The following is a 54,221-nucleotide window of genomic DNA, read 5'->3' as shown; positions in this document are numbered from 1 at the left end:
GGGCCGCCGGCGCGGCGGCCTTGGGCGGCTCGCTGGCTACCTGCTCGGGCTTGAACTGGCCCTTGCCGTGCAGCTGGTCGAGCAGCGCCTCGAACTCGTCGTCGGTGATTTCATCGCCACCAGCCGTCTTGCCGGCTGCCGGCGCCTGCTGCGAACCCTGGCCCGGCAGGGCGTCGGGCTTGAACTGTCCCTTGCCATGCAGCGTGTCGAGCAGGTTCTCGAATTCGGACTCGGTGATGCTTTCGCCAGCGGCGGCCTCGCCGGCCGGCAGCGTGTCGGGCTTGAACTGGCCCTTGCCATGCAGTTGGTCGAGCAGGTTCTCGAATTCGGCGTCGGTGATCTCGTCGGCGCCTTCGGCCGGGGTCGCCGGGCCGTCGATGGCTTGCAGCAGGCTTTCGAATTCGGCGTCGGTCAGGTCCTGTTCCTTCGGCTCCGCCGCCGCTGCGGGCGCGGGCGCGGCAGCGACCGGGGTCGGGGCCGGGGCGGCAGGGGCGGCGACCGGATCGGCCAGACGATGCAGCGCCTCCAGCAGCTCCGGGCTGGCCGGGGTCAGCTCGCTGCCTTCGCGCACCTGGGCGAACATGCCGTTGATGGCATCCAGGCCCTGCAGCACCACATCCATCAGCTCGGCGTCGACCAGGCGCACACCCTTGCGCAGCATGTCGAAGACGTTTTCCGAGCTGTGGCAGCACTCCACCAGTTCGTTCAGCTGCAGGAAACCCGCGCCGCCCTTGACCGTGTGAAAGCCGCGGAAGATCGCGTTGAGCAGATCCATGTCATCCGGACGGCTTTCCAATTCCACCAGCTGTTCGGACAACTGTTCGAGAATCTCGCCGGCTTCTACCAGGAAATCCTGAAGGATCTCATCATCGGCATCGACGCCCATTACGTGCCCCTTAAAACCCTAGACTGGAAAGCAGATCGTCAACGTCGTCCTGATTGCTGACGACATCCTCCCGTTTATCGGCATTGATCTGCGGACCTTCACCCTGCGAGGGCTGTTTCTGTTGATCGAGCTCGGCCCGCAGCTGGGCGTGGTCGTGCTGGATGCCCGCGAAGTTGTCGACCTGGCTGGCCATCAGCATCAGCTCGACCAGGTCGCGCTCGACGTCGGTGACCAGATTGGTGACGCGCTTGATGACCTGGCCGGTGAGGTCCTGGTAGTCCTGCGCCAGCATGATCTCGTTCAGCTGCGTGCCGACCTTCTCGCTCTCGCGCTCGCTGCGCACGAAGAACTGCTCGACCCGCTTGACCAACTGGCGGAAACCTTCGGCGTCCATTTCGCGGCGCATGAAACGCTGCCAGTCCACGCGCAGTTCGCGGGCGTCGTCGCTCAGCCGGCTGATCACCGGCGCGGTGGCTTCGACCAGGTCCATGGTGCGGTTGGCCGCGTTCTCGGTCATCGAGACGACGTAATTCAGGCGCTCGGTGGCGTCGGCGATCTCCGACACTTCCCGCGACTCGGGGAAATTCGGGTCGATGTGGAAGCTGACGATCGCGGTGTGCAGCTTGCGCGTCAGCCGTCCCACGGCCTGATACAGGCCGCGGTCGCGGACCTTGTTCAGCTCGTTGATGATCTGCACGGCGTCGCCGAATTCGCGCTGTTCAAGGCTGCGAATCAGCTCGCGTGCATTGTCCATCAGGCTCGCCTCGAGCTCGCCCCTTGGATCTGTATGCTGCTCCATCATGCCCCCAAGGCGCTGCTCAACTGCCGACGCGTTCGAAGATCTTCTCGATCTTGTCCTTCAGTCCCTGAGCAGTGAACGGCTTGACCACGTAGCCGTTCACACCGGCCTGGGCGGCCTCGATGATCTGGTCGCGCTTGGCCTCGGCGGTCACCATCAGCACCGGCAGGTTCTTCAGGCGCTCGTCGGCGCGCACCGCGCGCAGCAGGTCGATGCCGTTCATGCCCGGCATGTTCCAGTCGGTGACCAGGAAATCGAAATTGCCGCTCTGCAGCATCGGCAGGGCGGTGAGGCCGTCGTCGGCTTCCGTGGTGTTGGTGAAGCCCAGGTCACGGAGCAGGTTCTTGATGATCCGCCTCATCGTCGAAAAGTCGTCAACGATGAGAATTTTCATGTTCTTGTCCAACGGTCGACCTCCATACAGTCCAAAAACGCCACCGGGTCATCCCGGTTGCGTCCCCATTCTTTTCGAAAACCGGTGAGCCCTGTCAGCGAGCCCGCCAGTCACCCAGCCGGGCCCGCAAACGGGCGGCGCACTGGCTGTGCAACTGGCTGACGCGGGATTCGCTGACCCCCAGTACCTCACCGATTTCCTTCAGATTCAGTTCTTCGTCGTAATACAGCGACAACACCAGGCGTTCGCGTTCCGGCAGGTTGGCGATCGCCTCGCTCAGCGCATGCTGGAAGCGCAGGTCCTCATGTTCGCGCGACGGGCTGGGATGGGAATGCTCGACATCCTCCAGCGCGCCGCCTCCCTCACCCTCCTGCAACAGGTCATCGAAGCTGAACAGGCGGCTCCCCAGGGTGTCGTTGAGAATCGCGTAATAGTCTTCGAGGCTTAACTGGAGTTCGGCAGCAACCTCGTGATCTTTAGCGTCGCGCCCGGTTCTGGCCTCGACCAGGCGGATGGCGTCGCTGACCATGCGGCTGTTGCGGTGTACCGAACGCGGCGCCCAGTCGCCCTTGCGCACCTCGTCGAGCATGGCGCCGCGGATGCGGATACCGGCGTAGGTTTCGAAGCTGGCACCCTTGCCCGAGTCGTATTTCTTCGCCGCTTCCAGCAGGCCGATCATGCCGGCCTGCATCAGATCCTCGACCTGCACGCTGGCCGGCAGGCGGCCGAGCAGGTGGTAGGCGATCCGCTTGACCAGCGGCGCATAGCGCTCGATCAGCTGGTACTGGGAATCCCGGGACTGGGCATGGCTGTACATGTGCACGGGTGAGGTCATGCGGAGGAACCTGTTGTGGGCCTGTTCACCAGACGCTCGACGAAAAACTCCAGGTGGCCGCGCGGATTGGCCGGCAGCGGCCAGCTGTCCACCTTCTGGGCGATCGCTCGGTAGGCCTGCGCGCACTTGGAGCGCGGGTAGGCCTCGTACACGGCGCGCTGCTTCTGCACGGACTTGCGCACCAGCTCGTCGGCGGGCACCGCGCCGACATACTGCAGCGCCACGTCGAGGAAGCGCTCGGTGACCTTGGTCAGCTTGGCGTACAGGTTGCGGCCTTCCTCGGGGGTCAGCGTCATGTTGGCCAGCACGCGGAAGCGGCTCAGGCCGTAGTCGCGGTTGAGCAACTTGATCAGCGCGTAGGCGTCGGTGATCGAGGTGGGCTCGTCGGTGACCACCAGCAGCACTTCCTGGGCGGCGCGCACAAAGCTGGTCACGCCGTCGCCGATGCCGGCGGCGGTGTCGATGATCAGCACGTCGATGCTTTCGCTGATGTCGCTGAACGCCTGAATCAGGCCGGCATGCTGCTGGCTGGTCAGGCGCACCATGCTGGCCGCGCCCGAGGAGGCCGGCACGATACGGATGCCGCCCGGCCCCGGGATGATGACGTCGCGCAGCTCACACTGCCCGTCGATCACGTCGGCCAGGTTGCGCTTGGGCGTCAGGCCCAGCATCACGTCGACATTGGCCAGGCCCAGGTCGGCGTCCAGCAGCATCACCCGGCGGCCGAGGTCGGCCAGGGCCAGCGCCAGGTTGACCGAGACGCTGGTCTTCCCAACACCACCCTTGCCGCCGGTCACGGCGATCACCTGTACGGGGTGCAAGCTACCCATGTTCTCTCCACTGATTCGCCAGTCTGGCCCGCCCACGATTCGCGTTCCGGCTTGCCAACCGCTTCCCCTGATTCTTAACCGACGCGGCGCGTCGCGGTGTTGTTGTAGAGGCCGGCAAACATGTCGGCCATCAGATCCTCGCTGGGATCTTCGGACATCTGCATGCGCACCGCCCGGCTCACCAGCTGGTGGCTGCGCGGCGTGTGCAGGTCATCGGGAATGCGCGGCCCGTCAGCCAGGTAGGCCAGCGGCAGCTTCTCGCTGACCAGCACGCCCAGGATCTCGCCCAGGCTCAGGGCCTCGTCCAGCTTGGTGATCACGCACCCGGCCAGTCCACAGCGCCTGTAGCTTTGATAGGTGGCGCGCAGCACCTGTTCCTGACTGGTAGCGGCCATCACCAGGTAATTGCGCGCCTTCAGATCGCCGGCGGCCAGCGCGTCGAGCTGCTGGCGCAGGGCCGGATCGGCGCTCGGCAGTCCGGCGGTGTCGATCAGTACCAATTTCTTCTTCTTCAGCGGCTCGAGGGCCTCGAGCAGCGACTCGCCCGGCTCCACCTGGGTGACCGGCACGTTGAGAATCTTGCCCAGGGTCTTGAGCTGCTCCTGGGCGCCGATGCGATAGCCGTCCATGCTCACCAGGGCGATGTTCTTCGCGCCGTGGCTCAGCACGTAGCGCGCCGCCATCTTGGCCAGGGTGGTGGTCTTGCCCATGCCGGCCGGACCGACCAGGGCAATCACCCCGCCCTCTTCCAGCGGCTCGTGCTCGGGCACGATCAGGCTGCGCGCCAGGTGGGCCAGCACGATGCGCCAGGCACGGCGCGGGTCGGTCTCGTCACTCACCTCGTCCATCAGTTTCTTGGACACATCCACCGGCAGGCCGATGCGCTGCATGCGCCGCCAGAGGTTGGCGATCAGCGGCTGGTTCTCCTGGATGTTGCCCCAGACCATGGTGCCCAGCTGCATCTCGATCAGCTCGCGCAGGCCGGTCAGCTCGCTGCGCACGGCATCCAGCATGCCTTCGGTGCTTTCCGGATCGCGACGCTTTTCCACGGGCGCCGGTGCCACGGGCGCCGGCTGGGTCTGCTCGCTTTCGCTGCGGATGGCCATCTCCACCTGGGCGGAGGCGATCATTTCCTGGGTCTTGCGCAGCTCGGCTTCCAGCTGCAGGTTGGGCTCGCGCACCAGTTCATTGGGCAGCTGGTAATTCAGCGCGGCGACCAGTTCGACACCACCGGCCAGACGACGGTTGCCGATGATCGCGGCATCGGCGCCCAGTTCGTCGCGCACCAGCTTCATGGCCTGGCGCATGTCAGCGGCGAAGAAGCGTTTGACCTGCATGGTCGGAATACCTCGGTTAGTTCTGGCCTACGGTGGCGACGATGGTGACCTGCTTGTTGTCCGGCACTTCCTGGTAGGACAGCACATGCAGGCTGGGGACAGCCAGACGTGCAAAGCGGGAGAGCATGGCGCGGACCGGCCCGGCGACCAGCAGTACCACTGGCTTGCCGAGGGCTTCCTGACGCTGCGCGGTCTCCACCAGGGAGCGCTGCAGCTTTTCCGCCATGCCGGGTTCGAGGAGGAAACCGTCTTCGGCGCCCTGGCCGGCCTTCTGGACGCTGCCAAGCAATATCTGTTCCAGACGCGGATCGAGGGTGATCACCGGAAGCTCCGGCTCTAGCCCCACGATGCCTTGCACGATGGCGCGGGCCAGCGCGACGCGCACCACGGCCACCAGCGCGCCGGGATCTTGACTCTTGCCCGGCACGCTGGCGATGGCTTCGGCGATGCTGCGGATGTCGCGCACCGAGACCTGCTCCTGCAACAGCGCCTGCAGCACCTTGAGCAGCGTGGACAGCGACACCATGCCGGGCACCAGCTCCTCGGCGAGCTTGGGCGAACTCTTGGCCAGCACCTGCAGCAGTTGCTGCACTTCTTCGTGGCCGATCAATTCATGGGCGTGCTTGTAGAGCACCTGGTTGAGGTGCGTGGCGACCACCGTGCTGGCGTCCACCACGGTGTAGCCCAGGGTCTGCGCCTGCTCGCGGGCCGACGCCTCGATCCACACCGCCTCCAGGCCGAAGGCCGGATCGCGACCGGCAATGCCGTTCAGGGTGCCGAACACCTGGCCGGGGTTGATGGCCATCTCGCGATCCGGGTACAGCTCGGCCTCGGCCACGCTGACACCCATCAGGGTCAGGCGGTAGGCGTTGGGCAGCAGGTCCAGGTTGTCGCGGATATGCACCGGCGGAATCAGGAAGCCCAGATCCTGGGAGAGCTTCTTGCGCACGCCCTTGATCCGCGCCAGCAACTGGCCGCCCTGGTTGCGGTCCACCAGCGGGATCAGCCGATAGCCGACCTCCAGGCCCACCAGATCGACCGGATTGACGTCCTCCCAGCCCAGCTCCTTGCTTTCCGGCTCCTGCAGGGCCGGCAACTGGTCGGCCGGCAGAGCCGGCACGGCGGCATCGGCGCGCGCCTTGCCGTCTTTCTTGCGCCAGATCAGCCAGGCAAAGCCCGCGGCCACCAGGCCCAGGCCCACGAAGGGCGTATGCGGCATACCCGGCACCAGGCCGATGACGATCAGCAGACCCGCCGCCACCGCAAGCGCCTTGGGCGAGGAGAACATCTGCCGGTTGACCTGCTGGCCCATGTCCTCGGAAGTGGACACGCGGGTGACCATGATCGCCGCCGCGGTGGACAGCAGCAGCGAGGGAATCTGCGCGACCAGGCCGTCGCCGATGGTCAGCAGGGAATAGATGCGCGCCGCCTCGCCAGCCGACAGGTCGTACTGCAGGGTACCGATGGCCATGCCACCGAGCAGGGTGACGAACATGATCAGCAGGCCGGCGATGGCGTCACCGCGCACGAATTTGCTGGCACCGTCCATGGAACCGTAGAAATCGGCTTCCTGGGCCACCTCGGCGCGGCGCTTCTTGGCCTCGCCCTGGTCGATCAGGCCGGCGTTGAGGTCGGCGTCGATGGCCATCTGCTTGCCCGGCAGGGCATCCAGGGTGAAGCGTGCGCTCACTTCGGAGATGCGCCCGGCGCCCTTGGTGATCACCACGAAGTTGATGATCACCAGAATGGCGAACACCACGGCACCGACCACGTAGTTACCGCCGACCACCACATCACCGAAGGCCTGGATCACCTTGCCGGCGGCGCCCTCGCCTTCCTGGCCATGCAGCAGCACGACGCGGGTGGAGGCGACGTTCAGCGACAGCCGCAGCAGCGTGGAAACCAGCAGGATGGTCGGGAACACGGCGAAGTCGAGCGGGCGCAGCGCATAGACGCTGACCAGCAGGACGACGATGGACAGGGCGATGTTGAACGTGAAGAACACGTCGAGCAGGAAAGGCGGCATCGGCAGGGTCATCATGCCCAGCAACACCAGCACCAGCAGCGGCACGCCCAGATTGCCCCGGCTCAGACTGGCCAGGTTGCCGCGCAAGTTCGTCAACCGCGTGCGATCCACCCGCTTCTCCCACTCGTTGAAACAATTTTTTGACGCGCATCACAAACGCGCAGGAGTGATAGCAAGAAGCCGTCCAACTCGGCGGGCTGGTGAAAGAGGAAAAACAAAAAAGTTCCGTCGCTCAGCGCTTTTCCGGCCGCCAGCCGGGGCACCGCCGCTGCGCCAGGCAAAACCCATGCTCTGCCTTCGGGGAACTGGCGCGCAAAAGCTCGGGGCTGAAGCCCCTCCTACAAAAGCGGCGATCCGCACGATCCTGTAGGAGGGGCTTCAGCCCCGATGCTTTCCGGCCAGCGATATATCAGCGCTTGCGCAGCACCACGCTACCGATGGAATAGCCGGCGCCGAAGGAGCTCAGCACCCCCACCGAACCGGCGGGCAGATCGTCCTGGTGCTTGTGGAAGGCGATGACCGAACCCGCCGAACTGGTGTTGGCATAGGTATCCAGGATCACCGGCGCCTCGTGCACCTCGGCGTCGCGACCCAGCAGCTTGCGGGCGATCAGCTGGTTCATGCTGAGGTTGGCCTGGTGCAGCCAGAAGCGTTTGACGTCGGTCACCGGCACGCCGACTTCCTGCAGGTGCGCGCCGATCAGCTCGGCCACCATGGGGCAGACTTCCTTGAACACCTTGCGGCCTTCCTGCACGAACAGCTTGTCGCGTGCGCCGACGCCTTCCTCGGCGCAGCGGTTGAGGAAGCCGAAGTTGTTGCGAATGTTGTTGGAGAACTGGGTCACCAGCTTGGTACCGACGATGTCCCACTGGTACGGCGAAGTGGCCTGGTCGGCGCGCTCGATGATCACCGCAGTGGCGGCGTCGCCGAAGATGAAATGGCTGTCGCGATCACGGAAGTTCAGGTGACCGGTGCAGATTTCCGGGTTGACCATCAGCACCGCGCGGGCCTGGCCGGTCTGCACGGCGTTGGCGGCGGCCTGCAGGCCGAAGGTGGCCGAGGAACAGGCCACGTTCATGTCGTAACCGAAGCCCTGGATGCCCAGCGCGGCCTGGACCTCGATGGCGATGGCCGGGTACGGGCGCTGCAGGTTGGAACAGGCGACGATCACCGCGTCGATGTCGGCGGCGGTCCGGCCGGAACGCGCCAGCGCTTCACGGGCGGCGCCCACCGACATCTCGCAGAGGATGCTCCACTCGTCATTGGAGCGTTCCGGAATACGCGGCGTCATGCGCTGCGGATCGAGAATCCCGGCCTTGTCGGTCACGTAACGGCTCTTGATCCCCGAGGCCTTCTCGATGAAGGCGGCGCTGGACTCGCTCAGGGGCTGAACCTCGCCACGCGCGATGGCGTCGGCGTTCTCGCTGTTGAACTGCTGGACGTAGGCATTGAAGGCAGCCACCAGCTCATCGTTGCTGATGCTCTGGGACGGGGTATACAGGCCGGTACCGCTGATCACGACGTTATGCACTGTCGGTCCTCTTGGCTGGTGTTCATGTAAAAAATGTGACGATATTGTGCCCGAAAATTTCAATCGTTACCGCCCGTCTTGCTTTTCGGATCTGGCATGACCGTAACCCTGTCATCCGGTCCGCACCGAACCCGCGACTGCAGCGCCGCCCACGCCGGCAACGCGATGGTTGCCCGCGACTCTCCCGCGCACCGCGTGGCGCGCCTGCGGCACATCAGCAACGCGACTGGGCGAGGCTTTGGGTTTATTCTTGCCGGCCTTTTTTCGCCATACCCGGAATGCCCATGAAAGATTCCCTTGCCGAGCTGATTCGCCTGATTGCCTCTGGCTGCCTGGCCGACGACGAGGTACTGCGCATCGCCGAGGAAGCCGCGCAGGCCTACGCCGATCCCGAGGCGTTTCTGGCCGCCAACCCGGACATCAACTACGACGAAAGCTTCCCGATTCCGCTCGGGGAATGGGTGGTGGCGGGCAGCCTGCCGGACACCGTGCTGTTCCAGGCCGACGACTACCAGGCGCTGTTCCAGCAGATCCGCGACTCGTTCGGCCCACAGGTCAACTTCGTGCTGCAGGCCAAGCAACTGGCCAAGGCCGACGCCCTGACGGCGCTCAAGCGCATTCAGGTGCAGCTCGGCGCGCTCTATCCGGAAAAGGGCGGCTATGTGCTGGTGGATTTCAGCGAGCCGCTGGATGACGAACTGCAGGCGGTGCTGGTGTATGCCAGCGACCTGCAGCGTGTTATGGACCTGGCGGTCGAGGTGGGCATCTACGCGGCACCGGCTTACGAAAGCCTCAAGGCCGAACAGGAAGGCTGATCAGCCCGCGGGAGCGAACCTGTTCGCGAGCGCGGCGAAAGGCTCGCGAACAATCGCTCCCACGCTATCAGGCGCTCTCGACCGGCAGCACCGGCACCGGCCGGTTGTCGTCGCCCACCGCCACGAAGCTGAACACGCCGGTGATCGCATGTTCGCGACCGTCGTGGTACATGCTTTCGACGTAGATATCCACCTGCACCTTCAGGCTGGTTGTGCCCACCTTGATGACACGCCCCACCAGCTCGACGATGGAGCCGGCCGGAATCGGGTGCTTGAAGTCGATGCGATCGGAGGACACCGTCACCAGTGACTTGCGGCAGAAACGCGTGGCGGTGATGAAGGACACCTCGTCCAGCCAGGCCAGCGCCGTGCCGCCGAACAGGGTGCCGTGGTGGTTAGTGGTCGGCGGGAACACCGCCTTGCTGATGCAGGTGGTCGACAGTTCGATGCGGCGCAGGATTTCGTCTTCGCGAGTACTCATTTCTTCTCTGATTTTGTTGCACGTAAGGGGTGGGCATGACGCCCAAATGAAAAAAGCAGCCCGAAGGCTGCTTTTTTCGACAGGGGAGCGGGTCCTTAGACCAGCTTCTCCTTGATGCGCGCTGCCTTGCCGGACAGCTCGCGCAGGTAGTACAGCTTGGCCTTGCGCACGTCACCGCGACGCTTGACAGTGATGCTGTCAACGATCGGGGAGTAGGTCTGGAAGGTACGCTCGACGCCAACGCCGTTGGAAATCTTGCGCACGGTGAAGGCGCTGTTCAGACCGCGGTTGCGCTTGCCGATCACCACGCCTTCGTAGGCCTGCAGACGGGAACGGTCGCCTTCCTTCACCTTCACTTGCACGATCACGGTGTCGCCGGGGGCGAACGCCGGGATCTCTTTGTTCATCTGTTCAGCTTCGATCTGCTGAATGATCTTGTTGGTCATTGCTGTGCTCCTAAGACAAACCGTCACGGTTTGCCATCGATACGTTATCTATCGTTCCGCTGGCGAATGTACTCATCCAGCAGCTTTTTCTCTTCTCCAGAAAGCGAGCGGCAATCCAGAAGATCGGCACGGCGTTCCCAGGTTCGCCCGAGGGCTTGCTGCAAGCGCCAGCGCCGGATGTGTTCGTGGTTGCCGCTGAGCAGCACCTCCGGAACACGTTGGTCCGCATATACCTCCGGTCGCGTGTAATGCGGGCAGTCGAGCAGGCCATCGGTAAACGAGTCCTCCTCGGCGGAATCTGCGTGGCCCAGGGCCCCCGGCAGCAACCGCGTCACTGCATCGATCAGCACCATCGCCGGCAGCTCGCCGCCGGACAGTACATAGTCGCCAATCGACCATTCCTCATCGACATGCGCCTCAATGAAGCGTTCGTCGATGCCTTCGTAGCGTCCGGCGATCAGAATCAGAGACTCTTCATTCGCCAGCTCGCGCACGGCTGCCTGCTTGAGCTGGCGACCCTGCGGCGAGAGGTAGATCACCTTCACCCGATCCCCGGCGGCTTCACGCGCTGCACACAGCGCCCGCTCCAGGGGCTGAATCTTCATCACCATGCCAGGACCGCCGCCGAAGGGTCGGTCATCCACGGTCTGGTGACGATCCTCGGTGTAGGTCCGCGGATTCCAGCAATTGAGGTTCAACAACCCCTGCCGGACCGCACGACTGGTAATGCCGTACTCACTGATGGCGGCAAACATTTCCGGGAACAGCGTGATGACATCGACCCGCATGGTCAGAAGTCCGCGTCCCAGTCCACCTGCATTTCGCCGGCTGCCATGTCGATCTCGAGTACGCACTGCTCCGTGTAGGGCAACAGGCGTTCGCGATCATCCAGGCTGCCCGCACAGGGCTTGACCACCATCACATCATTCGAACCGGTTTCCAGCAGGTGGTCGATCTTGCCGAGCAGTTGCCCGTCCCGATTGATCACTCTCAGACCTTCGAGCTGGTACCAGTAGTACTCGCCGTCGGTCAGCTGTGGCAGCTGGCTGCGCGGGATGCAGATCTCGAATTCGGCGAGCAAGCGTGCCTCTTCGCGATCATCCAGCCCTTTCAGCTTGGCCACCAGGACCTTGCCATGCAGGCGGCCCGTCACCAGCTCTGCCTGCCGCACCTCACCCCCTCGCCGAAGCGTCCAGTGGCGGTAGTCCAGCAGGTTGTCGATCGGATCGGTAAAGGAATAGACCTTCACCTCACCTCGCACACCATGCACCGAAACGATCTTGCCGATGACGATCAGGTCTTCGGCCGGGGCCGGCGTCGTATTCATAGCAGTTGCGCTTAGGCGGCAGCCTGAGCAGCTTCCTTCAGCAGCTGAGCAACGCGCTCGGACGGCTGGGCACCCTGGGACAGCCAGTAGTTGGCGCGTTCCTGGTTGACGGACAGCTTGACTTCAGCGCCGGCGGCAACCGGGTTGAAGAAGCCGATGCGCTCAACGAAGCGGCCATCGCGAGGATTGCGGCTGTTGGTCACGATCAGGTGGTAGAAGGGGCGCTTCTTGGCGCCGCCACGGGCGAGACGGATGGTTACCATGTGAACTTCGTTCCTGTAGTCGGTGCTGCAAAACCAGATGCAACGCGGGCGCATGGCCCGAAAGGCCGCGTATTTTAAGGAATATCCCGGCGATTGCAAATGGCTTTTGCGGGAATGGCCGCAACCCCGGCGAAGCGCGATACGCCTCGCCAGGGCCTGTGGCCGTTGCGGGCGCTGGCGCCCGGTCGATGATCCGCCAGGCGAATCATCAGAACTTCGGCATTCCGCCGCCGGGGAACATGCCGCCCATGCCACGCATCAGCTTGGACATGCCCCCCTTGGCGGTGAACTTCTTCATCATCTTCTGCATCTGCTTGTGCTGCTTGATCAGGCGACCGATATCCTGCACCTGAGTGCCGGAACCCAGGGCGATGCGGCGCTTGCGCGAACCGCTGATGATCTCCGGATCGCGGCGCTCGGCCGGCGTCATGGAGTTGATGATCGCCTCCATCTGCTTGAACTGCTTTTCCGCCGCGCCCTGGGCATTGCCCATCTGCGCGAGATTCATTCCGCCCATGGACGGCAGCTTGTCCATCAGGCCGCCCAGGCCGCCCATGTTCTTCATCTGCTGCAGCTGGTCGCGGAAATCTTCCAGGTCGAAGCCCTTGCCCTTCTTGAGCTTCTTGGTGAGCTTCTCGGCCTTCTCGCGATCCATGGTCTGCTCGGCCTGCTCGATCAGGCTGAGCACGTCACCCATGCCGAGGATGCGCGAGGCGACGCGGTCCGGATGGAACGGCTCGAGCGCATCGCTCTTCTCGCCCATGCCGAGGAACTTGATCGGCTTGCCGGTGATGTGGCGCACCGACAGCGCGGCACCGCCACGGGCATCGCCATCCACCTTGGTGAGCACCACGCCGGTGAGCGGCAGCGCGTCACCGAAGGCCTTGGCGGTGTTGGCGGCGTCCTGACCGGTCATGGCATCGACCACGAACAGGGTTTCCACCGGCTTGATGGCGGCATGCAGAGCCTGGATCTCGGCCATCATGTCGCTGTCGACGTGCAGGCGACCGGCGGTATCCACCAGCACCACGTCGATGAATTTCAGCTTCGCCTCGCGGATCGCCGCCTCGGCGATGGCCACCGGCTTCTGGCTGATATCGGAGGGGAAGAAGGTCACGCCAATATCATTGGCCAGGGTTTCCAGCTGCTTGATGGCTGCGGGACGGTAGACGTCCGCCGACACCACCATTACCGACTTCTTCTTGCGCTCCTTGAGGAAGCGCGCCAGCTTGCCCACGGTGGTGGTCTTGCCCGCACCCTGCAGACCGGCCATCAGCACCACCGCCGGCGGCGTGGTGTGCAGGTCGAGATCCTCGTTGGCGGCGCCCATCAGCGCTTCCAGTTCGGCGCGCACGATCTTCACGAAGGCCTGGCCCGGGGTCAGGCTCTTGGACACCTCGGTACCGACCGCGCGCTCCTTGACGTTGTTGACGAATTCCTTGACCACCGGTAGGGCGACATCGGCCTCCAGCAGGGCCATGCGCACTTCGCGCAGGGTGTCCTTGATGTTGTCCTCGGTCAGCTTGGCCTTGCCAGTGACGGTACGCAGGGTATGCGAGAGGCGGTCGGTAAGGTTTTCGAACATGCGCGGTCCTTCAAAGGGCGGTTGCGGCAGGCGGCGGAGTATATCAAGAGTGCCGGCGGTCATCACGGTTGGCAGTCTTTCGTCGCCCGAAGGTCTATGCCACACTCAACGCCCTCGCGAATCAGCCTCGAATCGACTATGCATCCTCTGCTGCCCAGCCTCGCCGCCGCCTGTCTTTATGCTGGCGCCACTGCCTATCAGGGCACGCGCCTCGGCCAGCGGATCAACCCCGCGCGCACCCTGCTGACGTTGCTGGGCGCCCTGGCCCTGATCGCCCACGTTTACACCCTGGCCGACCAGCTGTTCAGCCCGGCCGGTCTGACGCTCGATTTCTTCCGCGCCGCCAGCCTGATCTCAGCGGCAGTGATCGCCCTGATCCTGCTGGCCAGCCAGCGCATGCCGGTGCAGAACCTGTTGCTGCTGCTCTTCCCGCTCGGCTTTTTCACAGTGCTGCTGGCGGCGTTCGCGCCCAGCGGCACCGCCGCCACCATCAACGAGAAGGCCGGGATCCTCAGCCACATCCTGCTGTCGATCCTGGCCTACGGTCTGCTGACCATCGCCATGTTCCAGTCCCTGCTGCTGTTGCTGCAGGACCATCAGCTCAAGCAGAAACGCCTGTCCAGCCTGGCGGTGCGCAGCTTCCCACCGTTGCAGACCATGGAAAGCCTGCTGATCAGCTTCATCTGGGCCGGCTGGCTGCTGCTCAGCCTGTCGCTGCTCAGCGGCTGGATCTTCCTGGACAACCTGTTCTCCCAGCACCTGGCCCACAAGACCTTCTTGTCGCTGGTCGCCTGGGTGGTGTTCGGCATCCTGCTGTGGGGCCGCCACCGGCTCGGCTGGCGCGGCCATACCGCCGTGCGCTGGACCCTGGCCGGCTTCCTGCTGCTGATGCTGGCCTACTTCGGCAGCAAGCTGGTGCGCGAATTCATCCTGCACGTCTGACACTGTAGGGCCGGCCAGCGGAGTCGCGTCCTGCACCGCAGTGCCTGCCCCCACCCTCGTCGGCCGGGATAAACCCGGCCCTACAAGTTCACGCCCCAACTCCGAAGTCGTGCCGACTGCTTTCTGTAGGGCCGGCAGCGGCGTGCCGTGCGCCGCAGGTCGACCCGGCTCTTCAGGTCAGGCGTTCGACCAAACCCTCGGCCCACAACCGATACCCTTCCTGCGAGGGGTGATAGCCATCCTTGGCGAGATAACGCGGCTCGAAGCTCAATTGGATGGGTAGGTGCAGCGCGTCGTGACGCTCGGCCACCTCACACGCCCAGCGATCCAGCAGCGCCGCGCGCCAGCCCAGCAACTGGCGCAGCAGCCAGGGCAAGGCGCTGAAATGCCGCATGGGCGGCACACCGGCCAGCGCCACCCGGGCGCCGCCGGACTGACAGTCGCCAATCAGCTTTCCCAGGCCCGCCTGCCAGTGCCGACGCCCGGACAGACCGGTGGTGTCATTCACCCCGAGCACCAGCAGCACGAGATCGGCCGGCTCGGCCAGCACCTGCGGCAGCAGGCGCTGCAGCACACCCGCCAGCCGGATGCCGTTTTCGCCGCACACCCGCCAGCTCACGGGGCGCACCAGCCGCTCGGAAAGGCCGAGCGCCAGCTGTCCGGCCAACGCCTCCTGCAGCGATTCGACCCCGACGCCCACCGCCGTGGATTCCCCCACGAGCAGCAGGCGCAGCGGCTCGCCGCCCAGATGCCCACCCGCCAGCCCCATCCGCTCGCCCGCCGCAGGCGGCAAGCGCAGCGCCGTGCGCCGCGTCCGCACAGCCAGGGGAAGCGCCACCGGCAGCAAGGGCAGCGCCACACTCCACCAGAGCAGCCCGCGCATGCGCCCTACAGCTCCACGCGAATCGCCTGGGCGGCCCGCGTTGCCTTGGCGCGCGCCAGTTCGATCGACTCGTCGCGCGCCAGCGCCACACCCATGCGCCGCTGTCCGGCAACTTCCGGCTTGCCGAACAGGCGCAGCGCGGTGTCCGGCTCGGCCAGCGCCGCGCCCAGATCGGCAAAGGTGGTCTGCCGGGAATTCCCCTCGACCAGCAGCACCGCCGACGCCGACGGGCCGAACTGGCGGATCACCGGAATCGGCAGGCCGAGAATCGCCCGCGCATGCAGGGCGAATTCGGAAAGATCCTGGGAAATCAGCGTCACCAGGCCGGTATCGTGGGGGCGCGGCGACACCTCGCTGAACCACACCTGGTCGCCCTTGACGAACAGTTCCACGCCGAACAGGCCACGCCCGCCCAGCGCCTCGGTCACCCGCAGCGCGATGTGCTCCGATTCGGCGCGCGCCTTGGCCGACATGGCCTGCGGCTGCCAGGACTCGTGATAGTCGCCCTTCACCTGGCGATGCCCGACCGGCTCGCAGAACGAAGTGCCACCGGCATGCCGCACGGTCAGCAGGGTGATCTCGTAGTCGAAATCGATGAAGCCCTCGACAATCACCCGACCCTTGCCGGCGCGCCCGCCCTCCTGGGCATAGTCCCAGGCGGCCTGCAGATCGGCCGCGCTCTTGAGCAGGCTCTGCCCCTTGCCCGAGGAGCTCATGATCGGCTTGACCACGCAGGGATAGCCCAGCGCAGCAACCGCCGCCGCATACGCCTCGTAGCTGTCGGCGAAGCGATAGGGCGAGGTGGGCAGGCCCAGGTCCTCGGCTGCCAGGCGGCGGATGCCCTCGCGATTCATGGTCAGCTGCGCGGCGCGCGCAGTGGGGATCACCGTGTAGCCTTCGGCTTCCAGCTCCACCAGGGTGGCGGTGGCGATGGCCTCGATCTCGGGAACGATGTAATGCGGCTGCTCGCGCTCGATCACCGTGCGCAGGGCTGCGCCATCCAGCATGTTGATCACGTGGCTGCGATGGGCCACCTGCATGGCCGGCGCATCCGCGTAGCGATCCACCGCGATGACCTCGACACCCAGGCGCTGCAGTTCGATCACCACTTCCTTGCCCAGCTCACCCGAACCGCACAACAGAACCCGGGTCGCCGACGGTGAAAGAGGCGTTCCAATACGAGGCATCACATGGCTTCCTATATAAAACGGGCGCCGCCGGGCGCCCTTGCTATCAATTCAGTTGGCCGCTTTCGCGCGCTCGCTGCGCGCAACGCGCCAGTACTTCGCGACGTTCGGCATTGTCCATCCGCCCCCAGCGGCTGATTTCCTGGGCGCTGCGCTGGCAGCCCAAGCAGATGTCACGCTCGTCCAGGGCGCAGATATCCACGCAGGGCGAGCGGACCGGGCGTTCGTCAGTCATCGGCCAGCAGCTCGCGGGCATAGCGTTCGGCGTTGTGCACGTAATGGGCGGCGCTGGCTTCCAGCATCTTCTTCTGCTGTTCGGTGAGCTCGCGCACCACCTTGCCGGGTGAGCCCATCACCAGCGAGCCGTCGGGAATTTCCTTGCCCTCGGGAATCAGCGCGTTGGCGCCGATCAGGCAGTGCTTGCCGATCTTCGCGCCGTTGAGAATCACCGCATTGATGCCGATCAGACTGTAATCGCCGACGGTGCAGCCATGCAGCATGGCCTTGTGGCCGATGGTCACGCCGCGCCCCAGGGTCAGCGGATAGCCCATATCGGTGTGCATCACGCTGCCGTCCTGCACGTTGCTGTTCTCGCCGATATGGATCAGCTCATTGTCGCCACGCAGCACGCAGTTGAACCAGACGCTGGCGCCCGCTTCCAGCTTTACCTTGCCCACCAGCGTGGCATTCGGGGCGACCCAGCTTTTCGGGTCCGCCTGCACGCGATGCTCTCCGAGACGGAATTTCACGATCGATTCTCCTTGTTGTTGTCAGCGGCGCAGGGTGATGAAGGATTCCGGCGCCTGGCGCATGTCGATGCCCGCGTCGTAGAGCAGGTTGACCAGCTCGACCACCATGATCGCGGTCAGCCCCCAGATCTTGAAATCGCCATAGCGGTAGCAGGGCACATACCAGGGCACGCCCCGGTAGTCGATGCGATGCGTGGTTTCCGGCGGGTATTGCAGGAAGAACTCCAGTGGCACCTGGAAGACGGCGGCGATCTCGGCGTCGTTGGGCCGGTATTCGACGAAATCGGGCACCACACCGACCACCGGCGTGACCTTGATGCCGTGCAACGACACCAGCGGACTCAGCGGGCCGATCACCTCGACCAGCCCCGGCGGCAGGCCGACCTCTTCCTCGGCCTCGCGCAACGCGGTGTCGGCCAGGCTCGCATCGCCAGGGTCGCAGCGCCCGCCGGGGAAGGCCACCTCGCCGCTGTGGGTGGAAAGATTGCTTGAGCGCAGGGTGAGCACCAGCTCCGGCTCTTCATGCCGGGTAATGGGCACCAGCACGGCCGCCTCGGGATAACGCCTGTCGTCGCGCTCCAGGGGCCGCGGCGCGTACTCGCGGATCCGCCGCAGCAATTCGTCCTGCATGATCGTTCTCGTCCTTCGTTCAGGCTCGCATCATGGCATGAAGGGAGTCGGCCGCCCAAGACCCCGACCCGGCCGCAACCCCGCCGGCCATCGCGGGTCAATAACTCGGGGCTGCAGGTGCGACTCCCCGGCAGGCCGGAGGGTTCCTTGGTCGGAAGCGCCTTCCCCGACCTTCGGGCGCTGCCTAGAATGCGGCCTCGTTACGGTTGACGGCCCCGCGCCGCCTGCCTTCCTGTAATAGCGGATCGGTCGGAGGTTTTTTTGCGATGCGCTGGATGCTTGCCGCCCTGCTTCTCTGCTGCGCCTCACTGACCCAGGCCAGCGTCGGTGAGTTCCTGAAAAGTCCGCAGGTGGACAAGGTGCTGGTGCTCAAGTCCGAGCGCCGCCTGCACCTGATCCGCGCTGGCGAGACGCTGAAAAGTTACCGGGTGTCGCTGGGCAAGCGGCCCGCCGGACACAAGCTGCACGAAGGCGACAAGCGCACCCCGGAAGGCTTCTACTGGATCGACTGGCGCAAGACCAGCGACAAGTTCAACCTCTCCATGCACATCTCCTACCCCAACATCCGCGACGCGGCGCGGGCGCGTCGTGAAGGGTTGGAACCGGGCGGCATGATCATGCTGCACGGCACCCCCGTGGATGAGCATTACCCGGAGTGGTACTTCCACAGCCTGGACTGGACCGATGGCTGCATCGCCCTGAGCAATGCGGACATGCGGGAAGTGTGGGAACTGGTCAGCGACGGCACGCTGATCGAGATTCGTCCGTAGGATTCAGAGCGGGTGCGCTGCTGTAGGAGCGGCTTCAGCCGCGAGCTTCTGGGTGCGGTAGCGCGAAAAGCATCGCGGCTGAAGCCGCGCCTACAGGTTCTGGCTGGGTCTTAGAGCGGCGGTTCGGCCGGCGCTTCGGCCCGGTTGATGCCCGGGATGTGCAGGCCGCTTTCGGCGATCTGCGTGTCTTCCAGCTGCGGCTGGGTCGACCAGATGAGGATGTCGTAGTAGCGGCGCACGTTGGCCACGTAGTGCACCGGCTCGCCGCCCCGCGCATAGCCGTAGCGGGTCTTGGTGTACCACTTCTTCTGCGCCAGACGCGGCAGGATCTTCTTCACGTCCAGCCACCTGTTCGGGTTCAGCCCCTCGGCCTGGGTCAGCCGCCGGGCGTCCTCCAGATGGCCACCGCCGACGTTGTAGGCGGCCAGCGCGAACCAGGTGCGGTCCGGCTCGACGATGCTCTCGGGCAGACCGTGATAGACCTTGGCGAAGTACTTGGCGCCACCGTCGATGCTCTGCCGCGGGTCGAGGCGGTTGGCCACGCCCATCGCCTTGGCGGTGTTCTGGGTCAGCATCATCAGCCCGCGCACACCGGTCTTGGACACCGCGTTGGGGCGCCAGTGGGATTCCTGGTAGCCGATGGCCGCCAGCAGGCGCCAGTCGACCTTGTATTCGGCGGCGGCCTGGTGGAAGTAATCCTCGTAGCGCGGCAGGCGTTGCTGCAGGTGCTTGGCGAAGGTATTGGCGCCGACGAAACCGAGCACGTCCAGATGGCCGTAGTAGCGCTCGTACAGCCGCTCCACCAGCCCCGACTTCTCCGCCTTGGCCAGGAAGGGGTCGATCAGCTCCAGCAGGCTGCGATCCTCGCCGCCGGCCACCACCCAGTGCAGGCCGAGGGGCTCGCCGAGGTCGAAGCCGACGCGGATCTGGCTCAGGTACACCTGGTTCATGGCCAGCTCGTTGGAATCGACCACCGTCAGATCGGTTTCGCCCTCGTCCACCATGCGCAGCAGATCGGCGACCTCCACGGCATCCGACTCGTCGTAGGCCAGCGCCGGCAGCAGGCTCTTCATCTCGGCCAGCAGCTCGGCATGCCGGCTGTCGCGCAGCACCAGGATCTGCCGTCCTACCAGCTCGCGGGTGCGGCGGGGACGTTCGGTCCCCTGGCGATAGATAACCTGCGGCACCACCTGCAGGTAGGGCCGCGACAGCAGCACCTCGGCCGCGCGCGCCCTGCTGATGGTCAGCCCCGGCGCCGCGAGCACCGGGCCGTCGACGGCGTCGAGACGGGCGAACAGGTCGGCGAGACTGTCGGCTACCTCGACTTTCAGCTCGACTTCCAGCTCGTCGGCGAAGCGTTTGAGTAGCTCGTATTCGAACCCGGTCTCGCCGTTGCGGTCCTGGAAATAGGTGGAGGGGCTGTTGCGAGTGATCACATGCAGAACGCCCTCCTCCTTGACTCGCTCGAGTGCGCTGGGCTGGCTGGCCTCGCTACACCCCACAAGCAGCAGGAAGACGCTGGTCGCCAGCAGACGGCCGGCGCGACGCAGATACGCGGTTCGCAAAAACATCGGCGCATTATACGCATTGCCGGGAATCGGCATATCCACCCGCCCGGGGAAACTGCCCGGCGCCCCGCTGGCGACTTTGGCCTCCGGCACGGTTCATAGGGTAGAATGCGCCGTTTCCACGCTCCCCCTCCCGAGGCTGTTTCGACGATGTTGATCCTGCGCGGCACTCCCGCCCTTTCCGCCTTCCGTCACGGCAAACTGCTCGAGCAACTGACCAGCAAGGTCCCGGCCGTTACCGGCCTGTATGCCGAGTTTGCCCACTTCGCCGATGTGACCGGCGAGCTGACCGGCGACGAGCAGTCCGTGCTGGACCGTCTGCTCGAGTACGGTCCGAGTGTCCCGGTGCAGGAACCCGCCGGTCGTCTGTTCCTCACCGTGCCGCGCTTCGGCACCCTGTCGCCCTGGTCGAGCAAGGCCAGCGACATCGCCCGCAACTGCGGCCTGGGCAAGATCCAGCGTCTGGAGCGCGGCATCGCCTACTACGTGTCGGGCAGCCTGAGCGATGCCGATGTGGCCCAGGTCACCGCCCTGCTGCATGACCGCATGACGCAAACCGTACTGCAACGCTTCGAGGACGCCGCCGCACTGTTCAGCCATGCCCAGCCCAAGCCGCTGGTCGCCGTGGACGTGCTGGGTGGCGGTCGCGCCGCCCTGGAGCAGGCCAACCGCAATCTGGGCCTGGCTCTGGCCGAGGACGAAATCGACTACCTGGTGAAGAGCTTCACCGAGCTGGGCCGCAACCCGCACGACATCGAGCTGATGATGTTCGCCCAGGCGAACTCCGAACACTGCCGCCACAAGATCTTCAACGCCAGCTGGGACATCGATGGCGAAAGCCAGGAAAAGTCCCTGTTCGGCATGATCAAGAACACCTACGAGATGAACCGCGAAGGCGTGCTGTCCGCCTACAAGGACAACGCCTCGGTGATCGTCGGCCACGAGGCCGGGCGTTTCTTCCCCGACCCGGACAGCCGCGAATACGCGCCGCACCGCGAGCCGGTGCACATCCTGATGAAGGTGGAGACCCACAACCACCCGACCGCCATCGCGCCCTTCCCCGGCGCCTCAACCGGCTCGGGCGGCGAAATCCGCGACGAAGGCGCCACCGGCATCGGCTCCAAGCCCAAGGCCGGCCTGACCGGCTTCACCGTCTCCAACCTGAACATCCCCGGTTTCGAACAGCCCTGGGAAAAGCCCTACGGCAAGCCCGAGCGCATCGTCACCCCGCTGGACATCATGATCGAAGGCCCGCTGGGCGGCGCCGCGTTCAACAACGAGTTCGGCCGTCCGGCGCTGACCGGCTACTTCCGCACCTTCGAGCAGGCGGTGGACAGCCCGCGCGGCGAGGAAGTGCGCGGCTACCACAAGCCGATCATGCTCGCCGGCGGCCTGGGTAACATCCGCGAAGAGCATATCCAGAAGAAGGACATCTCCGTCGGCGGCAAGCTGATCGTCCTCGGTGGCCCGGCCATGCTCATCGGCCTGGGCGGCGGCGCGGCCTCCTCCATGGCCACCGGCGCCAGCGCCGCGGACCTGGATTTCGCCTCGGTGCAGCGCGAGAACCCGGAAATGGAACGCCGCTGCCAGGAAGTCATCGACCGCTGCTGGCAGCTGGGCGAGCGCAACCCGATCAAGTTCATCCACGACGTCGGCGCCGGCGGCCTGTCCAACGCCTTCCCGGAACTGGTCAACGACGCCGGGCGCGGCGGCCGCTTCGAGCTGCGCAACGTGCCCAACGACGAGCCGGGCATGAGCCCGCTGGAAATCTGGTGCAACGAGTCCCAGGAACGCTACGTGCTGTCCGTGGACGCCGAAGACCTGGAGCGCTTCGCCGCCATCTGCGAGCGCGAGCGTTGCCCGTTCGCCGTGGTCGGCGAGGCCACCGAGGAGCGCCAGCTGACCGTGGCCGACAGCCACTTCGGCAACAACCCGGTGGACATGCCGCTCAACGTGCTGCTCGGCAAGCCGCCGCGCATGCACCGCAGCGCCACGCGTGAAGCGGAGTTGGGCGATGACTTCGCCGCCGAGACCGTCGAGCTGGGCGAGGCCATTTCCCGCGTGCTGCGTCACCCGGCGGTGGCCAGCAAGAGCTTCCTGATCACCATCGGCGACCGCTCGATCACCGGCCTGGTGGCCCGCGACCAGATGGTCGGCCCCTGGCAGGTGCCGGTCGCCGATTGCGCCGTGACCGCCACCAGCTTCGACGTCTACACCGGCGAAGCCATGGCCATGGGCGAGCGCACCCCGCTGGCCCTGCTGGACGCTCCGGCCTCCGGCCGCATGGCCATCGGCGAGACCCTCACCAACCTGGCCGCCTCGCGCATCGCCAAGCTGGGCGACATCAAGCTGTCCGCCAACTGGATGGCCGCCGCCGGCCACCCGGGCGAGGACGCGCGCCTGTACGACACCGTCAAGGCGGTCGGCATGGAACTCTGCCCGGCGCTGGGCATCGCCATCCCGGTGGGCAAGGACTCCATGTCCATGAAGACCCGCTGGCAGGATGGCGACACCGAGAAGAGCGTCACCTCGCCGCTGTCGCTGATCGTCACCGGCTTCGCCCCGGTGGCCGACATCCGCAAGACCCTGACCCCGCAACTGCGCCTGGACCAGGGCGACAGCGAGCTGCTGCTGATCGACCTCGGCCGGGGCCAGAATCGCATGGGTGCCTCGATCCTCGCCCAGGTGTACGGCCAGATCGGCCGCCAGGCGCCGGACGTGGACAACGCCGCCGACCTCAAGGCGTTCTTCGACACCCTCCAGTCCCTGAACCAGGACGACCGTCTGCTTGCCTACCACGACCGTTCCGACGGTGGCCTGCTGACCACCCTGGTGGAAATGGCCTTCGCCGGTCACTGCGGCCTGGATGTTCAACTGGACGCGCTGGCCACCTCCCCCGAGGCGCTGGCCGCCGCACTGTTCAACGAAGAGCTGGGCGCGGTGATCCAGGTTCGCCAGGCCGACAGCGCCGAGGTGCTGGCGCGCTTCGCCGCCGCCGGGCTGGGCGACTGCGTCAAGCGGATCGGTCGTCCGGTCGCCGGCACCGACGTGCTGCTGAGCTTCGCCGGCGCGCCGGTGTTCCGCGAACAGCGCCGTGTGCTGCAGCGCCAGTGGGCGGAAACCAGCTGGCAGATCCAGCGCCTGCGCGACAACGCCGAGTGCGCCGACCAGGAGTTCGACCTGCTGCTCGATGAGCAGAACCCCGGCCTGCACGCCAAGCTGAGCTTCGACGTCAACCAGGATGTCGCCGCGCCGTACATCGCCAAGGGCGTGCGCCCGCGCATGGCGATCCTGCGCGAGCAGGGCGTCAACGGCCAGACCGAGATGGCCGCGGCCTTCCACCGCGCCGGCTTCGCGGTAGTCGACGTGCACATGAGCGACATCATCGCCGGCCGCGCCAGCCTGGCCGACTTCAAGGGCCTGGTGGCCTGCGGCGGCTTCTCCTACGGCGACGTGCTGGGTGCCGGCGAAGGCTGGGCCAAGTCGGCGCTGTTCAACGCCCGCGCCCGCGACAACTTCAGCGCCTTCTTCGAGCGCCAGGACAGCTTCGCCCTGGGCGTGTGCAACGGTTGCCAAATGATGAGCAACCTGCACGAGCTGATTCCCGGCACCGAGCACTGGCCGCACTTCGTGCGCAACCGCTCCGAGCAGTTCGAGGCGCGGGTGGCCATGGTGGAAGTCCAGCAGTCGCCGTCGATCTTCCTGCAGGGCATGGCCGGCTCGCGCCTGCCGATCGCCATCGCCCACGGCGAAGGCCACGCGGAGTTCGAAAGCGAGGAAGCCCTGCTGCAAGCGGACCTGTCCGGCACCGTGGCGCTGCGCTACGTGGACAACCACGGCAAGGTCACCGAAGCCTATCCGGCCAACCCGAACAGCTCGCCGCGTGGCATCACCGGTCTGTGCAGCCGCGACGGCCGCGTGACCATCATGATGCCGCACCCGGAGCGCGTGTTCCGCGCCGTGCAGAACAGCTGGCGTCCGGACGACTGGCAGGAAGATGCCGGCTGGATGCGCATGTTCCGCAACGCGCGAGTCTGGGTCGGCTGATCCCGCACGCTCGTGTCACGAAAAGGCCATATCCTCGGATATGGCCTTTTTTGCATCTGGAGGATCCCTGCATGTTCAAGCTCTGTTTCTTCGTTCCCGACAGTCACCTGGAAACCGTGAAGACCGCGCTGTTCGAGGCCGGCGCCGGCCGTATCGGCCACTACGACCAGTGCTGCTGGCAGGTGCTCGGCCATGGCCAGTTCCGGCCGCTGCCCGGCAGCGAGCCGCATATCGGCAGCACCGGCTCGCTGGAGCGCCTGGAGGAGTGGAAGGTGGAGCTGGTGGTCGAGGCCCATCGCATCCAGGCCGCCGTGACCGCCCTCAAGGCCGCCCACCCCTACGAAACGCCCGCCTACGAGGTGCATCGGCTGGAGGCGTTCTGAGCCCGACCGGTTTGCCGGCCCCCTGTAGGGCCGGCTTTACGCCGGCCGACGGAGCCAAGGCCGACACTGCGGTGGCGTGCCCACCTGCAACGGCCGGGATTAACCCGGCCCTACAGGGGCTCGGTGCCCGCCGGATAACATCGATTGATTCGATTCTTGTCAGGCACTTTTTGCGCTTATCAATCGATCCATTCGAGGAGATCATGGCGCCATCGCTTCACTGGAAGCCCCCTCGTCAGGAGATATCGCCATGATCGAAGTCCGTCCCTTTGCCACCCTCGGCGCGGCCAACCACGGCTGGTTGAACGCCAAGCACCATTTCTCCTTCGCCGAATACCACGATTCGCAGCGCGTGCACTGGGGCCGACTGCGCGTGTGGAACGACGACACCATCGCGCCGCGCAGCGGCTTCCCGCCGCACCCACACCACGACATGGAGATCATCACCTACGTGCGTGAAGGCGCGATCAGCCACCAGGACAGCCTGGGCAACAAGGGTCGCACCGAAGCCGGCGACGTGCAGGTGATGAGCGCCGGCAGCGGCATCACCCACAGCGAGTACAACCTGGAAAGCGTCACCACGCGCATCTTCCAGATCTGGATCATGCCGGAGCAGCGCGGCGGCCAGCCGAGCTGGGGCACCCGCCCGTTCCCGAAGGGCGAGCGCGCCGGCGCCTTCGTTACCCTGGCCAGCGGCCTGGACGATGACGACGCCCTGCCGATCCGCGCCAACGGCCGCCTGGCCGCCGCGACCCTGAACGCCGGCCAGACCACCGACTACGCCTTCGCCGAAGGGCGCAAGGGCTACCTGGTCGCGGCCAAGGGGCGCTTCAAGGTCAACGGCATCGAAGCCAATGCCGGGGACGGCGTGGCCATCAAGGATGAGGCGCTGATCCGCGTCGAGGCGCTGGATGACGACACCGAGGTGGTGTTGGTGGACGTGGCCTGACGCCAGGGGCGGGTAACAGCCGTGTAGGGATAGCGTTGTTTCTGTCCACCATCGCACCGGCCCGGCGCGCCTGCAGCACGCACGGTGGATCGATGGAACACGATCCACCTTACAAAGCCGCACCTTGTCCGCATTCGTGGGAGCGGCTTCAGCCGCGATGCTTTTGCTCTTCCAGCTCGCCCGCATAACACGGCGGCGAGCTGCCCGGCGCCTGGCGCTCCAGCTCGTCCTCCAGGAACTCCGCCAGCACCACGGCGTTGTTGCGCAGCGTGTCCTTCGCGGCATACAGCAACGTCAGCCGTCCGTTGCGCGCACGCTCCAGCAACGGCCACCAGTGCTCCGGGTGCGCCGCCAGCTCCCGCCGATAGGCGTCACGGAATTCGGCAAAGCGCTCCGGGTCATGGCCGAACGCCTTGCGCAGCGCCGCGCTGGGCGCCAGCGCCGGCAGCCAGTCGTCATGCACCAGCGCCTCCTTGCGTACGCCGCGCGGCCACAGCCGGTCCACCAGGATGCGCTGGCCATCCTCCAGGCTTGCTGCTTCATACACTCGCTTGCAGGCAATCATGCGTGTCCCCTTGTTCCCGCCCGGTTCGCTGGCTAACGTGACGGCCACTGTCCGCCCGGAGAATGCCCATGCCCCGCCTTCGTGTCCTGTGCTACGCGCTGCTGCCCCTGCTGGCTGGCTGCCAGTCCCTGCCTGACGAAGCCGAGAACTTCATGCCGGAACAACGGTTGATGGGTGAACTGAGTGTCGTCCAGGACCGCCTGCGACTCCAGCCCTGCGGCGGCGGTCGACAGATGGAAGTGGAGGATGCAGGCGCCCTGAATCTTCGCCAGGACGTCGACCAGCTGCTCGGGAATGACGGCCGCCTGTTCGCCGATCTGGGCGGAGCGGATCTGGGCAATCGTCTGCGCGCCACCCGCCTGTATCGCCTGCAGGCGGAAGGCCAGGGCTGCCAGGAAGACAATTTCGCCCGGCTGATCGCCCGCGCCAGCGGCAACGAACCCTTCTGGAGCGTGTCGATCTCGGCCAAGGGCCTGGTCCTGCAACGTCCCGGCGAGGAGCCGCTGGCCCTGCCCTACCTGGAGGAACAGCTGCCGGAAGGCCGCCTGTACTTTTCCAGCGAAGCGGACGGCCAGCGCCTCAGCCTGTGGCTGGCGCCACAGCGCTGCCAGGACGACATGAGTGGCGCCCTTCGCCATCTGCGCGCCGAGCTGCGCCTGAACGACCAGCGCCTGACCGGCTGCGCCTATCTGGGCGGCGCGCGGCAATAAAGGGTGCCGCACCGCTAGTGGGAGCGGACTTGTCAGCGAGCTGTTCCGCTACACCACCTCGATGACGCCCATCAGGCCGGTTTCCATGTGGTCGATGACATGGCAGTGGAACATCCACACGCCGGGGTTATCGGCCACCAATGCCACCCGGGCGGTTTCGTTCTTGCCCAGCAGGTAGGTGTCGGTGAAATAGGGCTCGATGCGTTTGCGGTCGGAGGACAGCACCTTGAAGGTCATGCCGTGCAGGTGAACCGGGTGCTGGTACTGGCTGACGTTGCGCAGCTCGAAGAGGTAGTGGCCGTTTCTCCTCAGTCGGGCCAGCGGGCGCTCGACACAGCTGTTGTTGCTGCCGTCCCAGGCCTGCCCGTTGATCTGCCAGAAGGTGAACGGACCGCCCTTGTCGGCGTTTTCCGACAAGGCGCCCGCCCACTCGAAGTTGAAGCGCAGGGTCTCGGCGCGCGCCAGGTCCGGTTCGGGGATCGGATTGGCCGGCAGCGGCGCCGGCCAATCGCCGGGCGCTTCGCTTGAGGGCACGCTCTTCAGCGTGGCCAGGCGCAGCGGGCCGTTGCGCACCGGCAGCTCGGTGCCCGCCGCTGGCACGCGGATGGCCAGGTCGATGCGCATGCCCGGCCCCAGCCAGTACGCCTTGCCCAGCGGGCGCGGCGTGATCGGGTTGCCGTCCAGGGCGTAGATGCGCACCTCGGCCCCGGGCAGCGCCAGGCGATAGGTGTGGGTGTTGTCCAGGTTGAGCAGACGCAGGCGCACCACCTGCCCGGCCGGCAGTTCCAGCGTCGGGTTATGGCTGCCGTTCACCGTGGACAGGATGCCCGGCGTGCCGCCGCGTGCCGCCTCGCGCGGCACGCTGAAGGCGGTGAAGGCACCCTGCTCGTCCACGTGCCAGTGCTTGATGCTCAGTGTGCGTTCATGACGAAAACCGCTGGGCTCACGCTCCTCGACGATGACCGGCCCCACCAGGCCGCGCCCCAGCTGTTCGCCGCTGGCGGTGTGCGGGTGGTACCAGAAGGTGCCGGCGTCCGGGCAGAGGAAGTCGTAGTCGAAGTGCTCACCGGGCAGCACCGGCAACTGGGAGATATAGGGCACGCCATCCATGTCCAGCGGGATGCGCAGGCCATGCCAGTGAATGGTGGTCGGCTCCGGCAGGCGATTGATGAAGCGCACCCGCAGGCGCTCGCCCTGCCGGCAGCGCAGCTCCGCCCCGGGCACCTGTCCGCCATAGGCCCAGGCGCTCGTGGTGAAACCGGGCACCAGCTCGACATCCAGCGGCGCGGCAATCAGTTCGTAGTCATGGGTGGTGACGCTTGCCGGACGACCCAGCCAGTAGCGCGCGCCGCCCGCTCCGACACCCAGCACGCCCAGCGCTGCAAGCCCGGCCAATACCTGCCGGCGACTGACACTCATGGTTAACTCCCTGACCGCAAAAAAGATGAGAGATCTTCTCACTTGTTGCCGATCAGGGCGAGAGCGCCGGCCCGTCGGTTTCGCGACAAAATGTCCCGGTCCCTCAGCGCGCCACGTGCACGAAGTGCCGGTGCCGCTCGTACTGATCCAGGATGTCGCCGATCACGCCGTCGCGACCCCAGCCCATGATGTCGTAGTCCTGGCCCCCTTCGCGCAGGAACACCTCGGCGCGAAAGTACTTGCGCGCCTCGTCCTCTTCTTCCTCGCTGACGATGAAGCTCGGCTGCACGTAGGCGCGCGGGCGTACCCCGTAGAGGAAATCCGGCTCGCCCGGATGGCGAATGACCAGACTCACCGATTCGGGTCGTTCGGTGTCCACCTCAACCTCGAAGCCCTGCTTGCGCAGCTCCTCCGCCACCGCCTCGCAGGCCGGGGTGACCGTATCCTGGATGAAACGCACCACATGGCTGCGCCGCGGCATCATCACCATGCCGCGCAGCCGTCGCTGCCAGCTCTCGCTGCCGTGGCCGTGGGCGCGCGACAGGCTCAGGGACTGGAAGCGCACCCGCCGCTTGGTGGCGTCCAGGCGCAAGGCCTTGAGCAGTCCCCAGGTGGCCGCCAGCAGAAACAGGGTGTAGGGCAAGGCGCTGGCAATGGTGGCGGTCTGCAGCGCGGTCAGCCCGTCGGCCAGCAGCAGCGCGATGGCGGTCGCCGCCATGATCAAGGACCAGAACAGCTTCTGCCACAGCGGGGTCTTGCCATGGCCGCCGGAAGCCAGCATGTCCACCACCATGGCGCCGGAGTCGGCCGACGTGACGAAGAACACCAGCACCATCACCACCGCCAGCAGCGATAGCAGATAACCGAGGGGGAATGCCTGCAGGAAGGCGAACAGCGCCTGGGCGGTGTCGGCGTTCACCGCCGCCCCCAGGCTGTCCAGGCCTTGCACATGAATCATGTGGATGGCGCTGTCGCCGAACACCGTCATCCACATCAGGGTGAAACCGGCCGGCACCAGCAGCACGCCGCTGACGAACTCGCGGATCGTTCGACCCCGGGAGATCCGCGCGATGAACATGCCGACGAAGGGCGACCAGGCGATCCACCAGCCCCAGTAGAACAGGGTCCAGCCGCCGATCCAGTCGGTCGGCTCGTAGGCATACAGGTTGAAGGTCTTGTCGACGATATCCGCCAGGTAGCTGCCGGTGTTCTGCACATAGGCCTGCAGCAGGAACACCGTCGGCCCCATGATCAGCACCAGCAGCATGAGCAGCACGGCCAGCAGCAGATTGGTCTCGGACAGAATGCGGATGCCGCGCTCCAGCCCGGTGGCCAGCGACAGGGTCGCCAGGCTCATCGCCGCCAGGATGAGGATGACCTGCACGCCGACGCCCTGGGGCACATCGAACAGGTAGTTCAACCCGCTGTTGATCTGCGCCACGCCGAAGCCCAGCGAGGTCGCCACGCCCAGCACCGTGCCCAGCACCGCAAAGATGTCCACGGCATGCCCGATCGGGCCATAGATGCGCTCGCCGATCAGCGGGTACAGCGCCGAGCGCAGCGTCAGCGGCAGGTCGTGGCGATAGCCGAAATAGGCCAGGATCAGCGCCACCACCGCGTACACCGCCCAGGCATGCAGCCCCCAGTGGAAGAAGGTGATCTTCATCGCCTCGCGCGCCGCCACGGCCGTACCGCCCTCGCCCACCGGCGGCGACAGGTAGTGCATGACCGGCTCGGCCACGCCGAAGAACATCAGGCCGATACCCATGCCGGCCGAGAACAGCATGGCGAACCAGCTGTAGTTGGCAAAATCCGGCTCGCTGTGGTCCGGCCCGAGCTTGATGTCGCCGTAGCGGCTGACGGCCATGAACACCACCGACAGCAGAAACAGCGCCACGGCCAGGATGTAGAACCAGCTGGCGTTGACGGTGATCCACGCCTGCGCCTGGCCGAACACCTGCTGGGCGGTGTCCGGCGTAACGACCGCAAACAGCACCAACGCCAGAATCAGCACGGCCGACGGATAGAAGACCGGCGGGTTGATGGTGGAGACCGTGCGCTCATTCGCCATGTCACGCTCCTGGGGCCCGAAGGCGAAACGAAAGGGGCGCACAGATGACAGTCAGAATGAAGCGGCAGTTCGTTCCCCCCGGCGACGGAGCCGCAGCGCCGGCACCGTTAGCAGAACGCCTGGATGCCGGTCTGCGCGCGGCCGAGGATCAGCGCATGGATGTCGTGGGTGCCCTCGTAGGTATTCACCACTTCCAGGTTGACCAGGTGCCGCACGATGCCGAACTCGTCGCTGATGCCGTTGCCGCCGAGCATGTCGCGGGCCAGGCGGGCGATATCCAGCGCCTTGCCGCAGCTGTTGCGCTTCATCAGCGAGGTGATTTCCACCGCCGCGGTGCCCTCGTCCTTCATCCGCCCCAGGCGCAGGCAACCTTGCAGCGCCAGGGTGATCTCGGTCTGCATGTCGGCGAGCTTCTTCTGGATCAGTTGGTTGGCCGCCAGGGGACGGCCGAACTGCTGGCGATCCAGCACATACTGACGCGCGGTGTGCCAGCAGTCTTCGGCGGCGCCCAGTGCGCCCCAGGCGATGCCGTAGCGCGCCGAGTTCAGGCAGGTGAACGGGCCCTTCAGGCCGCGCACGTCGGGGAAGGCGTTTTCTTCCGGGACGAACACGTTGTCCATGACGATCTCGCCGGTGAGCGAGGCGCGCAGGCCAACCTTGCCGTGGATCGCCGGCGCGCTCAGGCCTGGCCAGCCCTTCTCCAGCACGAAGCCGCGGATCTCGCCGGCGTCGTCCTTGGCCCATACCACGAACACATCGGCGATCGGGCTGTTGGTGATCCACATCTTGTTGCCGGTCAGCCGGTAGCCGCCGTCGACCTTTCGGGCGCGGCTGATCATCGAACCCGGATCGGAACCGTGGTTCGGCTCGGTCAGACCGAAGCAGCCGATGAATTCGCCGCTGGCCAGCCTGGGCAGGTACTTCTGCCGGGTGGCCTCGTTGCCGAACTCGAAGATCGGCACCATCACCAGCGAGGACTGCACGCTCATCATCGAGCGATAGCCGGAATCGACGCGCTCGACTTCCCGGGCGATCAGCCCGTAGCACACGTAATTCAGGCCGCTGCCGCCGTAGGCTTCCGGAATGGTCGCGCCGAGCAGGCCGGTCGCCCCCATTTCGCGGAAGATCGCCGGGTCGGTCCGCTCGTGGCGGAAGGCTTCCAGCACGCGCGGCGCCAGCTTGTCGGTGGCGAACTGCGCGGCGCTGTCGCGCACCATGCGCTCCTCTTCGCTGAGTTGCTGGTCGAGCAGCAGCGGGTCTGCCCAGTTGAAGCGTGCCTTGTCGGCCATGGGGAATTCTCCGGTCTTGTTGTGAGCGGTGTTCGAGGGCGATGGCGCCGCGGGTCGTCGAAGACTACGCCGAGTTGCCTGGCGCCGCCCAGCATCTGGGCGGCGAACGCCTCGTTGATGGCGATCAGGTCCAGCTCCGCCAGCATCAAGCCGGCGCGCCGCAGGGCCTAGCCGGCACCGGGCCAAGGCCCGTCAGCCGAGGCTCTACGCCAGCCAGCAGGGGGCGTCAGGTGATCGGCGGCTTCCGGCGCCGAAGCGCGCGGATCGGGGAGGCCGGCACGCGAGCCACCGGATCGCGGCAGTCGGGCAGCGGTCGCGACGGTCTGAGGCCAAGCCAGGCCAGAGACAATCCCGCCAGGACGAGCCAGGGCAGCAGCACAAGGTTCATCTCCATCCAGCCCAGCGCTTGCAGCAAGCCACCGGCACTGAACGAGCAGGCCAGCCCGATAACGAAGATCGTCATGTCGTTGATGGCCTGTGCCCGCGCCCTTTCATTCGGCGCGTAGGTGCTGGTCAGCAGTGTGGTGCCGCCGATGTACAGGAAGTTCCAGCCCACGCCGAGCAGGATTAGCGCGCTGGCGAAGGAGCCGAAGCCCATACCGCTCAGGGTGGTGAGAATGTGGCCGAGCAACAGCAGTATCCCGGCGGCCATGACGCGCAGTACGCCGAAACGTGCAATGAGCGAACCGGTGAAGAAGGACGGCAGGAACATGCCCAGCACATGCAGCTGGATAACGGTCGCGGCCGTGGCCAGTTCATGTTCGGCATGCAGCATGGCGATCGGCGTGGCGGTCATCGCCAGGATCATGACGCCGTAACCCGTGGCCGCGCCGAACAGCGCGACCAGATAGGCCGGCTGCAGAACAATCCGCGCTGTCGGCCGCCCGCCGCCTGCCAGCACTGCGGCGGTCGCCGATGCCGGGACGTGGAAACCCAGCAGGACACCGCTGGCGATCAGCGAGACCACTGCGATGATCAGGAACGAACCCAGGTATTCCGGATGCAGCAACGGCCCGCCCAGACGCGCCAGCAGGGGACCGGCCAACGCGGCGACCACGCCGCCGGCCATGACCCGCTTCTCGCGCCTCTGGGTGGCCGAACATCACAACATGGAAGGCATCGCCAGTTCGGCGACCGCCGTGCTCTATCCGGGGCGCATCGAGCTGGGCCTTGGCCGCGCACCGGGGGGCCGACCCGCAGACCGCCCAGCAGGGTCCAGTTTATTCCAGACAAAAAAAAGCCCCGCATTGCGGGGCTTTTTTGCATCAGGCGTCTTAGTTGACTTGAACCTGATCAGCCTGCATCCCTTTCTGGCCTTTGGCCGGCACGAAAGAGACGGATTGGCCTTCGCTCAGGCTTTTGAAGCCTGCGCTTTCGATTGAGCGGTAGTGAACGAACAGGTCGGCGCTGCCATCAGCCGGGGTGATGAAGCCGAAACCTTTCTCATCGTTGAACCACTTGACGGTGCCAGTTTGACGAGTAGACATGGTGTATCTCCGGGGTAAATTAAGACTGCGACGCTGAAACATTCAGGCCGAGACTGAGAAGTCAACAGCAAAACGAACCAGGGAGATGAGGCGTTGAACCATCAAACTGTGTATCGAAGTGGCAATTGCAAAGCAGTGAGGCGAATATACGCTAATTCCTGAAAATGTATAGTTTTATTTTCTTCGCAGGTTTTCCGGAAATAAATAAACGCTTACTGGTTAGATTATGATTCAACAATTAACACGCAAGCTGTTGATTCTATACGACTATTTGGGGAGACGCGGAAAACCCATTTTCCGTCGCCCCCACGCAGGCGTGAGCCCAGGTGCTGCGGGCCTTGTGGATTCCCGTCTGCGTGGGAATGACGGCTTTTTCAGAGTTTCCTTAAGAAATGAATACTTCCAGTCTGCTCAGTGCGTCGCACTAGATCCACACGAAACCCTGAGCGATTCACCACGTAGTTCGCTGAGGAATTATCAAGGCAAGGCCCGCACGGCGGGCCGTCGGTGACCAGCTCGATAGCGCCCACATAGGCGCGCTGCGGCAGCTCCTGGGCTTGGAACAGGCGCACAGTAAGGGCGCCGAACTTCTCGATCCTCACCCGCCGCCGCTCGGCCACGGCTCGACTTGCGCAGCGACACGTCCGGCGCGCGGGCTGGGCTGGGCTGGGCTGGGCTGGGCTGGGCTGGCAGGGTTGACCATGCACTGATCCAGCCAGGCATCGACTTCGGCCTCGAACCACACGGCGCAGCGCGGCGTCAGCATGAAGTGCTGCGGGAACTCGCCGCGCTTCTCTAGGTTGTAGATGGTGGTGGCCGACAGGCCGGTTTTCGCCAGGATTTCGGGGCGGCGGATGGCGCGCTTGATCGGCTGCATGTGTCGTACTCCGTGGCTGATAGGAATTGAACGACACGGATATTTCCCCCTCTGCCCGTACAAAGTCGTCGGTGCGATTTGTTGCGGACTCAATCCTGCGCTTGAGCTGGTGTTGAAACCACCGCCAGATCGACCGGCCCCAGCCGGTGTTTACCGATGATGGTTAGTGAACGACAGAAACACAAAGGCCCCTGCATTTACAGGGGCCTCAGCGTATTTCACGAATGACGTTGAACGGTAAAAAACGCTACCTCATCATTCCCACTCGATGGTGGCCGGCGGCTTGCTCGACACGTCGTAGGTGACGCGGGAGATGCCTTCGATTTCATTGATGATGCGGTTGGAGACCTTCTCCAGCAGCTCGTAGGGCAGGTGCGCCCAGCGCGCGGTCATGAAGTCGATGGTTTCCACGGCGCGCAGGGCGACGACCCAGGCATAGCGACGGCCGTCACCGACCACGCCGACCGATTTCACCGGCTGGAACACCACGAAGGCCTGGCTGGTCTTGTGGTACCAGTCGAAGTTGCGCAGTTCCTCGATGAAGATGTGGTCGGCGCGGCGCAGCAGGTCGGCGTATTCCTTCTTCACCTCGCCGAGGATGCGCACGCCCAGGCCCGGGCCGGGGAACGGGTGGCGGTAGACCATGTCGTAGGGCAGGCCCAGCTCCAGGCCGATCTTGCGCACCTCGTCCTTGAACAGCTCGCGCAGCGGCTCGACCAGCTTGAGCTTCATGTCCTCGGGCAGGCCGCCGACGTTGTGGTGGCTCTTGATCACGTGGGCCTTGCCGGTCTTGGCGCCGGCCGACTCGATCACGTCCGGGTAGATGGTGCCTTGGGCGAGGAACTGGATGTTGTCCAGCTTGCCGGACTCCTCGTCGAACACCTCGATGAAGGTGCGACCGATGATCTTGCGCTTCTGCTCCGGGTCGCTGACGCCGGCCAGGCCACCGAGGAACTTGGCCTCGGCGTTGGCGCGGATAACCTTGACGCCCATGTTCTCGGCGAACATGGCCATCACCTGGTCACCCTCGTGCAGACGCAGCAGGCCGTTATCGACGAACACGCAGGTCAGCTGATCGCCGATGGCCTTGTGCAGCAGCGCGGCAACCACCGAGGAGTCCACGCCGCCGGACAGGCCGAGCAGCACGTTGGCGTCGCCGACCTGGGCGCGCACCTGGGCGATGGCGTCCTCGACGATGTTGGCCGGAGTCCACAGCGCCTCGCAGCCACAGATGTCGAGAATGAAGCGCGACAGGATGCGACCGCCCTGCTTGGTGTGGGTCACTTCCGGGTGGAACTGCACGCCGTAGTAGGCGCGCGCGTCGTCGGCCATGGCGGCCAGCGGGCAGCTCGGGGTGCTGGCCAGCATGTGGAAGCCTTCCGGCAGCTGGGTGACCTTGTCACCGTGGCTCATCCACACGTCCAGGCCGAGCACGCCATCGGCGTCCACATGGTCCTCGATGCCGTCCAGCAGGCGGCTCTTGCCGACCACGTCGACGCGGGCGTAGCCGAATTCACGCAGGTCGGAACCTTCCACCTTGCCGCCCAGCTGTTCGGCCATGGTCTGCATGCCATAGCAGATGCCGAACAGCGGCACGCCCAGGTCGAACACCGCCTGCGGCGCGCGCGGGCTGTCGGCTGCATGCACCGACTCCGGGCCGCCGGCGAGGATGATGCCGCGCGGGTTGAAGGCGCGAATCGCCTCGTCGCTCATGTCGAACGGGTGCAGTTCGCAGTACACGCCGATCTCGCGCACACGGCGGGCGATCAGCTGGGTGTACTGGGAACCGAAGTCCAGGATCAGGATCCGGTGGGCGTGGATGTCAGGATGAGCCATGGGGCATTTCTCGTGAGTATTCGCAAATGACAAGGGGCTGATTCACCCAGCCCCTGTGTTTCATTGACCTGTTGCGCTGCGCCGCAGCGCGGCGTTTAGCCGACGCGGTAGTTCGGCGCTTCCTTGGTGATCTGCACGTCGTGCACGTGGGACTCGGCCATGCCGGCACCGGTGATGCGCACGAACTGCGGACGGCTGCGCATGGTGTCGATGTCGGCGCTGCCGGTGTAACCCATGGAGGCGCGCAGGCCACCCATCAGCTGGTGGATGATGGCGGACAGGGCGCCCTTGTAGGGCACGCGGCCTTCGATGCCTTCCGGCACCAGCTTCTCGGCGCCGGCGGAAGAGTCCTGGAAGTAGCGGTCAGAGGAACCCTGGGCCTGGGCCATGGCGCCCAGCGAGCCCATGCCACGGTAGGCCTTGTAGGTACGGCCCTGGAACAGTTCGGTTTCGCCCGGCGCTTCTTCGGTGCCGGCAAACATCGAGCCCATCATCACGGCATTGGCGCCAGCGGCGATGGCCTTGGACAGGTCGCCGGAGAAGCGGATGCCGCCATCGGCGATCATCGGCACGCCAGTGCCCTTGAGGGCGGCGGACACATTGGCCACGGCGCTGATCTGCGGCACGCCGACGCCAGCGACGATGCGGGTGGTGCAGATGGAGCCCGGGCCGATGCCGACCTTGACGCCGTCGGCGCCGGCTTCGACCAGCGCCAGGGCGGCTTCGGCGGTGGCGATGTTGCCGCCGATCACCTGCAGCTCCGGCAGGTTCTGCTTGACCCAGCGCACGCGCTCGAGCACGCCACGGGAGTGGCCGTGGGCGGTGTCCACCACCACCACGTCCACGCCGACGGCGGCCAGGGCGCGGATACGTTCTTCGGTGTCGGCACCGGTGCCGACGGCGGCGCCGACGCGCAGGCGACCCTGCTCGTCCTTGGAGGCCAGCGGATAGGTCTTGGCCTTTTCCAGGTCACGGAAGGTGACCAGGCCGCGCAGGTTGAAGCTCTCGTCGACCACCAGCATCTTCTCGATGCGGTTCTCGTACAGCTTGGCGCGGATCTCTTCCAGCGGCGTGCCTTCCAGGACGGTGACCAGCTTGTCCTTGGGGGTCATGATCGCGGCGACGTTGTCACCGGCGTTCGGGGTGAAGCGCAGGTCGCGGCCGGTGACGATGCCGACCAGCTCGTTGCCCTTGACCACCGGGAAGCCGGAGAAGCCGTACTCGCGGGCCTTGGCCAGCAGTTCGCTGATCTTGGTTTCCGGGGTGACGGTGGCCGGGTCGCGCACGATGGCGGTCTCGTGGCGCTTGACCTTGCGCACCTCGGCAGCCTGCTGCTCGATGCTCATGTTCTTGTGGATGATGCCGATGCCGCCTTCCTGGGCCATGGCAATGGCCAGGCGCGCCTCGGTGACGGTGTCCATTGCCGCGGAAACCAGCGGAATGTTCAGCTCGATGCCGCGAGTCAGATGGGTCTTGAGGCTGACATCCTTGGGCAGCACCTCGGAATAACCGGGGATCAGGAGGACGTCGTCGAAAGTCAGGGCTTCTTGGCTGATGCGCAGCATGGCGGGGGCTCCCAGGCGGGAAATTTCGGAAGCGCGGCATTATACGCGTGCCGGAGCCAAGCGCTCAACGCGCAATGCACTCGTTCAGTTCAGCGCCTGCAGATTGCCCAGGATGCGCCGGTGCACCTGCTGGCACAGCTGCAGGTCGGCGGGGTCGATGCCGGCCAGCAACTGGCCGCGCAATTCGTCGGCGATGCGCTGGATGCGCTGGATCAGCGGCAGCGCCTGTTCGCAGAGCATCACCCGCTTGGCGCGGCGGTCTTCCGGCGCCTCCAGGCGCTGCACCAGCCCCTGGCCTTCCAGGCTATCGAGCAGACGGGCCAGGGTCGGCCCCTCGATGCCGACGCTCTGCGCCAGCTGGCTCTGGGTCGGCGCCGAGTCGAAGCGCGACAGGTGCAGCAACACCAGCCAGCGCGCCTGGGACAGACCGAGGTCGGCCAGCCGGCGGTCCAGCTCGGCGCGCCAGGAGCGGGAAAGCTGGGTGAGCAGCATGGCGAAGGTGTGTTGATCGAACTGGCTCATGATTCTTGTAGTTAAGCTAACCATTAGTGGGCTAAATATACGCCAGGGCGGCGCGGCGCGCCGTCACCACTTCGCATAGTGGTCTTCCACGAAGCCCCAGAGGTTGTCGATGGGTACGGCCGGCCGGCCCGGCGGGCACAGCCGGCCGCTGAAACAGCCATAAACCTGCTTGAAGTTGCTGGCCAGCAGCAGCGCGTTGACCCGTTCGGCGTGCAGGCCGCGCCCCTCGAAGCGCAGCTCGACCCGACCGTCGCCGGAGTGGATACGCCAGGGCGCCAGCGGCTGGTCGCGGTCGAAGGCGAAACGCACCCCGCCCACCGGGTACAGCTCGCCGTCCAGCCAGAAGCAGTTTTCGCTGAAACTGGTTTCGTTGACGCCGCAGGACAGATTGAGGCCGACCCGCAGGCCCTGCGCCTCGCCGGACAGACAGGCCCAGTTCCAGCAGGTTTCCGGACGCATATAGCCGGCCGACCAGTCGTGATGGGCGAAGCAGTCCAGCGCGCGCAGGTTGAACTCGCCGAGCGGGCTGCGCACCCGCCCTTCGCAGCGCACGCCGGCCACCTTGCGGGCATACACCCAGCCGGTCGGACCGGTGGGCGTGCAGATGTGCATCGGCTGGAAGGCCTGTTCGTCGAAGGCCGCCTCGATACGCAAACCGTCGTCGAGGCTGACCTCGAGACGCTTCACGCTCCCCCGGTTGTCCATGCGCAGCCGGTTGCCGCGCCAGCTCAGCTCGCAGACACCGTCATCCGGCGCCTGCGAGAAGCGCGTACCCAGGCCCAGCGGCAGACGGAACTGGCGGACCACACGCCGCCCGCTGGCCGGATGGTAGAGGTAGACAAAACCCGCACCGAGAAGGCTCAGATCGGCCAGCGCGCAACCGCCGATCAGCTCCTCGCTGATCAGGCCGAAGTACTGGAACTGGTGAAAGCGCCGCCAGCGGGCCAGCGCGCCGAGGCGCCGGCCCATGGGCGAGCGCAGGTCGAAGTCGCGATGATTGATCAGCGCCGGACCCCGGGGAAAGATGCCGATCCTGGGCTGACCGTCGGCCTGTATCAGGCGCTCCATGGCATCCAAACCTCCCGGCGGCGTGCATCCATGCATCAGGCGTCCTGCTGGAACGCTTCGCGGTCCAGATCGACTTCCGGCCCCACCTCGAGCCGGTCGCTGGCCATCACCACACGGTCGCGACCGCCTGCCTTGGCGCGGTACAGCGCCTGGTCGGCCCGCACATACAGCTCATCGATGGAACGCAGGATGTCGCAGCTGACGATGCTGATCCCGCCCACCGACAGGGTCACCACCCCGGACGGCGAGGCCGCGTGCTCAATGGCCAGATTGCGCAGGCGCGCGCACAGTGTCTCGGCCCGTTCGCGGGCGTCGTCGGCGTTGCTGCCATACAGCAGCAGGGCGAATTCCTCGCCACCCAGGCGTACCGCCATGTCCAGCGGCCGGCGCGCGGCATCCTCGAACAGGAAGGCCACGCGCTGCAGGGTCTCGTCGCCGGCCTGGTGGCCATAGCAGTCGTTGTAGCGCTTGAAGTGATCGATATCGCCCAGCAGCATCGCCACCGGCTGGCCCTCGCGCTGGCTCTGCCGCCACAGGGTGTCCAGATGGCGGTGGAAGCTGCGCCGATTGTGCAGGCCGGTCAGGCTGTCGCGGTCGGCCAGCTGGCGCAGCAGGCGCCGAATGAGGAACTGTTCGCGGGACTTGTATTCGAGCTGATAGCAGCCGGCAGCGCCGATCAGGTTGCCGAACAGCAGGTACAGCAATTGCGAAAGCAGGTTGGTCTGGGTGCCGATGGTCAGCTCCAGCCCGGCGTAGACGAGCACGATGCCCAGCGATACACCGATCGCCTCGGGCAGGCGCATGCCGGCGAGAAAATAGCTGCCCAGGCAGATGAGCAGCAGACCTTCGGAGGGATAGCCGGGATAGACCCACTGGGCCAGCACCACCACCACCGCGGAGCCGACGCCCATGCCCAGCACGCACGCCAGCGTGAGCGGGCTGAGCAGGCGGCTGTGACGCCGCTGCAGCACCAGGGCGACGCAGGCCAGCAGCAGCACCAGCATGGCGGCGCGCACCCCGATCACCCACCAGAGCACCGGCGGCGCGATGAAGCGGAAATCCAGGGCGCCCTGCACCAGCAGGATCAGCACGCAGAGGAGTAGCGCAACGCGGCGCAACGCGAAGGTGTGGTCAAGCTGATAACGCCGGTACTCCGCTTCCAGTTCGGCGGCAAAGTTTAAGCGGCGAAAGCCCTGGTTCAGCTGGTCCGAGTAGGGATTGGCCAGCATGTCCTCGAGTCGCAAGCGCAACGTGTTGCTCAATTGTCGTCGTTCCCTGATCCATCAATCCGCGCCACCCTAACGCCCCGGATGACTGACTGCAATATGACATCATTACGTGTCAAAAGCCCGTCACAAAAGCACCTCGGCGCCAGAATCGAACGAGGGGTCGTCGCCCTCCTCGTCCCCTGCCGCCGCTTCCACTTCCTCTTCGAGCAGATCGTCGAAGTCGGTCTTCAGGCCCAGCTCCATTTCATCCAGCTCGGCCAGCAGGGTGCGGAAGCTGACCTCACTGGCCGGCGGCAGGCCGTCCTCGTCCACCGCCAGGCCATCGGCGCGCGCCTGCAGCCCGGCCGGCACCGGCAGATCGTCGTCCTGCACCGGCAGCGGCTCCGGTTCCATGGCGCGCAGCTCGGCCAGTGGCGGCAGACCGTCGAGGCCGCTCAGGTTGAAGTGATCCAGGAAGGCCTTGGTGGTGGCCAGCATCGCCGGCCGGCCGGGCACCTCGCGGTAGCCGACCACCCGGATCCACTCGCGTTCCTGCAGGGTCTTGATGATCTGGCTGCTGACCTGCACGCCGCGTATGTCCTCGATTTCGCCGCGGGTGATCGGCTGACGGTAGGCAATCAGCGCCAGGGTTTCCAGCAGCGCGCGGGAATAGCGCTGCGGGCGCTCCTCCCACAGGCGGCCGACCCACGGGGCGAAGCGCTCGCGCACCTGCAGGCGATAGCCGCTGGCGACTTCCTTCAGCTCGAAGGCGCGCCCTTCGCAGCGCTGGCCGAGCACCTCCAGCGCCGCACGCAGCTGCACGGCGTCCGGGCGCTCGACCTCGTCGAACAACTCGCCCAGGCGCTCCAGCGACAGCGGTTTGCCGGCAGCCAGCAGCAGCGCTTCGAGCAGAGTGGCCAGATCGTTCGGGTCGGACAGGTTCATACTTGCTCGGCCTCGGCGCGGACACGGACGTGGATGGGGGCGAAGGGTTCGTTCTGCACCAGCTCGACCAGGGATTCCTTGATGAGTTCGAGGATGGCCATGAAGGTCACCACCACGCCCAGGCGGCCTTCCTCGATGCGGAACAGCTGGCCGAACGGCACGAAGTGACCCTCACGCAGGCGCTCCAGCACTTCGCTCATGCGCTCGCGGGTGGACAGCGCCTCGCGGGTCACCTGGTGGCTTTCGAACATGTCGGCGCGGCGCAGCACCTCGGCCATGGCCAGCAGCAGCTCGGACAGCTCGACCTGAGGCAGCAGGGTGCGTGCGCGCGCCTGCGGGGCGTCCAGGCGCGGCACGTGCAGGTCGCGGCCCAGGCGCGGCAGCTCGTCGAGGTCCTCGGCGGCCGCCTTGAAGCGCTCGTACTCCTGCAGGCGGCGGATCAGCTCGGCGCGCGGGTCGTCCTCGTCGTCGTCTTCCTCGCTGGAGCGCGGCAGCAGCATGCGCGACTTGATCTCGGCGAGCATGGCGGCCATCACCAGGTACTCGGCGGCCAGCTCCAGGCGCGCGACCTTCATCAGCTCGACGTAGCCCATGTACTGGCGGGTGATTTCCGCCACCGGGATGTCGAGGATGTCGATGTTCTGCTTGCGGATCAGGTAGAGCAGCAGGTCCAGCGGCCCCTCAAAGGCTTCGAGGAACACCTCCAGGGCATCCGGCGGGATGTACAGATCCTGAGGCATCTCGGTGACGGCCTCGCCGTACACCAGCGCCAGCGGCAGCTGCTCCGGAACGGGGATGGCGGCCTGCGCCTCGATCGACGTCATGGCGTCAGGCGGTTTCCAGGAACGGCTCGGGATCGCCACAGCCGACCCGCGTCACTTCGGGGCGCTCGCCGGTCAGGTTGATCACCGTGGAGGCTTCCAGGCCGCCGAAGCCGCCATCGATGATCAGGTCCACGTGATGTTCCAGCAGGCCGCGCATGTCGTAGGGATCGCTGAGCGGCAGGTCCTCGTCGGGCATGATCAGGCTCACCGACATCAGCGGCGCACCCAGCTCGCGCAGCAGCGCCTGGGCAATCGGGTGCGCCGGCACGCGCAGGCCGATGGTACGGCGCTTGGGGTGCAGCAGCATGCGCGGCACTTCGCGGGTGGCGTCGAGGATGAAGGTGTAAGGCCCGGGGGTGTGTATCTTCAGCAGGCGGAACGCGCCGGTGTCCACCTTGGCGAAGATGCCGAGCTGCGAGAGGTCGCAGCACACCAGGGTGAAGTTGTGCTTGTCGTCCAGCCGGCGCAGGCGACGAATGCGCTCCAGCGCGCCCTTGTCACCCAACTGGCAGCCCAGCGCGTAGGAGGAATCGGTCGGATAGACGATCACCCCGCCGGCACGCAGGATTTCCGCCGCCTGTTTGATCAGGCGCGGCTGGGGATTCTCCGGATGGATCTGGAAAAACTGGCTCATGACCTCTCCCTTGCTCAATGCACGGCCCTGGGCGGACTGTCGCTGAAACGCAGCCACAACGGCAACAGGTCTTCCGGCAGAGGGCGATAAAGTCCCAGCTCGGCCCACTGGGCCGGGGCATGGAAGTCGCTGCCGACGCTGGCCAGCAGACCGAATTCGCGGGCCAGGATGGCCAGACTGCCGACCTGCTCGGCCGGCTGCAGGCCATTGACCACTTCCAGCGCCTGGCCGCCGGCGGCGATGAACTCGCTGACCAGTCGGCGCCGCTTGCTGCGCGTGAAGTCGTACTGGCGCGGGTGAGCCAGGCTGACCCAGGCACCGGCGGCACGCAAGGTGGCCACCGTCTGTTCCAGGCTCGGCCAGTGCTGTTTGACGTCGCCCAGCTTGCCGGCGCCCAACCACTTGCGAAACGCCTCGGAACGGTCACGCACATGCCCGGCGCGCAGCAGGAATTCGGCGAAATGCGGACGCCCCGGGGCATTCTGGGCATCGCCCAGTTCCTGCTGGACGGCCCGGGCGCCTTCCAGCGCGCCGGGCATGCCCTTGGCCGCCAGGCGCCGGGCGATCTCCTCGGCCCGACTCCAGCGCGCCAGGCGCAGTTCCTCCAGGGCCGCGCACAGCGCCGGCGCCTGGGGATCGAAGCCGTAGCCCAGCACATGGATGGTGGCGCCACCCCACAGGCAGGACAGTTCCACGCCGTTGACGAAGCGCATGCCCAGCCGCTCGGCGGCGGCGCGGGCTTCCTCCAGGCCATCCAGGGTGTCGTGATCGGTTAGGGCCAGCAGCCCCACGCCGCAGGCATGGGCGCGCGCCACCACATCGGCGGGCGGGAACACGCCGTCGGAGGCGGTGCTGTGGCAGTGCAGATCGACCTTCAGGGGGCCGCTTTCGCATTCAGTCATGTTTGTTATTATGCCGCGTCATCCCGCGCCTGGCTGCCACTGTGAAACAACTGATTGATTTCATTCCGCTGATCCTGTTCTTCATCGTTTACAAGATGGACCCGCGCACCGTCGAACTGGCCGGCCAGAGTGTCGAACTCGGCGGCATCTTCAGCGCCACCGGCGTGCTGATCGCCAGCTCGGTGATCGTCTACGGCCTGCTCTTCGTGCAGCAGAAAAAACTGGAGAAGGGCCAGTGGTTGACCCTCCTCGCCTGCCTGGTGTTCGGTGGCATGACGCTGGCCTTCCACAGCGAGACCTTCCTGAAATGGAAGGCGCCGGTGGTCAACTGGCTGTTCGCGGTCGCCTTCGCCGCCACGCATTTCATCGGCGACCGCCCGCTGGTGCAGCGCATCATGGGTCACGCGATCAGCCTGCCGCGGCATCTGTGGGTGCGCCTGAACCTGGCCTGGGTGGTGTTTTTCCTGATCAGCGGCTTCGCCAACCTGTTCGTGGCCTTCACCTTCCATGACATCTGGGTGGACTTCAAGGTCTTCGGCAGCCTGGGCATGACCCTGCTGTTCCTGGTCGGCCAGGGCATCTTCCTGGCGCGCCACCTGCAACACGATGCCCCCAAGCAGGGCGAGGAATGAACATGCTGTACGCCATCATCGCCACCGACGCGCCTGGCACCCTGGAACAGCGCCTGGCCGCCCGCCCGGCCCATCTGGCGCGCCTGCAACAGCTGAAGGACGAGGGTCGCATGGTGCTGGCCGGCCCGCATCCGGCCGAGGGTGGCGAAGGCTTCACCGGCAGCCTGGTGGTCGCCGAGTTCGACTCCCTGCAGGCCGCGCGTGACTGGGCGGCCGCCGATCCCTACCGGGATGCGGGCGTGTACGCCGACGTCATCGTCAAGCCGTTCAAGCAGGTCTTCCCCTGACACCATGAGCCAGGTGTTGCTGATCGACGACGACCAGGAGCTCTGCGAGCTGCTGGCCAGTTGGCTGCGCCAGGAAGGCTTCGAGGTGCGCGCCTGCCATGACGGGCAGAGCGCCCGCGCGGAACTGGCGCAGAACGCGCCCGCCGCCGTGGTGCTGGACGTGATGCTGCCCGACGGCAGCGGCCTGGAGCTGCTCAAGCAGCTGCGCAGCCGGCATGCCGAGCTGCCGGTACTGATGCTCTCGGCGCGCGGCGAACCGCTGGACCGTATTCTCGGCCTGGAGCTGGGCGCCGACGATTACCTGGCCAAGCCCTGCGATCCCCGCGAACTGACCGCCCGCCTGCGCGCGGTGCTGCGCCGCAGCGTGGCGCCGAGCGCGCCCAGCCAGCTGGAGCTGGACGACCTGACCTTCAGCCCCGCGCGCGGCGTGGCACGCATCGGCGAGCACGAGGTCAGCCTGACGGTATCCGAAGGCCGGCTGCTCGGAGCCCTGCTCGCGCAGCCGGGCGAGCCACTGGATAAACAGGAACTCGCCCAGCTGGCCCTCGGCCGCAAGCTGACCCTGTACGACCGCAGCCTGGACATGCACGTCAGCAACCTGCGCAAGAAACTCGGCCCGCACCCGGATGGCAGCCCGCGCATCCTCGCGCTGCGCAGCCGGGGCTACTACTACGCCCGCCAGCCCCACTGATCGCGCGGGCTTCCTTTACCCAGGCTTTACCGTCGGCTGACCGCGCCTGACCTTCACATCCTTAGACTGAGCTCATCCGGAATCGCCGGAACGACTGAAGAGGATGTACTCATGCGCAAGACTCTCGCTGCCCTGCTGATCGCCGCCGCCCTCCCCGCCGCCGCCCTGGCCATGCCCGGCCCGTCGGCCCCCTGCGGCCCGGAGGCCATGCAAGGCATGCAACACAAGGGCTTCCACGGCAAGCATGACGGCGGCATGCGCGACCTGGACCTGACCCGTGAACAGCGCCGCGAGATCGGCCGCATCATGGGCGAGCAGCACAAGGCCCATCGGGAAATCCACCAGCGCTACCTGGACAAGCTGCCGCAGAAGGAGCGCGAGGCCATGCAGAAGGAAATGCGCGACAACCGCGACAAGCGCCAGCAGGAAGTCCGCAAGCTGCTGACGCCCGAACAGCAGAAGCGCTTCGACGAGATGCGCAAGACCATGGACGAGCGCCAGGCCGAATGGAGCGAGTTCCAGGAGTGGAAGGCCGACAAGGCCAAAGCCCAGTAATATCCACCACCAACCGTAACGCCGGTCAGGTCGCAGCCTGACCGGCATTTTTGCTTCCGGAGAATACCGTGCGCTCGATCTTCTGGCGAATCCTGGCGAGCTTCTGGCTGGCCCTGGCCCTGGTGGCCGGCCTGTCGCTGCTGCTGGGCCGCACCCTGAATCAGGATTCGTGGATCCTGGCGCGCCATCCGGTGGTCAAGGATCTGGCCGAACGCTGGACCGCCGTCTATGAGCAGCAGGGCGCCGAGCAGGCCCGCCAGCTCCTCGACGCCGTGCGCCGCGAGCATCGCATCGACGTGCAGGTGTTCGGCGATGGTGGCGAGCCGCTGTTGCAGGGCACCGCGCCACGCCGCGCCATGGCGCCGGACGGGCCGCGCGCCCGCCATCCGCACCTGCCGTGGCGCCGGCTGGGCACCGATTACACCAGCCCGGACACGGGCGACACCTACCTGTTCCTCTACCGCATCCCCCACACCGAACTGGCCGCCTGGCATCGCGACAGCCTGCTCTGGCCGCTGAGCGCGCTGGGCATCGCCCTGGTGGTGCTCACCCTGTTCAGCCTGCTGCTGACCCTGGCCATCAGTCGCCCGCTCAATCGTCTGCGCAGCGCCGTGCATGACCTGGGCCAGACCAGCTACCAGCAGCACAGCCTGGCGGCGCTGGCGGCGCGCCGGGACGAATTCGGCAAACTGGCCGGCGACTTCAACCGCATGGGCGAACGCCTGCAGGGACTGATCAGCAGCCAGCGCCAGCTGCTGCGCGACGTATCCCACGAGCTGCGCTCGCCGCTGGCGCGGCTGCGCATCGCCCTGGCGCTGGCCGAACGCGCGGACGAACCGGAGCGGGCGAGACTCTGGCCACGCCTGAACCAGGAATGCGACCGCCTGGAGGCCTTGATCAGCGAGATCCTGGCGCTGGCCCGCCTGGACAGCAATCCCGGCGCCAGCCATGCCATCGACATCGCCGAGCTGCTCGGCCGCCTGCGCGAGGACGCGCGGCTGGCGGCGCCCGATCAGCCGATCCGTCTGGACGTGGAAAGCGGCTTGCACCTGCAGGGCTGGCCGGACATGCTGGAGCGGGCGGTGGACAATCTGCTGCGCAACGCGCAGCGCTTCAGCCCGCCCGACCAGCCCATCGAGGTGCGCGCCGAGCGGCGCCAGAATCGCTTGCTGCTCAGCGTGCGCGACCACGGGCCGGGCGTTTCCGAGGAGCACCTGGATCAGCTCGGCGAGCCGTTCTTCCGGGCGCCGGGACAGACCGCCGCTGGCTACGGACTGGGCCTGGCCATGGCCCGCCGGGCTGCGGAACGCCACGGCGGTCAGCTGCTGCTGGCCAACCATGCCGAGGGCGGCTTCATCGCCACTCTCGACCTGCCGCTCACCGACAGCCCGGAATAAATCGGATCAGCCGCCGACCCGCCGCGTCGGCGCGGACTCTTCCGGCGCCGCCATGTGCTTCAGGCCGTCATCCAGGCTGGCCAGCTCGGCGTGCAGCGCGCACGCCGCCTGCAGCATGGGCACCGCCAGGGCGGCACCGCTGCCGTCGCCGAGCAGCAGATCCAGCTGCAACAACGGCTCGGCCTGGAGCGCATCCAGCAACCAGTGGTGGCCCGGCTCGGCGGTGCAGTGGGAGAACAGCAGCCACGGGCGGCAACGGGGATTGAGGCGGGTGGCCAGCAAGGCGGCGACGGTACTGACGAAGCCGTCCACCAGCACCGGCACGCCCAGCTGGGCGCAACCCAGGTAGGCGCCGGTCAGCGCCGCGATCTCGAAACCGCCCAGGCTCTGCAGCAACCCCAGGGGACTCTCCAGCACCGCCTGGTGACGCTCCAGCGCCGCTTCGATCAGCGTGCGCTTGCGCGCCACGCCGGCGGCATCCAGGCCGCAGCCCGGACCAACCATCAGCTCCGCCGGACAGCCGAGCAGGGCGCAGGCCAGGGCACTGGCCGAGGTGCTCGAACCCACCCCGAGGGCACCCCCGATGAACAGATCGAGATTGGCGGACAGGGCCCGCCCGGCCGCTTCGCGCCCGGCTTCCAGCGCGACCAGGCATTGCGCCGGCGTCATGGCATCCTCGGCAAGGAAGTTGCGCGTGCCGGCGGCCAGTTGCAGGTGGCGCACCCCGGGCAGATCGGCCGGTTGACGCACCGTGCCCAGATCGACGATATCCAGCGAGGCATTCAGCCGGCGGGCCAGGATGGACAGCGCCGACACGCCCTCGGCGATGTTGCCGAGCATCATGCCGGTCACCGCGCGCGGCACGGCCGACACGCCGACCTCGGCCACGCCATGATCGGCGACGAACAGGTAACAGCCCAGGCGGGACAGGTGAGGCATCTCCCTCCCCTGCTGGGCGGCGAGTCGAATCAGGAAGGGTTCCAGCCGGCCGAGGGCGCGGACGGGCTTGAGCTGGCGGCGCTGGCGCTCGGTGGCCTTGCGCAGGGCGACATGGTCCAGAGACTGGCAGGGTTCCTGCCACCAAAACAGGCTCATGAGGCGGCTCCTTGTGGTGCTCGCGGCCAGCCGCGAACATATCCCTTACTTCCGTGCTTCATCCGGAGAGGCCCTGATATAGGGCCCTGTACGGAACGTTAACGGACGGCATTATAGGGGCGCTCAGTAGGGAAAACCGCCTAAATGGCGACGAAAATGGTCAATCTTTGGTAGTACTTCAGCGATGTGCCAGTCCTTTGTCGTCAATAAGTCGTTTTGCGCCGACATAAGCCTTGTCCCAATAACGATTGGACAGGCTGTCCAGGCGCACCGTGCCACCGGACGACGGCGCATGCACGAAACGTCCCTCGCCCACATAGATCCCCGCATGACTGACCTTGCCCCAGCCGCTGGTGGCGAAGAACAGCAGATCGCCCGGCTGCAGGGCCTTGCGCTTGACCGCAGGAACGCCCAGCTCGCCCAGCTGCCGTGTGGTGCGCGGCAGCAGGATGCCGGCGGCGTCCTTGTAGACAAAACCGATCAGACCGCTGCAATCGAAGCCGCTTTCCGGCGTGTTGCCACCCCAGCGGTACGGCGTGCCCACCAGGCCGATGGCGCGAAACAGCACATCGCTGGGCTGCGCCGAGGCCGCACGCGCGGTGTAGACCACGCCGGAATCCGGCTGATGGGAGGAACAGGCAGCCAGCAGGCCGAACAGGACAGGCCAGAGCAGTAGACGGACTGCGGTGGACATGGCGGGCTCCTCGGGTGAGAGAGCCATCACTTTGCCCAGTGTTGCCGCCGAGAGCAACCCGGGCCGATCCGCACGGCGTTGGTGCAGGCAGGCGCCCTGATCGGGCGTGCCAAAGCTCGCGACTGAAGTCGCTCCTACAATTCTCGCCCTGCGCGGCCTGGTAGGAGCGGCTTCAGCCGCGATCAGCGCTCCAGCCGGGCCAGATTCAGGGGTTGTGGCGCGATGTCCAGCACACGCTTGGCCTGCAGGTAGCGCGGCGCCCAGTAACCCTGGTCCAGCCGATCCACCCGCACGCCGCTGCGGCGGCTGGCCGAATGGATGAAGCGGTTGTCGCCGATATAAATGCCGGCGTGATCGACCCGCCCCTTGCGGCGGGTGCTGAAGAACACGATGTCGCCAGGCTCCAGCGCATCGCGCGCGACCTTCGGCGCGTCGTAGCGAATCATCTGGCGCGTGGAGCGCGGCAGGTCGACGCCGGCCTCGTTGCGAAACAGGTAGCCGATGAACCCGCTGCAATCGAAACCGCTCTTGACCGTGGTACCGCCGTACCGGTAACGGGTGCCGACCAGCTGGAAGCCGCGTTCCAGCAGGCGCTCCACTTGGTGTTCCTGACGGCGTTGCTCCAGGGCCGCCTGCCGCGCGGCCTCAAGCTCGGACTCCAGGTCCGCCAGACGGACATGGGCTTCACTCAGACTCGTTCGCTCCTGCGCCGCGGAGTTCCGCTGGGCAGGCGTGGAGGCACAGCCGACGAGCAGCGCGGCGAGGGCCAGGGGCACGAGGGTAGCAAGGCGGTTGGGCATGGCTCGATCGTGTCGCGAAGGGAACAATTCGCGGGACTATGCCTAGCCAGGGATCGATTTTCAAAACCTATCGATCAACGGTATTTGACCGCAGCGTGTAGCAAAAAATGGCGAAATTGCACGACTCAGTGATTGACGGTATAGGCCAGCATCATGGACAGCTGGCACAGCGGCCGGCCACTCTCGGCCCGCCAGGCGTTGAAGGCGGTCTGCACCGCCGCCAGGTCGCGCTGGCTGCTTGGCGCCTTGTCGACGATGCCCTGTGCCTTGAGCGCGGCCACCACGTCCTCGCTGGGAATGAAGCTGTCCTTGCCGACCATGCGCAGCAGACGCGGCGCGGACAGCCCGCCCAACTGATTGCCGTGCTTGGCCAGATAACGCCACAGGCCGACGATGTCCTCGCCCGGCCAGTCGGCGAGAAAGGCGCCAAAACTGCCATGCTCGGCCGCCACGTCGAGAATCATCTGCGCGTTGCGCGGCACGCTGGCCAGCTTGCCCGGGTGGCGAATCAGCCGGGCATTGCCCATCAGCCGCTCCAGATGCTCGGCGCCCATCAGCACCACCTTCTGCGGCACGAAGCCGAAGAACGCCTCTTCGAAGGCCGGCCACTTGGCGTCCACCAGGCTGTGCTTGAGGCCGGCGCGGAAGATGCGCAGGCTGATCTGCGACAGGTAGCGGTCGTCCGGCACGGCGCGCAGCGCCTCGGCAGTGGCCGGAACCGGTAGCCGCGCCTCCAGCGCCTCGGCCGAGCCGAAGCGGTTGAGGCAGTATTCGTGAAGCCAGCGGTAGTCACGCATGGGCAAGGAATCCTTGAGGAGCGAAGCGGCGCACAGGGTGCCCCGTCCGCTCCGTTGCGGCAACCGCACGAGGCGAACGCGGCTCCGCAGGGTGGTCAACCACGTAGGCGGCTGGCCGTCTCGCGCAGCAACTGCTCGGTGCCGTTCCAGCCCAGGCAGCCATCGGTGATGGATACGCCATAGCGCAGCTCGCCGGACAGCGGCTGGCAGCCGTCGAACAGGTGGCTTTCCAGCATGACGCCACGCAGCGTGCGGTCGCCGGCCAGGCGCTGCGTCAGCACTTCCGCCAGCACCGCCGGCTGGCGCAGCGGGTCCTTGCCGCTGTTGGCATGGCTGCAGTCGATCATGATGCGCGGCGCGATGCCCTGCTTCTCCAGTGCGGCGCGCGCCGCCGCGACGCTGGCCACATCGAAGTTGGGGCCGGCATGCCCGCCGCGCAGCACCAGGTGGGTGTCGGGATTGCCGGCGGTTTCCACCAGCGCCGGGTGCCCCAGCTCGTCGATGCCGAAATGACGGTGCGCATGGGCCGCCGAGCGCATGGCATCGCAGGCGATGCCCAGGCTGCCGTCGGTGCCGTTCTTGAAACCCACCGGCAGGTCGAGGCCGCTGACCAGTTCGCGGTGAATCTGCGACTCGCTGGTGCGCGCACCGATGGCCGCCCAGGCCAGCAGGTCATCGAAGTAGCCCGCCACCAGCGGCTGCAGCAGTTCGGTGGCGAGCGGCAGGCCCAGCGCCAGCATGTCCAGCATCAGGCGACGCGACAGCTGCAGCCCATCGCCCATGGCGTGACTGCCATCCAGATGCGGATCGTAGGCCAGCCCCTTCCAGCCGACCGTGGTGCGCGGCTTTTCCATGTAGGCGCGCATCACCAGCAGCAGCTGGTCGCCCACTTCGGGCGCCAGATCGGCCAGGCGCCGGGCGTAATCCAGGGCCGCGGCGGGATCGTGGATGGAACAGGGGCCGACCACCACCAGCAGGCGCGGATCGCGGCCATCGAGGATCGCGCGAACGGCCTGGCGCTGATCGTGCACACGGGCGGCCAGGGCGGCTTCCAGCGGCAGGCGCTGGCGCAGCAGGGCGGGAGAAGGCAGGGGTTGGGCGATGCGTCGCGCGGCGACGGCAGGCTGGAGTGCGGCGAGTTGGGCGGAAGCGTTCATCTGGCAAATTCCTTGTGTGTGCCGGCGGCGGAGCCGCCCGGCACTAGCGAGTCGATCGTTCGAGTGGTGTCAGCGCGGCGGCGACACGGCTAAATCGCCAGAAGGCACGGGTGTAGCGGTAAGCGGTGTGATAGCGGTACATGCGGTGATCCTCGGATACATGAAACGGCCTTTTGGGCCCGAAAAAACAAAACCCCCGGTCGGGTGGCCGACCGGGGGTTCTTGTGAAACGTTGCGGTAGGCGACCCTGTTTGCCGGGGCGCCTGCTGGGTATCAGACGCCGAAGTGGCTAAACCAATACCCGTAGAAGAAATAACCGGTCGCTTCGACCGCGCAGCCGCACGCCAGGGCACGCGGGGCGCCGAGCGAAGCGGAAGGTACGGTACGGTCGAGCATGGGTTGGATTCTCCGAAACGATGGGCTGGACCTTACTCCAATCCCGCGCTGCGCTTCAAGTTCTCAAATGCTCATCGCATCGATGAAGCGCGGCGTGGCGGTCTCGTCGATCTTCAGGGTCTTGAAGTCGTACAGGTTGCGGTCGGCCAGCTGCGAGGGCGCCACGTTCTGCAGGGCGCGGAACATCACTTCGGTACGCCCCGGGCTCTTGCGCTCCCAGTCCAGCAGCATCTCCTTGACCACCTGACGCTGCAGGTTTTCCTGCGAGCCGCACAGGTTGCACGGGATGATCGGGAATTCCTGCAGCTTCGCGTAGGCTTCGATGTCCTTCTCGCTGCAGTAGGCCAGCGGGCGGATCACCACGTTGCGGCCGTCGTCGGAGCGCAGCTTGGGCGGCATGGCCTTGAGGGTGCCGCCGTAGAACAGGTTGAGGAAGAAGGTTTCCAGGATGTCGTCGCGGTGGTGCCCCAGCGCCATCTTGGTGGCGCCGATCTCGTCGGCATAGGTGTACAGGGTGCCGCGGCGCAGGCGCGAGCACAGCGAGCAGGTGGTCTTGCCCTCCGGGATCTTCTCCTTGACCACCGAGTAGGTGTCCTTCTCGATGATGTGGTACGGCACGCCGATGGATTCCAGGTACTGCGGCAGCACGTGCTCGGGGAAGCCGGGCTGCTTCTGGTCGAGGTTCACCGCGACGATCTCGAAGCGGATCGGCGCCACCTTCTGCAGGTAGAGCAGGATGTCCAGCAGGGTGTAGCTGTCCTTGCCGCCGGACAGGCAGACCATGATCTTGTCGCCCTCCTCGATCATGTTGAAATCGGCGACCGCTTCGCCGACCAGCCGGCGCAGGCGTTTCTGCAGTTTGTTCTGGTTGACGGACAGCGTACCCATGATGCGTGGCAAATCCCGGCGAGTGGAAAGGGACGCGCATTTTACGCACAAAGCCGCCATTTCCCCAGCCCGACAGTCGGTCATCAACGGTGGCGCATTCCGGCCCTGTGCTAGGCTCCCCTGCACCCACGCCGCCCTGCCCGCCACCCATGACCGTCGACGCCTTCCCCGCCACCGACCTCAGCGATACCCTGCTCGGCCTGCTGCGCGCAGCACCGGGCGGCAGCAGCGAGTATCAGCTGATCCAGACCCTGCGCGCCGATGGCAATCCGCACCTGTCGCAGCGCTCGCTGCAGGACCCGCTGGTGCTGTTTCGCACCCATTTCCTGGTGTTCAACGCCCTGTATCGCCTGCGCGAACGACTCTGGCATGAGCAGGCCGGGCACCTGGAGATCAGCCCGCTGCGCATCCGCCTGCTGCCCTATCAGGCCGGCAGCCAGGGACTGAGCGAAAGCGACCCGTTGCGCGACTACTACCTGGACATGAACCAGTTGCACGCCACCACCGAGGCGGACGTGGAGCAGCTGCTGGACAGCTTCTGGAAGCGCCTGGACAGCGGCGGCGACCAGACCCGCGACGCGCTGCGCCTGTTCGAACTGGAGGAAGAGCCGGCGCTGGACCTGGCGCGCATCCGCCTGCGCTACCGCCAGTTGGTCAGCCGCCACCACCCGGACCGGGGTGGCAGCACCGAGCGCCTGCAGAGCATCAACGCCGCCATGGAAGTCCTCGAGCGCCATTACCACTGATCCGGATAAACGGGGGCCTCCGGTTGCCGTTTCGCCAGCCTTCCTATACTGCGACACAAGGTCGCACGCTGGCGGACAGCCACGGGAGACGACCCGCTACCGAGGAGGTGCAGGCCATGATCAATCATGTCTGGGGGCTGTTCACCCATCCCAACAGCGAGTGGCGCGAGATCCGCGGCGAGGAGCAGACCAGCCATCCGCGGCTGTATGCCCTGTTCGTGCTGGCGGCCATTCCGCCGATTTCCGCGTTCATCGGCACCACCCAGGTCGGCTGGGCCCACGGCAACGCGCCGGCGGTGCGGCTGACCGAAGCCAGCGCCCTGCCCCTGGCGGTGCTTTCCTACCTGGCCATGCTGATCGGTGTACTGGTGATGGGCTGGTTCATCCACTGGATGGCGCGCACCTACCATGCCAACCCGACCCTGCGTCAATGCGTGATGTTCGCCGCCTACACCGCCACCCCGCTGTTCATCGCCGGGCTGTCGGCGCTGTATCCCAGCC

The 54,221-nt window shown here is 66.2% G+C and carries 57 protein-coding genes and 1 pseudogene; 15 read left to right on the top strand and 43 right to left on the bottom strand.

Features of this window, described 5'->3' with window-relative positions:
• From VL129_RS06850 to VL129_RS06815, 8 genes are all read right to left on the bottom strand, one after another.
• On the bottom strand, nucleotides 1–886 hold an 886-nt coding region (locus VL129_RS06850; protein WP_325411405.1), incomplete at its 3' end, for an Hpt domain-containing protein.
• 10 nt (nucleotides 887–896) lie between these two features.
• Nucleotides 897–1,685, bottom strand: a complete 789-nt coding sequence (locus VL129_RS06845) for a protein phosphatase CheZ (RefSeq protein ID WP_325411403.1) — start codon at nucleotides 1,683–1,685, stop codon at nucleotides 897–899.
• Nucleotides 1,686–1,704: 19 nt separating this feature from the next.
• Nucleotides 1,705–2,079, bottom strand: coding sequence for a chemotaxis response regulator CheY (locus tag VL129_RS06840; protein ID WP_325411401.1), 375 nt, complete (start codon nucleotides 2,077–2,079; stop codon nucleotides 1,705–1,707).
• 94 nt (nucleotides 2,080–2,173) lie between these two features.
• Nucleotides 2,174–2,914, bottom strand: a complete 741-nt coding sequence (fliA, locus tag VL129_RS06835) for an RNA polymerase sigma factor FliA (RefSeq protein WP_325411399.1) — start codon at nucleotides 2,912–2,914, stop codon at nucleotides 2,174–2,176.
• Nucleotides 2,911–3,744: a flagellar synthesis regulator FleN gene (gene fleN / locus VL129_RS06830; protein ID WP_325411397.1), complete on the bottom strand. Its 834-nt coding sequence runs from the start codon at nucleotides 3,742–3,744 to the stop codon at nucleotides 2,911–2,913. The genes fliA and fleN overlap by 4 nt, the downstream gene beginning before the upstream one ends.
• Nucleotides 3,745–3,818: 74 nt before the next feature.
• Nucleotides 3,819–5,081 (bottom strand): flagellar biosynthesis GTPase FlhF, encoded by a 1,263-nt coding sequence (gene flhF, locus VL129_RS06825; RefSeq protein WP_325411395.1) that lies wholly within the window; start codon nucleotides 5,079–5,081, stop codon nucleotides 3,819–3,821.
• Between the two features lie 16 nt (nucleotides 5,082–5,097).
• Entirely contained in the window at nucleotides 5,098–7,218 is a 2,121-nt protein-coding gene (gene flhA / locus VL129_RS06820) for a flagellar biosynthesis protein FlhA (protein WP_325411393.1), read from the bottom strand.
• 298 nt (nucleotides 7,219–7,516) lie between these two features.
• Nucleotides 7,517–8,638 carry a beta-ketoacyl-ACP synthase III gene (locus VL129_RS06815; protein ID WP_325411391.1) on the bottom strand — a complete coding sequence of 374 codons (1,122 nt, stop codon included), beginning with the start codon at nucleotides 8,636–8,638 and terminating at the stop codon, nucleotides 7,517–7,519.
• A 284-nt stretch (nucleotides 8,639–8,922) separates the two neighbouring features.
• Here VL129_RS06815 and VL129_RS06810 point away from each other — a divergent pair, with 284 nt between their 5' ends.
• Nucleotides 8,923–9,453: a hypothetical protein gene (locus VL129_RS06810; protein ID WP_325411389.1), complete on the top strand. Its 531-nt coding sequence runs from the start codon at nucleotides 8,923–8,925 to the stop codon at nucleotides 9,451–9,453.
• Between the two features lie 67 nt (nucleotides 9,454–9,520).
• Here the strand turns inward: VL129_RS06810 and VL129_RS06805 are convergent, their stop codons facing one another.
• The 6 genes from VL129_RS06805 to ffh form a co-directional block, all read right to left on the bottom strand.
• A complete protein-coding gene (locus VL129_RS06805) occupies nucleotides 9,521–9,934 on the bottom strand; it encodes an acyl-CoA thioesterase (RefSeq protein WP_325411388.1) in 414 nt (137 codons plus the stop codon).
• A gap of 95 nt (nucleotides 9,935–10,029) precedes the next feature.
• Nucleotides 10,030–10,380: a 50S ribosomal protein L19 gene (rplS, locus tag VL129_RS06800; protein ID WP_325411386.1), complete on the bottom strand. Its 351-nt coding sequence runs from the start codon at nucleotides 10,378–10,380 to the stop codon at nucleotides 10,030–10,032.
• Between the two features lie 44 nt (nucleotides 10,381–10,424).
• A complete protein-coding gene (gene trmD / locus VL129_RS06795; protein ID WP_325411384.1) occupies nucleotides 10,425–11,168 on the bottom strand; it encodes a tRNA (guanosine(37)-N1)-methyltransferase TrmD in 744 nt (247 codons plus the stop codon).
• Nucleotides 11,169–11,170: 2 nt separating this feature from the next.
• Entirely contained in the window at nucleotides 11,171–11,707 is a 537-nt protein-coding gene (rimM, locus tag VL129_RS06790) for a ribosome maturation factor RimM (RefSeq protein WP_325411382.1), read from the bottom strand.
• A gap of 11 nt (nucleotides 11,708–11,718) precedes the next feature.
• Nucleotides 11,719–11,970, bottom strand: coding sequence for a 30S ribosomal protein S16 (rpsP, locus tag VL129_RS06785; protein WP_027590699.1), 252 nt, complete (start codon nucleotides 11,968–11,970; stop codon nucleotides 11,719–11,721).
• Between the two features lie 208 nt (nucleotides 11,971–12,178).
• Nucleotides 12,179–13,555, bottom strand: a complete 1,377-nt coding sequence (ffh, locus tag VL129_RS06780) for a signal recognition particle protein (RefSeq protein ID WP_325411378.1) — start codon at nucleotides 13,553–13,555, stop codon at nucleotides 12,179–12,181.
• A 138-nt stretch (nucleotides 13,556–13,693) separates the two neighbouring features.
• Here ffh and VL129_RS06775 point away from each other — a divergent pair, with 138 nt between their 5' ends.
• The gene (locus VL129_RS06775) at nucleotides 13,694–14,497 is read left to right on the top strand and encodes a cytochrome C assembly family protein (protein ID WP_325411376.1); all 804 of its coding nucleotides are present in this window, start codon (nucleotides 13,694–13,696) and stop codon (nucleotides 14,495–14,497) included.
• Nucleotides 14,498–14,669: 172 nt separating this feature from the next.
• On the opposite strand, the gene VL129_RS06770 is transcribed toward VL129_RS06775, so the two are convergent.
• Genes VL129_RS06770 through VL129_RS06750 form a run of 5 tightly spaced genes read right to left on the bottom strand, consistent with a single transcriptional unit; the run spans nucleotide 14,670 to nucleotide 17,946 of the window.
• Nucleotides 14,670–15,380 carry an SGNH/GDSL hydrolase family protein gene (locus tag VL129_RS06770; protein ID WP_325411374.1) on the bottom strand — a complete coding sequence of 237 codons (711 nt, stop codon included), beginning with the start codon at nucleotides 15,378–15,380 and terminating at the stop codon, nucleotides 14,670–14,672.
• A 5-nt stretch (nucleotides 15,381–15,385) separates the two neighbouring features.
• The gene (purT, locus tag VL129_RS06765) at nucleotides 15,386–16,567 is read right to left on the bottom strand and encodes a formate-dependent phosphoribosylglycinamide formyltransferase (protein ID WP_325411372.1); all 1,182 of its coding nucleotides are present in this window, start codon (nucleotides 16,565–16,567) and stop codon (nucleotides 15,386–15,388) included.
• Between the two features lie 46 nt (nucleotides 16,568–16,613).
• Nucleotides 16,614–16,802, bottom strand: coding sequence for a DUF1289 domain-containing protein (locus VL129_RS06760; RefSeq protein ID WP_325411370.1), 189 nt, complete (start codon nucleotides 16,800–16,802; stop codon nucleotides 16,614–16,616).
• Nucleotides 16,795–17,316 carry a gamma carbonic anhydrase family protein gene (locus VL129_RS06755; RefSeq protein WP_325411368.1) on the bottom strand — a complete coding sequence of 174 codons (522 nt, stop codon included), beginning with the start codon at nucleotides 17,314–17,316 and terminating at the stop codon, nucleotides 16,795–16,797. The genes VL129_RS06760 and VL129_RS06755 overlap by 8 nt, the downstream gene beginning before the upstream one ends.
• A gap of 21 nt (nucleotides 17,317–17,337) precedes the next feature.
• Nucleotides 17,338–17,946, bottom strand: a complete 609-nt coding sequence (locus VL129_RS06750) for a CoA pyrophosphatase (RefSeq protein WP_325411366.1) — start codon at nucleotides 17,944–17,946, stop codon at nucleotides 17,338–17,340.
• A 266-nt stretch (nucleotides 17,947–18,212) separates the two neighbouring features.
• Between VL129_RS06750 and VL129_RS06745 the strand changes: the two genes are divergently transcribed.
• Entirely contained in the window at nucleotides 18,213–18,716 is a 504-nt protein-coding gene (locus VL129_RS06745; protein WP_325411364.1) for a L,D-transpeptidase family protein, read from the top strand.
• Nucleotides 18,717–18,826: 110 nt separating this feature from the next.
• Here VL129_RS06745 and mltF read toward each other — a convergent pair whose 3' ends face one another.
• Nucleotides 18,827–20,287, bottom strand: a complete 1,461-nt coding sequence (gene mltF / locus VL129_RS06740; protein WP_325411362.1) for a membrane-bound lytic murein transglycosylase MltF — start codon at nucleotides 20,285–20,287, stop codon at nucleotides 18,827–18,829.
• Nucleotides 20,288–20,434: 147 nt separating this feature from the next.
• Between mltF and purL the strand changes: the two genes are divergently transcribed.
• From purL to VL129_RS06725, 3 genes are all read left to right on the top strand, one after another.
• Nucleotides 20,435–24,331 carry a phosphoribosylformylglycinamidine synthase gene (gene purL / locus VL129_RS06735; RefSeq protein WP_325411360.1) on the top strand — a complete coding sequence of 1,299 codons (3,897 nt, stop codon included), beginning with the start codon at nucleotides 20,435–20,437 and terminating at the stop codon, nucleotides 24,329–24,331.
• 71 nt (nucleotides 24,332–24,402) lie between these two features.
• Nucleotides 24,403–24,714 carry a YqfO family protein gene (locus VL129_RS06730; RefSeq protein ID WP_325411358.1) on the top strand — a complete coding sequence of 104 codons (312 nt, stop codon included), beginning with the start codon at nucleotides 24,403–24,405 and terminating at the stop codon, nucleotides 24,712–24,714.
• A 250-nt stretch (nucleotides 24,715–24,964) separates the two neighbouring features.
• Nucleotides 24,965–25,663, top strand: coding sequence for a pirin family protein (locus VL129_RS06725; RefSeq protein WP_325411356.1), 699 nt, complete (start codon nucleotides 24,965–24,967; stop codon nucleotides 25,661–25,663).
• A gap of 148 nt (nucleotides 25,664–25,811) precedes the next feature.
• Here VL129_RS06725 and VL129_RS06720 read toward each other — a convergent pair whose 3' ends face one another.
• A complete protein-coding gene (locus tag VL129_RS06720) occupies nucleotides 25,812–26,228 on the bottom strand; it encodes a DUF488 domain-containing protein (RefSeq protein ID WP_325411354.1) in 417 nt (138 codons plus the stop codon).
• A gap of 68 nt (nucleotides 26,229–26,296) precedes the next feature.
• Between VL129_RS06720 and VL129_RS06715 the strand changes: the two genes are divergently transcribed.
• On the top strand, nucleotides 26,297–26,938 hold the full coding sequence (locus VL129_RS06715; protein WP_414705151.1) for a COG3650 family protein: 642 nt from the start codon (nucleotides 26,297–26,299) through the stop codon (nucleotides 26,936–26,938).
• A gap of 48 nt (nucleotides 26,939–26,986) precedes the next feature.
• Here VL129_RS06715 and VL129_RS06710 read toward each other — a convergent pair whose 3' ends face one another.
• The 4 genes from VL129_RS06710 to VL129_RS06690 all read right to left on the bottom strand — a co-directional run bounded on the left by VL129_RS06710 (nucleotide 26,987) and on the right by VL129_RS06690 (nucleotide 32,786).
• Complete coding sequence (locus VL129_RS06710) at nucleotides 26,987–28,357, bottom strand: multicopper oxidase family protein (RefSeq protein WP_325411350.1); 1,371 nt, start codon at nucleotides 28,355–28,357, stop codon at nucleotides 26,987–26,989.
• A gap of 103 nt (nucleotides 28,358–28,460) precedes the next feature.
• Nucleotides 28,461–30,428, bottom strand: a complete 1,968-nt coding sequence (betT, locus tag VL129_RS06705; RefSeq protein WP_325411348.1) for a choline BCCT transporter BetT — start codon at nucleotides 30,426–30,428, stop codon at nucleotides 28,461–28,463.
• Between the two features lie 107 nt (nucleotides 30,429–30,535).
• A complete protein-coding gene (locus tag VL129_RS06700; protein WP_325411346.1) occupies nucleotides 30,536–31,717 on the bottom strand; it encodes an acyl-CoA dehydrogenase in 1,182 nt (393 codons plus the stop codon).
• 226 nt (nucleotides 31,718–31,943) lie between these two features.
• Nucleotides 31,944–32,786 (bottom strand): MFS transporter, encoded by an 843-nt coding sequence (locus VL129_RS06690; RefSeq protein ID WP_325411343.1) that lies wholly within the window; start codon nucleotides 32,784–32,786, stop codon nucleotides 31,944–31,946.
• On the opposite strand from VL129_RS06690, the pseudogene VL129_RS17145 reads away from it, so the two are divergent.
• Nucleotides 32,689–32,916 (top strand): annotated as a pseudogene (locus tag VL129_RS17145) (hypothetical protein); the annotation flags it as partial. The gene VL129_RS06690 and the pseudogene VL129_RS17145 sit on opposite strands and share 98 nt — an antisense overlap.
• Before the next feature lie 75 nt (nucleotides 32,917–32,991).
• On the opposite strand, the gene VL129_RS06680 reads toward VL129_RS17145, so the two are convergent.
• The 11 genes from VL129_RS06680 to VL129_RS06630 all read right to left on the bottom strand — a co-directional run bounded on the left by VL129_RS06680 (nucleotide 32,992) and on the right by VL129_RS06630 (nucleotide 43,561).
• Nucleotides 32,992–33,204: a cold-shock protein gene (locus VL129_RS06680; protein WP_325411341.1), complete on the bottom strand. Its 213-nt coding sequence runs from the start codon at nucleotides 33,202–33,204 to the stop codon at nucleotides 32,992–32,994.
• Nucleotides 33,205–33,802: 598 nt separating this feature from the next.
• Nucleotides 33,803–34,081 (bottom strand): helix-turn-helix transcriptional regulator, encoded by a 279-nt coding sequence (locus VL129_RS06675; RefSeq protein ID WP_325411339.1) that lies wholly within the window; start codon nucleotides 34,079–34,081, stop codon nucleotides 33,803–33,805.
• A 255-nt stretch (nucleotides 34,082–34,336) separates the two neighbouring features.
• The gene (guaA, locus tag VL129_RS06670; RefSeq protein ID WP_325411337.1) at nucleotides 34,337–35,917 is read right to left on the bottom strand and encodes a glutamine-hydrolyzing GMP synthase; all 1,581 of its coding nucleotides are present in this window, start codon (nucleotides 35,915–35,917) and stop codon (nucleotides 34,337–34,339) included.
• Between the two features lie 95 nt (nucleotides 35,918–36,012).
• Complete coding sequence (guaB, locus tag VL129_RS06665) at nucleotides 36,013–37,482, bottom strand: IMP dehydrogenase (protein ID WP_325411335.1); 1,470 nt, start codon at nucleotides 37,480–37,482, stop codon at nucleotides 36,013–36,015.
• 84 nt (nucleotides 37,483–37,566) lie between these two features.
• Nucleotides 37,567–38,004 carry a MarR family transcriptional regulator gene (locus VL129_RS06660; protein ID WP_325411333.1) on the bottom strand — a complete coding sequence of 146 codons (438 nt, stop codon included), beginning with the start codon at nucleotides 38,002–38,004 and terminating at the stop codon, nucleotides 37,567–37,569.
• Nucleotides 38,005–38,067: 63 nt separating this feature from the next.
• Nucleotides 38,068–39,072 (bottom strand): DUF2804 domain-containing protein, encoded by a 1,005-nt coding sequence (locus VL129_RS06655; protein ID WP_325411331.1) that lies wholly within the window; start codon nucleotides 39,070–39,072, stop codon nucleotides 38,068–38,070.
• A 35-nt stretch (nucleotides 39,073–39,107) separates the two neighbouring features.
• Nucleotides 39,108–40,301 carry a GGDEF domain-containing protein gene (locus VL129_RS06650; protein ID WP_414705153.1) on the bottom strand — a complete coding sequence of 398 codons (1,194 nt, stop codon included), beginning with the start codon at nucleotides 40,299–40,301 and terminating at the stop codon, nucleotides 39,108–39,110.
• Between the two features lie 123 nt (nucleotides 40,302–40,424).
• Nucleotides 40,425–41,225 (bottom strand): SMC-Scp complex subunit ScpB, encoded by an 801-nt coding sequence (gene scpB / locus VL129_RS06645; RefSeq protein ID WP_325411327.1) that lies wholly within the window; start codon nucleotides 41,223–41,225, stop codon nucleotides 40,425–40,427.
• A complete protein-coding gene (locus VL129_RS06640; RefSeq protein ID WP_325411411.1) occupies nucleotides 41,222–41,932 on the bottom strand; it encodes a segregation and condensation protein A in 711 nt (236 codons plus the stop codon). Before VL129_RS06640 ends, scpB begins: the two co-directional genes overlap by 4 nt.
• A 121-nt stretch (nucleotides 41,933–42,053) precedes the next feature.
• Entirely contained in the window at nucleotides 42,054–42,683 is a 630-nt protein-coding gene (locus VL129_RS06635) for an L-threonylcarbamoyladenylate synthase (protein WP_325411326.1), read from the bottom strand.
• A 14-nt stretch (nucleotides 42,684–42,697) separates the two neighbouring features.
• Nucleotides 42,698–43,561 carry a PHP domain-containing protein gene (locus VL129_RS06630; RefSeq protein WP_325411409.1) on the bottom strand — a complete coding sequence of 288 codons (864 nt, stop codon included), beginning with the start codon at nucleotides 43,559–43,561 and terminating at the stop codon, nucleotides 42,698–42,700.
• 65 nt (nucleotides 43,562–43,626) lie between these two features.
• Between VL129_RS06630 and VL129_RS06625 the strand changes: the two genes are divergently transcribed.
• From VL129_RS06625 to VL129_RS06605, 5 genes are all read left to right on the top strand, one after another.
• Entirely contained in the window at nucleotides 43,627–44,217 is a 591-nt protein-coding gene (locus VL129_RS06625) for a septation protein A (protein ID WP_325411324.1), read from the top strand.
• A 2-nt stretch (nucleotides 44,218–44,219) separates the two neighbouring features.
• Nucleotides 44,220–44,504: a YciI family protein gene (locus VL129_RS06620; RefSeq protein WP_325411407.1), complete on the top strand. Its 285-nt coding sequence runs from the start codon at nucleotides 44,220–44,222 to the stop codon at nucleotides 44,502–44,504.
• A 4-nt stretch (nucleotides 44,505–44,508) separates the two neighbouring features.
• Nucleotides 44,509–45,195: a response regulator transcription factor gene (locus VL129_RS06615; RefSeq protein WP_325411322.1), complete on the top strand. Its 687-nt coding sequence runs from the start codon at nucleotides 44,509–44,511 to the stop codon at nucleotides 45,193–45,195.
• Nucleotides 45,196–45,306: 111 nt separating this feature from the next.
• Nucleotides 45,307–45,750 (top strand): Spy/CpxP family protein refolding chaperone, encoded by a 444-nt coding sequence (locus tag VL129_RS06610; RefSeq protein WP_325411319.1) that lies wholly within the window; start codon nucleotides 45,307–45,309, stop codon nucleotides 45,748–45,750.
• Nucleotides 45,751–45,818: 68 nt separating this feature from the next.
• The gene (locus VL129_RS06605; protein ID WP_325411317.1) at nucleotides 45,819–47,147 is read left to right on the top strand and encodes a sensor histidine kinase; all 1,329 of its coding nucleotides are present in this window, start codon (nucleotides 45,819–45,821) and stop codon (nucleotides 47,145–47,147) included.
• Between the two features lie 6 nt (nucleotides 47,148–47,153).
• On the opposite strand, the gene cobT is transcribed toward VL129_RS06605, so the two are convergent.
• The 7 genes from cobT to ttcA form a co-directional block, all read right to left on the bottom strand.
• Nucleotides 47,154–48,242, bottom strand: coding sequence for a nicotinate-nucleotide--dimethylbenzimidazole phosphoribosyltransferase (gene cobT, locus VL129_RS06600; protein WP_325411315.1), 1,089 nt, complete (start codon nucleotides 48,240–48,242; stop codon nucleotides 47,154–47,156).
• Between the two features lie 178 nt (nucleotides 48,243–48,420).
• Nucleotides 48,421–48,936, bottom strand: coding sequence for a C40 family peptidase (locus VL129_RS06595; protein WP_325411313.1), 516 nt, complete (start codon nucleotides 48,934–48,936; stop codon nucleotides 48,421–48,423).
• 182 nt (nucleotides 48,937–49,118) lie between these two features.
• On the bottom strand, nucleotides 49,119–49,736 hold the full coding sequence (locus VL129_RS06590; protein WP_325411311.1) for a C40 family peptidase: 618 nt from the start codon (nucleotides 49,734–49,736) through the stop codon (nucleotides 49,119–49,121).
• Nucleotides 49,737–49,861: 125 nt separating this feature from the next.
• Complete coding sequence (locus VL129_RS06585) at nucleotides 49,862–50,533, bottom strand: DNA-3-methyladenine glycosylase I (protein ID WP_325411309.1); 672 nt, start codon at nucleotides 50,531–50,533, stop codon at nucleotides 49,862–49,864.
• Nucleotides 50,534–50,628: 95 nt separating this feature from the next.
• Nucleotides 50,629–51,690: a 3-deoxy-7-phosphoheptulonate synthase gene (locus tag VL129_RS06580; protein WP_325411307.1), complete on the bottom strand. Its 1,062-nt coding sequence runs from the start codon at nucleotides 51,688–51,690 to the stop codon at nucleotides 50,629–50,631.
• 273 nt (nucleotides 51,691–51,963) lie between these two features.
• Nucleotides 51,964–52,086: a hypothetical protein gene (locus tag VL129_RS06575; RefSeq protein ID WP_325411305.1), complete on the bottom strand. Its 123-nt coding sequence runs from the start codon at nucleotides 52,084–52,086 to the stop codon at nucleotides 51,964–51,966.
• Nucleotides 52,087–52,149: 63 nt separating this feature from the next.
• Complete coding sequence (gene ttcA, locus VL129_RS06570; protein WP_325411303.1) at nucleotides 52,150–52,974, bottom strand: tRNA 2-thiocytidine(32) synthetase TtcA; 825 nt, start codon at nucleotides 52,972–52,974, stop codon at nucleotides 52,150–52,152.
• A gap of 149 nt (nucleotides 52,975–53,123) precedes the next feature.
• Between ttcA and VL129_RS06565 the strand changes: the two genes are divergently transcribed.
• Together VL129_RS06565 and VL129_RS06560 are read left to right on the top strand one after the other, a co-directional pair.
• Nucleotides 53,124–53,720: a DNA-J related domain-containing protein gene (locus tag VL129_RS06565; protein WP_325411301.1), complete on the top strand. Its 597-nt coding sequence runs from the start codon at nucleotides 53,124–53,126 to the stop codon at nucleotides 53,718–53,720.
• A gap of 116 nt (nucleotides 53,721–53,836) precedes the next feature.
• Nucleotides 53,837–54,221 (top strand): Yip1 family protein (locus tag VL129_RS06560; protein WP_325411299.1); only part of this gene is annotated, 385 nt, incomplete at its 3' end.

The sequence above is a fragment of the Pseudomonas sp. genome, assembly GCF_035497915.1.
GTDB lineage: Bacteria > Pseudomonadota > Gammaproteobacteria > Pseudomonadales > Pseudomonadaceae > Serpens.
The sequence above is the reverse complement of the archived record's forward strand: the minus strand, read 5'-3'. Positions and strand labels throughout refer to the sequence as shown.

Coding starts and splice junctions, on each gene's coding strand:
- VL129_RS06845 (WP_325411403.1), bottom strand. CDS start 1,685: ATGGAGCAGCATACAGATCCAAGGGGCGAGCTCGAGGCGAGCCTGATG.
- VL129_RS06840 (WP_325411401.1), bottom strand. CDS start 2,079: ATGAAAATTCTCATCGTTGACGACTTTTCGACGATGAGGCGGATCATC.
- fliA (WP_325411399.1), bottom strand. CDS start 2,914: ATGACCTCACCCGTGCACATGTACAGCCATGCCCAGTCCCGGGATTCC.
- fleN (WP_325411397.1), bottom strand. CDS start 3,744: ATGGGTAGCTTGCACCCCGTACAGGTGATCGCCGTGACCGGCGGCAAG.
- flhF (WP_325411395.1), bottom strand. CDS start 5,081: ATGCAGGTCAAACGCTTCTTCGCCGCTGACATGCGCCAGGCCATGAAG.
- VL129_RS06810 (WP_325411389.1), top strand. CDS start 8,923: ATGAAAGATTCCCTTGCCGAGCTGATTCGCCTGATTGCCTCTGGCTGC.
- VL129_RS06805 (WP_325411388.1), bottom strand. CDS start 9,934: ATGAGTACTCGCGAAGACGAAATCCTGCGCCGCATCGAACTGTCGACC.
- rplS (WP_325411386.1), bottom strand. CDS start 10,380: ATGACCAACAAGATCATTCAGCAGATCGAAGCTGAACAGATGAACAAA.
- trmD (WP_325411384.1), bottom strand. CDS start 11,168: ATGCGGGTCGATGTCATCACGCTGTTCCCGGAAATGTTTGCCGCCATC.
- rimM (WP_325411382.1), bottom strand. CDS start 11,707: ATGAATACGACGCCGGCCCCGGCCGAAGACCTGATCGTCATCGGCAAG.
- rpsP (WP_027590699.1), bottom strand. CDS start 11,970: ATGGTAACCATCCGTCTCGCCCGTGGCGGCGCCAAGAAGCGCCCCTTC.
- ffh (WP_325411378.1), bottom strand. CDS start 13,555: ATGTTCGAAAACCTTACCGACCGCCTCTCGCATACCCTGCGTACCGTC.
- VL129_RS06775 (WP_325411376.1), top strand. CDS start 13,694: ATGCATCCTCTGCTGCCCAGCCTCGCCGCCGCCTGTCTTTATGCTGGC.
- VL129_RS06770 (WP_325411374.1), bottom strand. CDS start 15,380: ATGCGCGGGCTGCTCTGGTGGAGTGTGGCGCTGCCCTTGCTGCCGGTG.
- purT (WP_325411372.1), bottom strand. CDS start 16,567: ATGCCTCGTATTGGAACGCCTCTTTCACCGTCGGCGACCCGGGTTCTG.
- VL129_RS06760 (WP_325411370.1), bottom strand. CDS start 16,802: ATGACTGACGAACGCCCGGTCCGCTCGCCCTGCGTGGATATCTGCGCC.
- VL129_RS06750 (WP_325411366.1), bottom strand. CDS start 17,946: ATGCAGGACGAATTGCTGCGGCGGATCCGCGAGTACGCGCCGCGGCCC.
- VL129_RS06745 (WP_325411364.1), top strand. CDS start 18,213: ATGCGCTGGATGCTTGCCGCCCTGCTTCTCTGCTGCGCCTCACTGACC.
- mltF (WP_325411362.1), bottom strand. CDS start 20,287: ATGTTTTTGCGAACCGCGTATCTGCGTCGCGCCGGCCGTCTGCTGGCG.
- purL (WP_325411360.1), top strand. CDS start 20,435: ATGTTGATCCTGCGCGGCACTCCCGCCCTTTCCGCCTTCCGTCACGGC.
- VL129_RS06730 (WP_325411358.1), top strand. CDS start 24,403: ATGTTCAAGCTCTGTTTCTTCGTTCCCGACAGTCACCTGGAAACCGTG.
- VL129_RS06725 (WP_325411356.1), top strand. CDS start 24,965: ATGATCGAAGTCCGTCCCTTTGCCACCCTCGGCGCGGCCAACCACGGC.
- VL129_RS06720 (WP_325411354.1), bottom strand. CDS start 26,228: ATGATTGCCTGCAAGCGAGTGTATGAAGCAGCAAGCCTGGAGGATGGC.
- VL129_RS06715 (WP_414705151.1), top strand. CDS start 26,297: ATGCCCCGCCTTCGTGTCCTGTGCTACGCGCTGCTGCCCCTGCTGGCT.
- VL129_RS06710 (WP_325411350.1), bottom strand. CDS start 28,357: ATGAGTGTCAGTCGCCGGCAGGTATTGGCCGGGCTTGCAGCGCTGGGC.
- betT (WP_325411348.1), bottom strand. CDS start 30,428: ATGGCGAATGAGCGCACGGTCTCCACCATCAACCCGCCGGTCTTCTAT.
- VL129_RS06700 (WP_325411346.1), bottom strand. CDS start 31,717: ATGGCCGACAAGGCACGCTTCAACTGGGCAGACCCGCTGCTGCTCGAC.
- VL129_RS06690 (WP_325411343.1), bottom strand. CDS start 32,786: ATGGCCGGCGGCGTGGTCGCCGCGTTGGCCGGTCCCCTGCTGGCGCGT.
- VL129_RS06680 (WP_325411341.1), bottom strand. CDS start 33,204: ATGTCTACTCGTCAAACTGGCACCGTCAAGTGGTTCAACGATGAGAAA.
- VL129_RS06675 (WP_325411339.1), bottom strand. CDS start 34,081: ATGCAGCCGATCAAGCGCGCCATCCGCCGCCCCGAAATCCTGGCGAAA.
- guaA (WP_325411337.1), bottom strand. CDS start 35,917: ATGGCTCATCCTGACATCCACGCCCACCGGATCCTGATCCTGGACTTC.
- guaB (WP_325411335.1), bottom strand. CDS start 37,482: ATGCTGCGCATCAGCCAAGAAGCCCTGACTTTCGACGACGTCCTCCTG.
- VL129_RS06660 (WP_325411333.1), bottom strand. CDS start 38,004: ATGAGCCAGTTCGATCAACACACCTTCGCCATGCTGCTCACCCAGCTT.
- VL129_RS06655 (WP_325411331.1), bottom strand. CDS start 39,072: ATGGAGCGCCTGATACAGGCCGACGGTCAGCCCAGGATCGGCATCTTT.
- VL129_RS06650 (WP_414705153.1), bottom strand. CDS start 40,301: ATGCTGGCCAATCCCTACTCGGACCAGCTGAACCAGGGCTTTCGCCGC.
- scpB (WP_325411327.1), bottom strand. CDS start 41,225: ATGAACCTGTCCGACCCGAACGATCTGGCCACTCTGCTCGAAGCGCTG.
- VL129_RS06635 (WP_325411326.1), bottom strand. CDS start 42,683: ATGAGCCAGTTTTTCCAGATCCATCCGGAGAATCCCCAGCCGCGCCTG.
- VL129_RS06620 (WP_325411407.1), top strand. CDS start 44,220: ATGCTGTACGCCATCATCGCCACCGACGCGCCTGGCACCCTGGAACAG.
- VL129_RS06615 (WP_325411322.1), top strand. CDS start 44,509: ATGAGCCAGGTGTTGCTGATCGACGACGACCAGGAGCTCTGCGAGCTG.
- VL129_RS06610 (WP_325411319.1), top strand. CDS start 45,307: ATGCGCAAGACTCTCGCTGCCCTGCTGATCGCCGCCGCCCTCCCCGCC.
- cobT (WP_325411315.1), bottom strand. CDS start 48,242: ATGAGCCTGTTTTGGTGGCAGGAACCCTGCCAGTCTCTGGACCATGTC.
- VL129_RS06595 (WP_325411313.1), bottom strand. CDS start 48,936: ATGTCCACCGCAGTCCGTCTACTGCTCTGGCCTGTCCTGTTCGGCCTG.
- VL129_RS06590 (WP_325411311.1), bottom strand. CDS start 49,736: ATGCCCAACCGCCTTGCTACCCTCGTGCCCCTGGCCCTCGCCGCGCTG.
- VL129_RS06585 (WP_325411309.1), bottom strand. CDS start 50,533: ATGCGTGACTACCGCTGGCTTCACGAATACTGCCTCAACCGCTTCGGC.
- VL129_RS06580 (WP_325411307.1), bottom strand. CDS start 51,690: ATGAACGCTTCCGCCCAACTCGCCGCACTCCAGCCTGCCGTCGCCGCG.
- VL129_RS06575 (WP_325411305.1), bottom strand. CDS start 52,086: ATGCTCGACCGTACCGTACCTTCCGCTTCGCTCGGCGCCCCGCGTGCC.
- ttcA (WP_325411303.1), bottom strand. CDS start 52,974: ATGGGTACGCTGTCCGTCAACCAGAACAAACTGCAGAAACGCCTGCGC.
- VL129_RS06565 (WP_325411301.1), top strand. CDS start 53,124: ATGACCGTCGACGCCTTCCCCGCCACCGACCTCAGCGATACCCTGCTC.